Raw genomic sequence first — 57,671 nt, 5'->3', positions numbered from 1 at the left:
GAACGGCCTTCATCAATTTTATCAATATATTCAGATTCATCCAAATCGCGTTCTTCTTGAATCAAAAGAGCCGCACGTTCAAGGGAAACCGTTTCTGTCGATTTTTCAAAAATCGTGTATTCGACTTTATTTGTCTTGTTGTTTATAAACTGTTTTTCGCCGGCAAGAGCCTGTAAAAAATCCGCTTTTCCACCACCATTTGGTCCAATAACAAGCCAGGCTTCTCCAGCTTGCATTTGCCAGTCAAGAGATTCAATTTTTGTTCCGCGCAAATCCTGAACACGCACGTCTTTTAGCGAAATAAGATTGTCATTCATAAAATAAAATTATAATGAAACGCAAAAAAATAGAAAAGTTGAACAAAAAATGTTGCAGGCAAAAAACTCTGGCGGACAATTTTTTTTTTATTTGCTAGAATGAGGTTATGAGTGCAATTGATTTTTATGGCAACGAACCAGGAAACAGTAAATCTGTCGTATTTTTGTGCAGTTCTCCTTTTGGTCGCTTTTTGTATAATTTGACGCTTTTTTTGCAGTTTCCTAAAATTATGGGAGCATTTTTGCGTTCACCTTTGAGCAAGTTTTTTATAAAAGGCTTTGTCAAAAAGAATAATATTGATATGTCGGCTTTTGCGGGCGTAAAATTCAAGTCGTTTAATGATTTTTTTACGAGAAAAGATAATTCCCGTAAGCCGGATTTGTCGTCAGAAACTGTGATTTCGCCTTGTGACAGCGCTCTTAGCGTATTTAATATAGAAGAAAATTCAACTTTTAAAATAAAAGGCTTTGACTATACGCTTAAAGATTTTTTTGAAACAGATGAATTTGATAAGACTTTTTCTGGCGGAAATGCGCTTATTTTTCGGCTGGCTGCAACTGATTATCACCGTTATTGCTACATTGATTCCGGCTCGCTTGAAAAAAATCACTTTTTAAAAGGAAAGTTGTATTCGGTTCAGCCAGTTTGTTGTCGGACTTTTAAGGTTTATACAAAAAACAGACGCAGTTGGACGATTTTGCATACGCAGAATTTTGGAGATGTTGCTCAGGTTGAAGTCGGTGCATTTAGTGTCGGTGGAATAAAAAATCATCACGAAAATTCCAGTTTTTCCAAAGGTGAAGAAAAAGGTTATTTTGATCTTCACGGTTCAACAATTGTTATGCTTTTTAGAAAAAACGCGATAAAACTTGATGAAGAAATTTTGGCTCAGACTGCAAATGGTAAAGAAATATCCGTAAAATATGGTCAGCCAATCGGTAAAAAAGCGTAATATTTTTAGCATATTTTATATATTTGTGTTCAAAATTTCGCAGTATTCTTTAAAAGTGAATTTTTGAAATTCGCAGAAATTCTAAAAAAATTGCGGAATCTTTCGCATGGAGGTTCGCTTGAAAAGACTTCTAAAAAAATCATTTTTTGCAGTATTTGCTATTTTTTTTGCATTCAGTGCGTTTGCAAAAGGGAGTAAAGAGTACGTGACTCAGGAAATAAATGCTTCGGAGCGCTGCCTGCCTGTTTTTTATGAGAACATAAAATCTCGCTGGACTTTTAAAATGGGTTACAAAGACGGCGTTGATTTTAACCAGTGGAAAAAAGACGGACTCGAAAAGGCCCGCGAGCTTATTATTCAGGAAGATGACAAAACGCCGTTTGATATGGTTGTTTTGGAATCGGAAAAACGTGACGGCTATACTGCTCAGAAAGTAGTTTTTAATATTTCTCAGGATAGTCGTGTTCTTGCATATCTTTTGGTTCCTAATGGAAAAAAAGGACAGACTTTTCCTGCCGCACTTATGCTCCACGACCATGGTTCAAATTTTGCCATTGGTAAAGAAAAAATGGTAAGGGCGTTTTCTTCAGACAAAGCTGTAGAAAAAATTCTAAAAATTAAGAGCAACAAGGAAGCTAGCATTGAAGCCGCAAAACTTTCTCCAGAAAGCAGGGGGTTGTACGAAAAAATCAAGAATTCTAAGGCCTGGGCAAATCAATATTTTTCTGATCTTTATCCTGGCGACGAACTTGCAAAACGCGGTTATGTTGTTTTGAGTTTTGATGCGCTTGGCTGGGGCGATCGCTCAGTTAAAAATTTCAGCACAGGAAGCCAGCAGTCTTTAGCTTCGAATATGTTCAACATGGGAACAAGTTTTGCTGGACTTATTGCTCAGGAAGACTGTCGGGCTGCAAAATTTTTGGCAAGCCTGCCTCAGGTAGATAAAGAGCGCGTTGCCTGCATAGGTTTTAGTATGGGCGGTTTCCGTTCTTGGCAACTTGCCGCAATCAGCGACGACATTAAGGCTGGAGTTTCTGTTTGCTGGTTTGGCACGATGAAAGGTCATATCGTAGAAAAAGATGGACAGTTGAAGGGAAATTCCGCATATTCAATGCTGCATCCGACAATGGCAAAATTCCTGGATTATCCAGACATTGCTGGTCTTGCTGCTCCAAAACCAATGTATTTTATTGGCGGAGACAAGGACGCTGTAAATCCAAATGCAGGAACTGAAGAAGCATACGCAAAAGTTCATAAAATTTGGACTGCTGCAAATGCTGGCGACAAGGTAAAGACCGAAATTGTGCCTGGAATGGAACATGCTTTCCCTGCAGAACAGCAAAAAGCTGCTTTTGACTGGCTTGATAAGCAGTTTAAGTAGTCACTCATGTAAAATTTTATTGATGGCCTGCCGCATCTTTTTGTAAGATTCGCTTCCGGAATACTGCATTTTTTGAATAAAACCGACTTCGTAAGAGCCGAGTGCGTTTCCGGCAGCGTGGCAGGTAAATCCTTTTTCGTAAGGCCCATTTGTAAGCACTATGTGAGGCACAAGACCAATTCCCAGTCCAAGTTGAACTAATGCCATAATTGCTTCGTTTCCTTCGGTTTCGGCGGCAATTTGAGGTTTGACGTTGCGTGATTCTATCCAGCGGTCAAACCGTTCGCGGGCCAACCCTGTTTTTGGCAAAATCAGCGGTACTGAAGAGACAATGTCCTGAGGACTGCCACTCACTTTTTCGTACGGACCTCCAGTGCTTGCTGCAAAGACAAGAGGCGTGCTTCTTACAGGAAGACAATCTATTCCGCTCAAACCTGTTTCTGGGATTGCCGCAACGGCTACATCGGCTTCTCCGTTTTTTACAGCCTGGATTGCACCAGCAGGATCTCCCGTCTGAACATTTAAATGCAAGTCTGGAAAACGCTCCGCAACTTTTTGTAAAAACGGTGGCATGATTGAATAGCAGGCCGTTACAGAAGCATAAACCTTTAAGGTGCCGGTTATGAGAGATTTTGATGAATTCAATTTTGCAAAAACATCTTCCTTCTGTTGCAGGCACTTTTCCGCAAATTCGGCAAATTCCTTTCCTTTTTCTGTTAAGGTGGCTTCGCGGTTATTGCGTTCAAAAAGCTGACAGGAAGTTTCGTCTTCTAGCCGTGTAATCAAACGGCTGAGGGCAGAAGGACTTAAATTTATTTTTTCGGCGGTTTTTGCAAAGTGAAGGGTTTTTGAAAGAGTCAAAAAAGCATTCAGTTCAAAAAAATCCATAATTCAACCTCAAAACCTTAAAATTGAAATTTTTAAAGGTTTTTTATACAATTAATTACAATAATATATAAAAATTGCCGATAATTAAACAGAATCCGGAGGAATTAAAAATGAAAAAAACATTTATCGCTATGACAGTTGCTGCTTTATCATTCAATATTTATGCTTTTGATCCTGCCGCTACTGTTTCTCTTTCTGCACCTGTTAAGGATTATACAAAAACCACTTATACGATTACAGAAAAATTTGGTGAGTATTATCGTTCTCCAAAGGCGAAATACCTTCATGTTTTTGACGCAAACGGAAGACAGACAGAAACTTCTGAATTTACGGCAAAAGGCGCAGTTGTTGACCGCTTGGTTTTTGCTTACGATGCTGCTGGAAACTTGACTTCAACGACAGGTTTTGATTCTGACGGAAAAATAAGTTGGAAAACAGTTACAGTTTACGATTCAAACGGAAATAAAACTGAAGAATCCGAATACAATGCAAGTGATATGCTCGTTAACAAAAGCATCTGGAAAATAAGCCCAGAAAAACAGAGCGAAGAAGCATATTACAATGCAGATGGTGCACTTCTCGGAAAAACAATTGTAAAATTTGACGATGAAGGACGTGACAGCGAAGTTTGTTCTTACAATGCAGACGGCTCTTTGCAGCAAAAGCGCGTTTACACTTACAACGATGCTGGAAAACTTTCTGAAATCTCATATCCTCTTTCTGACGGAACTGTTACGCAGAAAGTAGTGTTCCGCTTTGACGAAAGGTATTCGGTTACAGAAGAACAGACTTACAACGAATCAAACAAACTTATAAAGAGAATTATTTATAAATACGACGACAAAGGAAACGTTACAAGAACTACAACTTATGCCGTTTCTCAGAAATTCGGAACAACTGTAAACGAGCTTATCGACATAAATGAATATTCCTACACTTACAGAAATTCATCTTCTGCAAATTCGGACGCAAAATAATTTTTTTTGTTTGTACAAAAAACGCAGGGTTGGTTTTTAACTGCTAACTTAGCAAATAAAAAAAATGCTGGAATCAGAACAAAAGTTCATTTTTCCAGCATTTTTTTTGCTTTTTTAAATTTTTGAATTTTTATTATTGCAGGCGTTGTATTATTCGATTGTACGGCTTATCACTCCACCGCCACGGATTACACCGTCAATATAAAGAACTGCCGACTGTCCTGGAGCAACTGCGCGCTGTGGTTCCTTAAAAGTGATTTTCCACGGAGTTCCAGAATAAAACGTTTTGTCGTCCTCAGAAGGAACATATTTTTCAACAATTGCAGCGGCGGGTCTGCTTGCAAGCCGAATTTTTACCAGTGCTTCGACAGGCTCTGACGGTTCAATTCCTGCCGGCCAAACAAAATCGTCTGCAATCAGGGCATTTGAATTTAAGTCGTCATTTTTTGCAAGAACAACCAAATTATTTTTTGCGTCAATGTGCTGAACGTAAGCCGGATAATTCAATGCAACGCCAAGTCCTTTTCTCTGACCGATTGTATAGTGTTCAATCCCTTTGTGCCGTCCAAGAATATGACCGTCCAAATCGATAATGTCGCCAGGAACGCTCGGTTTGTCGTTAAAAAGCATTTCAAAATATTCAGGCGGAATAAAATCCTGGCTTTCTTCGCGTTTTGCAGCTTCAAGTTTTGCCTGTTTTGCAAGCTCAAAAACCTCTTTTTTCTGCATTAATGCGAGAGGAAACCTTACTTTTTCGAGAAGTTCTGACGGCAGGCGGTAAAGAAAATAAGTCTGATCTTTTGTTGAATCGGCAGCTCCCGCAATCATTGCAGGTTTTGCGTCTGTTCCAAAAATTCCAGTTTCTGGACGAACAACGCGCGCATAATGACCAGTACAAAAATAGTCAAAATCAATTTTAAGTTCTTTTAAGCCGGCAAGCAGCGCATCAAATTTTATAAAACGATTGCAGCGAATACACGGATTTGGAGTGCGACCAGCGCGATATTCGCTTTTAAAATATTCAAGAACGACTTTTCTGTAAGTTTCTTTTACATCGATAACGTGATACTCAATATCGTGTTCTTTGCAGAATTTTTCGCATTCGGCAATGTTTTCTTCTTCGCCAGGACCATAGCAGGCTTCCCGAATCGGTTTGTCAGACTTTACTTCCGGCAATCTGCCATCCCAAATGGACATTGTTGCTCCGATTACTCTGCAACCCTTGTTCTTAAGCAAAAGAGCGGTCAAAGTTGAATCAACACCGCCCGACATTCCGACAACAACAGTATCGCCGGCTTTTGGCATATCAAGATTTATATAATTCATAAAAACTCCAAAAATTCAGATAGCAAAAATTAAACGATATAAAAAAAATAATCAAGGATTTTTATATTTTGGAGCACATTTTTTGCAAAAGAAATATTTTTCGGCCAAAAACGTCCAGTTGTCGCAAAAACCGGCTTTCCAGGGTTCCGCTTTCGCTACATCCGCTAACGCGGATGCTCCGCACCCTTCCAAACCGGGCTACAAGCCCGGACGTGCGCAAGTGCGCCCTAGTTTTTTTGGGAAAATTGCTCGTCAATTGTCTTTGCAACAGCTTTTAAGTGTTCGCGAGTCATATCTTCTTTGTGTTTGAGCATTTCCGCAGGAATTTGATACGCTTTTTCCAAATCTTTCGGTGTCAAAATTTCTTCCGGCGTTCCAAAAGCCATTTCTCTTCCAGGATAGAACAGCAAAACGTAGTCGGAATATTTTTTAGAAAGGTCGAGCTCGTGCATGGAACAATAAATTGTAGTTCCTGTCTTTTTTACAAATTCTTTAAGATAGGCGAGAGCGGTTTCTTTTTGGTGATCTTCCATTGCAAACATTGGCTCGTCCATAAAAACGGAGGCGCTTCCGTATAGCAAACTGAATGCAAGAATTACGCGCTGTTTTTCGCCTTTGCTCAAATGTGTAAGCGGACGTTCCAAAAGAGAGTCGAGTTCAAAAATTCCGATGATTTCTGCAAGTAAATCGCCGTCAGAACGTATTGCCTTTGCGTTATTTTTTAAAGCTCCTGTAGAATAAACCTGAGCAAGTAGTTCTCCGGTTTTGTCTTCAGTGTCAAATTCAATATTCTGGTAGATAACGCTTGCAAGAAGATTTTTTTCTTCCTGATTAAGTTTTGCAGGATTTTTTCCCAAAAGTTTTATATTTCCGCTATCAGGTAAAAGTCTTCCGGACGCAAGCATTAAAAAAGTAGATTTTCCGCATCCGTTCTGACCTACAAGGCTTATAAAACCGCCACCCGGCAGACTTCCCGAAAAATGCTCAAAAACTGGCGCTGGAACAATCTGTTTTCCATTGGAATCAACATCGCCATCAACTGGCGGATAAGAAAATGTAACATCATCAAACTGTAAAAAATCCATACACCTATTTTAATAAAAAAATAAACTTGTATACAGTGGTTTTTGTTTATGGAAGCTGGAGATTTTAAAACGGTTTTTTCTCAAAAAAATAGCCCGATTTTTACAACCGGGCTATTTTTTTTAGTCTTTAAAAAGTTTTTTTATTTCAGAAGCGTAAATTGCGTTTATTTTATAACGGCTTATTTCCTGTTTGGCCGAAAGTTCAACGCCAACTTCAAATTCTTTTGGAAGAACTGCAATTTTGTTGATTCTTTCAAACATTTTAAAGCCGTTTTTGGAATTTACACGCTGGCTTATTTCGCTTTCAATCAGACGCTTTATTTCCAGACTTTTTGCCAAATCTTCATATTTTTTGTAAGAAATTTTTGCTTCCTGTGCAAACTGTTCGATTTCGGATTTTTCTGGAACTATAAGTGCTGCCAGATACCTCTGATCCTGACCTACGACAACCGCTGTTTTTATGTAACGCGATTCCTGGATTTTCATTTCGATAGGAACAGGTTCGATATTTTCGCCACCAAGCTGAACAATTGTGTCTTTTATGCGTCCGCACAAAACGATTTCGCCGTTTGCCGTAAGACGAGCCAAGTCACCTGTATTGAACCAGCCGTTTTCGTCAATAACTTCTTTTGTAAGGTCTGGTCGTTCGTAATAACCTTTCATTACTGTTGGACCTTTTACGAGCAATACGCCTTTTTTGCCACGAGGAACTTCTTTTCCTGTTGCAGGATCAACAACTTTTGCCGCAAGTTCACGAATCGGACGGCCAACATTGCCAAGAACAGGTCTGTTAAACGGACGAACCGAAATAATCGGTGAAGTTTCTGTAAGTCCGTAACCTTCTACGAGAGGAACTCCGATTGCCCAGAAGAATTTGTCGATTGCAGGAGGAAGCGCTCCGCCACCTGCAACTGCTCCGCGGAAGTGTTTTCCGAGCATTGCACGGATTTTGCGGAAAACGATTGCTCCGCCGAGTAATTTTATTGGATAGAGCAAAAGCCATGGAATAACAAATGCTGGCCACTGCAACCATCTCTTGTCCATTCCGTAGCGTGTAGTTCTGTCAAAAAGAACGCGGTCGAGTTTTGAGTGGAAAAGCGCAACTGTTACAAAGAAATTGAAAACTCTGAGGGTGATACCTCCTGTTTTTCGCATTTTTTTGTAAATTCCGTCATAAATTGCTTCGATTACGCGAGGAACTGCCGGTAAAACCTGCGGGTCGAGAGACTTAAAGTCCTGTAAAAGAACCTGACCGATTGGTTTTGAATAGCACAAGGTTGCCGCCTGAGAAAAAACTACATATTCAACAGAGCGTTCAAAAGCGTGCCAAACTGGAAGCACAAGAATTCCGCGGTCGCCTGGATTAAGCCAGATTCGCTCATCAATATCTTCGAGCTGCGACAAAAAGTTTCCGTGAGTGAGCATTACACCCTTTGGCTGTCCTGTTGTTCCCGAAGTAAAGATAATCGAAGCCAAGTCGTCCCACTGACCTTTGTTGATTTCTTCATCGACAGTTGCTGGATTTTTTTGATTGAATTCTTCACCTTTTTCTACAATCTGATTAAAAGTAAAAAGAGTAATTCCAGAGTTTTTGCATTCTTCAAAAACTTTTTCGTCCTGATCTTCAATCGCAATAAAAGTTTTTAAAAGCGGAAGTTTATCCGTAATTCCAAGGATTTTAGAAATCTGGGATTTATTTTCGACAATTACTGTCTGAGTTTTTGCAAATGACAGAATATATTCAAGATCGCCAATTGTCGCGTCGCAACCGCGAGGAACGTCAATTGCACCGATCGAAAGAAGGCCCATGTCTATTTGCTGCCATTCTTTTCGGTTGTCGGAAATCATACCGATGTGGTCGCCGCGTTTTATTCCAATCGAAAGAAGACCGCCGGCAAAATTTTTTGAGATTTCAAATGCGTTTTTATAAGAAATGCTGTCCCAAACGTCTTCGCTGATCCGCGACATTTGAGCAGTTAATTCAGGATATTTTTTTGCAGTTTCTCTGAACATCCTTGGCAGAGTTTTTTCCATATTGCCTCCAAATTGCAATAGCACCAAAATGACACAATTTGTTAAAATGTCATAGGATTGATTATATTACTAAAAAAAATTCTTTTCCACTGCTTGAAATTTAATTTTGATTTTTACAGGATTTTGCAGAATTCTTCTAAAAGAGGATCGACTCGGGTAAAATCTGGTTCAAATGGAAGCGCACTAAAAAGTTCTCCATCGCCTGACTGAGGATTTGAGCGGATGTAATTTTTCTTTTCTACAATATATTTATCAAGCAGGCTAAAAAGCATATTTGTAAAAATTTCCGCATGAACTGAAACAGTTTTTTTTGTAGACGGTGAAATTTTTTTTGCTTCGATCAAACTGTCTAAGGCGATTATTGTCTGGTTTAAAAGTTTTGATTTGGATTCTTTTGAAATTGCCGCCGCTTCCGGTGAAAAATATTTTTCGCTTTCGATAAAAGAATAAATCTGAAGAAGAGGTTCTTTTTCGTTTATTTTAATCCAACGATGAACAATTCCTTTTAAAACCGCTTCTGCCGTGTATTTTTGTGCGGTTGCTGCCATTTCCGAAGGAATTAGAGCCGTTTTTTTTAGATATTCGCCACAAAAATGAACCGTATCGTCGAGCATAGCTTCACGCGATTCGTAATGATTGTAAAGACTTGCTTTTTTGATTCCGAGTTTGCCAGCAATGTCCGCAAGTGAAGTTCCACCTACGCTTTTAATAAATGCACAGTCCAAAACCGCGTGAATAATTTTTTCATGGGTGATTTTTTCAGCTGGCATTAACTTTTCTCCATACAAAATCTGACAAACTAACAAATGTTAGTTTAATGAGCAGTTGGCGCTTTGTCAACTTTTTAGACTTCGTTGCTCATAAAAGCAGGCAGAGAGGTTTATTGTTTATACCAAATTATTTTTCTAAAACAAAAAGATACTCGCGGACGTGAATGTCGCGGTTTTTAAGGTTGCGGCTTCCTCGGAAAGCGTTGTATTTGATTTCTACGATTTTTAGGTTTCCGTATTTTTTTAGCATTCCGGACATTTCGTCAAAACTTATAAATCCTTCCGAATTGTATGAAATTATTACATATTTGCTTGAAATGCTTGAAATAATTTCTTTCATTGAATTTAAGGCGGCATAAGGCTTGTTAAAAACCGAACGGTTCCAGTTTTGAACGATTCCGCTCACTTTACTTATGTTTGCGTCAAGTTTGTTTTTTAAAATAAGGTTGAGCATAAAATAGTTTGAGCCGTAAGGATGCTGGTTGTAAGGCGGATCGAGATACGTTATGTCGAGATTTTTTAATTCTTTTGAGAGCGTGACTGCATCTTTTTGAAAAATTTCCAGGCTGGACTCAAAATTGCTAAAAACTGGCGTCTTTAATTCGATTTTTCCGAAAATTCTTGAAAGCGCGTTTTTTCCGCTTGCGCCAAAGCAACCGATTCCAGTGTTTTTGTCTTTATAAAAACCCTTAAAAACGCCGCTTGTGTTTACGTGAATTGACGCTTCGGTAATTAAAGGCGCAAGAAAGAATTTTTTTAATGGCTCTTCTTTTATAACGTCGTCGATGAGTTTTCGGTAGGTGTCGATTAAGAGCGCATTTTGCCGTGTGTAAAACACTCGTTCGCCTTTTTGAATATCTTTATCGTTTTGAGGAGCGTAATTTTGCGAAATTATGCCAGAAATTTTTTCTATAGAACAGAGTTCTTCGATTTTGCTTTTAAGAGCCGAATATTCCTGGACAGGAAAATCTTTTTTATTTATAAGATAGCAACCGTTTATGACCGCAGAATAATTTTCAAGGTCGTTTACGATTAAATTTGATGAATATTTTTTTAACATTCGGGCAACGATTCCAGAGCCTGAAAAAAGGTCGGCACAGACAAGTTTTTGACAGTTGAGTTTTTCCGCAATCAGAAGAATTTCTTTTTCGATGTGTTCAAGAAGGCGCCGTTTGTTTCCAAGATATGTGATTATTTGAGTAGTAAGAAATTCGGGATTTTCGACAAAATTTGCAGAGTCTGAATAATTCATAAAAACGTGAATAAAAGTTTATAACAAATTTTCAAATTTTTCTATAAAAAGAATCTAAAAAAGAAGGCTAGCTTGAGCAAAAAATGTCTGTTTTGCAAAAAAAACTTACCCTAGATGCGCAAGGCGTAGTCAACCGCAGGCTTGCCGAGGACGATGAGCGTGAGCGAACCTGGAGCAGCTAGTTTGACGGTGGATGCGGTCTGTAAAAATAAAATATTGATTTTTAGTGTTATTCAGATTATTATTGAATTGTGTCTACGCTATATATAGTTGGTACGCCGATTGGGAATTTGGGCGATATTACTTTTCGCGCTATTGAAACTTTTAAAAATGTTGATGTAATTGCGGCCGAAGATACAAGGCATACGTTGCAGCTTTTGAATCATTTTGAAATTCATAAGCCGTTGATTTCCTGTCGTTCGCAGAATGAAGCAATTGCTGGTCAGAAAATCATCAAGTTGCTTGATGAAGGACAGTCGGTTGCGTATGCTAGCGATGCAGGAACTCCTGGAATAAGTGATCCAGGTGCTGTTTTGGCAGGTCTTGCAAGAGAAAACGGGCACAATGTTGTTCCGATTCCAGGGCCTAGCGCTTTTGCCACTCTTGTAAGCGTTGCTGGTGCCGGTGGAAAAACGTTGATTTTTGAAGGTTTTCTTTCTCCTAAACCAGGAAGAAGGCGTTCAAGACTTAGAGAGCTTTTGGCAACTGGAGATGCTGTTGTTTTATACGAATCTCCGTTTAGAATTGTTAAACTTTTGACTGATATAGCCGATATTGATAGTACACGGCGCGTTGTTGTTGGTCGCGAGCTGACAAAAATGCACGAAGAAATTATTGGCGGTACAGCAGAAGAGCTTCGTGACGAATTTTCTTCAAGATCTAAGGTTTTGGGAGAATTTGCAGTTTTTATTTCGGGCAATAAAAATGCTCAACTTTCGGAAGACAATGCCGATAATTGAGAAGTAAGGTAGGTTTTAAATGATGGTACAGAACATTAATGGAATCAATCCAATCAACAATGTACAGAACTCTCGCCGTACTAATGGCATGGAAAGAACTTCTATTACAGATACTTCTGATTCAATCAACGTTTCTGACGAAGCAAAAGAAGCTGCAAGAGCATATTTTTTGAGCCAGGTTGCAGAAGAGACTCCAGATGTTCGTTCTGACCTTGTGGCCTCTGTTAAAGAAAAAATTAAAGATCCAAATTATTTAAATTCTGTAACAATTGGTTCAGCCGCAGATCGTATTTTGGATTCCTGGGGTTTTTAACTTAACTGTTTATTGATTACTTTGGAAGCAGAACATTTTGTTCTGCTTTTTTTGTTTAGTTTGGAGGAGTGGGCTGCGTATGACAGATTTTGTGTTTAGAGTTTCGCCGAATGTGATTATTTCTTCTTATGCTGCGAGCCGGCTTGGTCAGTTTGCCTGCGAGTTTGGAAAAAGGTTTATGCTTGTTTTGGATCCTGTTTTGCGTTCTGTGGGCGCTGCGGACAAGATTACGCAGGCTCTTTCTGACCGGGGAGTTGATTTTTTTATTTTTGACGAAATTGCGGAGTCGGCAGACACAAAGGCTGCGGCTTCTGCTCTCAAACTTGCAAAAAATTCTCATATTCAGGCGGTGATTGCAGTTGGCGGCGGAAAAACCATAGAAATTGCCCGCTGTGTTGCCGCATTTTTTTACGAAGAAAAAAGCATCTATGATTTTGTGGATGGCGAAGTTCCTGCAAAGTCTCCGCTTCCGCTTGTTGTTCTGAGCACGACTTGCAGGTGTCCTGGGGTTTTTACGGACAGGATTGCAATTTGTGATTCTCGAACGAACGGCTTAAAACTCTTAAAAGTCCAAAATGCTCTTTGTAAAACCACGGTTTTTGATCCTGCAATGTCTGTTACGCTGACTGAAAATCAGACTTTTTCAATGGCTGTCGAAAGCGTCTGTCTTGCCGCTGAAAGTTATTTTTCTCAAAAATCGAACTTTTTTAGCGATATGACCGCAGAAAAATCAGCGGAACTTTTGTGTCTGGCTCTCAATGGTTCGAATTCCCTGAATATTACGACGCCAAAAGAGGAATTGCTTTTTGAAGGAGGCTGTTTGGCAAGTCTTGCCTCCAGTGCCTCGTCTTTTGGCCCGGCAGGACTTCTTGCTCTTGCGGTAAATGCCAGATTTAAGATAAGCCGTCCGCTCGTTGCCTCGATTATTTTTCCGTACGTGATTGAATTTTGCGCAAAATTCAAGGCTGACCGAGTTGCAAAATTTGCGGATTTTTTTGGAATTGAAAAAAAAGCTTCTGAGACGGAGCAAGCTCAGGCTTTTGCGGATAATATTCGTGAAAGGCTTGCAAAAGAAAATCTGCCACTCCGCTTAAAAGAGCTTTCCATAACAATTGAACAACTTGCCACTGTTGCCGAAGATGCGGCCTCGACCGACTGGATAAATTTTATGCCGTGTTCGATGACAAGCGACACTCTTTTTGAAATCTTAAAGTCGGCTTACTGATTTTTTGGAAAATTTTGACAAAAAAATAAATTTATTCGCACAATAGGAAAAAAATGATTGATCCTGGAAAATTAACACAACTTGAAGGCGGACAAAAACGTAGAAAACTTGCGCTCACTCTCGGTGCGCTGGAACGTGACATTGATGGAGTTCCTGAGAAAGGTAACGAATATTCTTATAAGTCTATTGCCCGTGCAGACTACGTAAAAAAAATTGTCGAAATTTGCTTAAAAGATCCGCAAATGTCTTCCGATGACGCAAAAATTTTAAAAAATGTGCTCGAAGAAATTCCTTTTGATGAAAAACGCTCCTGCAATCTTGCCCGTAACACAATGCTTAAAATAATTGGAACTTTTCCGGCAGAGTGGGATTTGATTATTGCACCTCATCCAGAAGTTTTTGATGAAAATGGAATCGTAAAGCAGAGGGATTTTTTTGAGGGCGTGAGCGTTTATGCGGAAGATATCCGTTCTCCGTTCAACCTCGGTTCAATTTTTAGAACGGCAGAGGCGATGGGAGCGGAAAATGTTTTTGTAAGTCCAATGTGCGTTCCTCCTGATCATCCAAAAGCAGTGCGAAGTGGCATGGGCTGTATTGAAACCCTCGGCTGGCAAAAAAGAAGCCTTGATGAACTCGAAGAATATTCCAAAAAAAACGATATTCCGATTTTTGTTCTTGAAACAGGAGGGACTCCGCTCGAAGAATTTAAATTCCCCAAAAAAGGAATTTGCATAATCGGCTCGGAAGAACTCGGAGTAAGCCCGGAAGCGCTCAAAAAAGCATCGTACGGCCGAGTGACAATTCCAATGAAAGGACTTAAAGCTAGTTTGAATGTTGGAGTTGCTTTTGGAATCCTTATGCAAAAATGGGTCGAATCTCTGGAAAAAAATGATTTTTAGCTTAAGCGCGTTTTGTGCGCTGTAAAAACTTATTTTAAATTTCTAAAATTACAGCTCCGGATTTTTTGTCATATTCTGCATTTTCTAAAGATTTTGGTCGTTTTACAGAAAGTAAATCTCCGTTTTTTGGGTGGACATTTGTTTTATCAATCGCGAGAACAAGTCCAATTTCTGAACAGCAGTAATATGCGGATTTGTGCAATTCGGGGAGTTTTATAAAGTCCGAGGCAATTCTCAGTTTTAGATTTTCAGAATCGTTTTGGGACGGTTTTTCTTCTGTTTTTGCATTTTTTTCTTTGTTGACCAAAACATAACTCAAAGAAGCCCGCTCTTTTTGCAAATTCGCATTTTTAGAAAATTTTAAAAGCTCTTCCGGGGCATCTGCTGTATCAAAAGCAAAGTTGCACCATTTTCCGCTCGGATTGGAAGAAGTTCTTCCTGCCATTGGACACACGTGAATGTGTGGACATGGGCTTAAAGGCATAAAATTTTTTCGGATAAATGAATCGCGCATCAAGCTTACAAGTCTTGCCGAGTGCGGATCTCCTGGTTCAATAAGCAAAACTGTCTGAGCCGAATCTGTTTCTTTATCAAAATATTTTAGTATGTCGTTTGTATAATTTTTTGCAAGAAAATCTGATGGCATTTCGTTTGTCTGGGCAAGTTCGTTGAAGACGTTTGCGCAGGTTATAAGAGAAGGTTTTTGCTTTATTTGGGTTCCAATTGCGCCTTTGACGCGGACGATTTTCCACGGATTTTGTTCTTCTGTCAGGGTTTTTGCCGCAATCGAAAGAAAAATTTCTTCTCCAGCAGAAAGAGCTCCCTGGCTTAAATCCAAAACATAAAAAGTCAGTTTTTTTGAGCGCAGTTCTGGTCTTGCAAGCCAAAGCGCGCAAGGAACCGTCAGAGGTCCGGAACCGAGGTCGAGACAAACATCTTCTTCTTTTAGGTTAAAAGCGTTTTTTGGAAAATTTGCAAAAAGTCTTGTAAGGCGAATTAAATTCCACCACATAAAATAAGAAATGTACGCAGAAAGCTGAGAAGCGTCGTTCATGTAGCCGAGCCGGCGACTGTTTCTGTCATCGGTGAGCTGGTGGCTTAAATTTTTTATCTGTTTTGGTAGGAGAACCTGTTGTTTTGGCGAGAGATTTCTGGTGTCGGCAACGATTTTTCCGAAATTTTTAAGAATTTCTAGTGAATCTGCTGGAATATTTTTTAATTCAAACATTGGAACGGTTTTTGAACTTTTATTTTGAGAAGAAGTGTTTTTTCTGTAAGTTCCAGCATTCTCTTTTTTTTGCGGAGTTTTTTTATCTTCAATTTTTGGGTCGTTTTTCTGTGTTTTTTCTTCCTTGCGCTGTTTTTTCAATTCATTTTTTGCAGCGAGTTTTGCAGAATTTTCGGCTTTGTGCTGTTTTTTGCCGGAAGCCTTTTCGTACCATTTTGCTTCTTCTTTTTTCATAAAATCTTCCTGATTTTTTGCCCAGTTATTTTCGGTATTTTCGGATAATCATATACATTTGGCTTAATTCGGAGCGAATTTGCCGGATTGAATCCAGAAGTTCGGCTTTTGAGTCGTAATTCATCGTTTCCCGCAAAATTTCGTCCCGAGCGCCTTCAATCGTAAATTTCCGTTCGTTTATGAGATATTTTAACCGAAGAATCAAGTCAATGTCGCGTTCTGTGTAAATTCTTCGTCCGCCCAAATCTTTTTTTGGAGCAAATCCAGGAATTACTTCTTCCCAATAACGCAGAATATGAGACTTTATGCCTGTAAGTTCCTCAGCTTCGCCGATTGAATATGTCACAAACTTTCCTTTGATTTTTATTCAAAACGATTTTCCCAGCGTTTTCGGCTAGATTTCATTTCGAGTATGACTGGAATCTGGTCAAAACCTAAATCTTCACGAATCCTGTTTTTTAAGTAAGTTACGTAACTGTCTGGGACGTTATCTGGACTTGTTGCAAAAATTCTGAATGAAACCGGATTTGTTCCTGTTTGCGTCATATAGCGGATTTTAAAGTGGATTGCCTTGCTTGCCGGAGGCGGATAACGGAAAAGCCAGTCGTCCAAAGCCTTGTTTAAGGCAGAGGTTTCGATTTTTGTCGTAAGTTGCTTGTAAAGTCGGATTGTTGTTTCCATTAACTCTTTAATTCCATCGCCGTTTAAAGCGGAAAGACGCAGAATTGGAGCAAATTGCATTTGTCCGAACATATACTGAATGTAATCAACAGTGTCTTTGTAGACTTTTTTTGTCTGCTCCTTTAAGTCCCATTTATTCAAAACAAAGATGATTCCACGGCCGCGTTCGTATGCGAGCGAACAGATTTTTTTGTCCTGGTCGGCAAGTCCTTGTTCAGCGTCAATCATCAAAAAAACAATGTCGCATTCGTCCAGTGTTTTGATTGCGCGGTTTACAGAATAATATTCAACATTTTGCTTTACTTTTGCTTTTCTTCGGATTCCTGCTGTATCAAGAACTTCAAATTTTCGTTTGCCCCAGGTAAAACTTCCCTCAACAACGTCGCGTGTTGTTCCGGCATAGTCAGAAACGATTGAATTTTGAGTGTTCGTAAGACGGTTTGAAAGCGTTGATTTTCCAGTGTTTGGTTTTCCGACGATTGCAATTTTGATTACAGGTTCTTCAATTCCTTCTTTTACATCAGAAAAATCGAGGCGGCTTATAATTGCCTTTGCAAGTTCTGTTATGTGGTCGCCGTGGTCTGCCGAAATAAAAAGCAGTTCATTAAAACCGTACTGGAGATAATTCCAACTGATGTTTTCGCCAGAACCGCCTTCGCATTTGTTTACGGCAACTACAACTTTGTCCCAATACGGGCGCAAAAGGTGAATAAATTCCTCGTCTTCGCCCGTGATTTTTCCAGCTTCGAGTAAAAGAAGAATTAAGTCCGCGCGTTTAATTACAGAAAGCGATTTTTCAACGACAAGTTCGTCCATTTCGGATTCCCGGCTTTTTAAATCGCGGTCAAGCTTAAAACCTCCAGTATCAACAAGGTGAACAGGTTTTCCGCCGATAAAAGCAGTTCCCTCGACAGGATCACGAGTTACGCCTGGAGTTGGATCGACAATCGCAAGCCGTTTGCGCATAAAACGGTTAAATAGAGTCGATTTTCCAACATTTGGCCGTCCGGCAATAGCGACTGTTGGCAGGTTGATATACGATTTATCTGGAAAAAACTTTAATTCTTCGGTTGCATTTTCATCTTTTTGACCAAATTCATCGCCTGTTTCTGAATCCGAAAGTTCTTCGTTTTTTTGAACAGAGTTATTTTCCGATGAAGCAAAATCATCGGTTTCGTTAAAAAGTTGTTCATCGGACACAATTTTTTGAGGCTTTGGCTTTGAAAAGTCTGGCTTTGATTTTTTAGATTTTTTCATAGACCTTTATTTTACAACGAATTAAGTTGTTTTGACGAGATGCTTTTTAATTCTTTTATCGTATATTTTGAAAGAAGTTCTTTGATTTTGCAAATCATTGTCGGACTCATGCTCAAATTCCGGATTCCCATTCCTGCAAGAACGAGAGCGCTTGTTTTTCGGCTCGCCATTTCGCCACAAACAGAAACATCGATTCCGGCTTTTTCCGCTTCGCTTATTGTGTTTTGAATCATTCTGAGAACAGCAAGATGAAATTCATCATAAAGCGGAGCAACGGAAGCATTTTCGCGGTCAACGCCGATTGTGTATTGAGTAAGGTCATTTGTGCCGATTGAAAAAAAGGCGCTGACTTTTGCAAGACAGTCTGCTGTCAGAGCGGCAGCCGCGGTTTCGATCATAATTCCAATCGGAACGTCTGGGTTGAATTCAATTTTTTCGGAAACAAGTTCATTTCGGACGGATTCTGCAATTTCCAGAGTCTTTTTTACCTGTTCAACGTTCGTTATGAGCGGGAGCATAATTTTTAAATTTCCAAAAACGCTTGCTCTGTAAAGTGCACGCAACTGGGTTTTTAACTGCATTGGATTTTCAAGGCTAAGACGGATTGCCCGAAGTCCCATGAGCGGATTTTTTTCTTCGTTAATGTGAATTTCCGGTGAATTTATAAGCTTGTCGCCCCCTGCGTCCAAGGTGCGAATTGTAACTGGTTTGCCGTTCATTATCTGCAAAACCTGCTTGTACGCTTTGAACTGCTCTTCTTCGTCAAAAAGGCTTGAACGTCCGCCGTTTGTTTCGCTCATAAAAAGAAATTCTGTCCTAAAAAGACCAATACCGTCTGCGCCTTCTTCAACTGCGAGTTTTGCTTCTTCGACAGTTCCGATATTTGCGTAAATGTGAAATTTTACACCGTCTTTTGTCTGAGCTTCGACGTTGCGGAATTTTTCGAGCATAAGCCTATGAGCTTTTTCTTCGTCGATTTTTTTTTGAAAATTTTCAAGTGAAGTATTGTCTGGATCTGCAAAGACTTCCGCATTGTTGCCGTCAACAACGACAGTTTCGCCGTTTTCGATTTGAGAGGCAATGTTGTCTAGAGCAAAAACCGCAGGAATTCCGTAATTTCGTGCCAAAATTCCAACGTGGCTTGAGATTCCGCCTTCGGTCAGCGCAAGACCGGCAATTTTTCGTTTTGAAAGGATGATTGTATCGCTCGGATTTAATTGAGTTGCGACAATTACAACTCCATTTGGAACATTTTCGATATTGAAAGGATGAAAATCCAGCATATCGTCCAAAACTTTTCCAAAAATGTCGTAAATATCTAAGGCTCGTTCTGCCAGATAGTCGTTTCCGCTTGAGCGAAGTTGTTTTGCGTATTTTGCTGTCTGGCGATCGAGAACGAATTCAATATTAAGCGAATGAGAATAAAACGCTTTTTTTAGATCCTTGATGAATTCGGGATCGTTTAGCATTAAAAAATAAGTTTCGTAAAGTTGATTTTGAATTTTATTGTCTTTAGATTCGGCAATTTTTTCAGAAATGTCTGTCGAAACATTTACAAGCGATTTTTCAAAATGAGCCCATTGCTGGTCGTGCTCAGATTCTTCTATTTTTTTGCGCGGAATAACTCTCTTGACGGTTTCAGGAACAACAAAAGCCTTACCAATGCCAATTCCAGACGAAGCCGAAGTACCTAAAAAAACGTTCATACCTGTATTTTAACTTTCGGGATAAAGCCTGTCAAATGACGTTATTCCGATATTTGCGGCGAATTTTTTGAAAAAAAACTGAATGTAATTTTATCTGAAAATTTTAGCCCGTGCCGGAGCAGCGCACAGCGTCCGCCCTGGCGGATGGAGCTACAAGCGGAACTGCGCAGTGGACGGATTGACAGAGGTTTGCGCTCCAAAAAAATAGAAGAAACCTTAAAATCTCGACAGTGGCAGGGGATTTTTGGTATACTTTTATATATTTTAATTATTTTGCGCTGCATTTTTGTGGCGACGGAGTTTTTTAATGGCAGATAAAGATTTGTGCCCTTGTGGTTCTGGTAAAACTTATGAGGAATGTTGTGAGCCTATTATTAAAGGAAGTAAAGACGCTCCAACTGCTGAAAGTTTAATGCGCGCCCGCTATACTTCTTACGTAAAACACGAAATTGACTTTATTATCAATTCTTGCGAAGAAGGCGAAAAAATTGCTGAAATTGACCGCAAGGCTACCGAACAGTGGTCAAAAGAATCTACATGGCACGGTTTGAAAATCCTTAACACTCAGAAAGGTCAGGAAGCTGATGACGAAGGTCTTGTAGAATTTGAAGCTTCTTATACTGACAAAAATCACTTGAACGAAATTCATCACGAAAATGCTTACTTTAAAAAAGTAAATGGAAAATGGCTTTACGAAGTAGGCGATGTAAAACCGATGACTGTAGTCCGCGAAGGAAAAAAAATCGGTCGCAATGATCCGTGTCCATGCGGAAGCGGAAAAAAATATAAGAAATGTTGTGGTCGCTAAAACTGTCGCTCCTTTTGGGGAGCGTCTGTTTTGTTGTGGAAGGTAGATAGAATGACACAGATTGTTACGGGGTTTCATGCGATTGAAGAAAAAGTTCGCCGTGCTCTCGACAGCGGAAAAATCGACGGACTTTCTATTCAGCTTGCAAAGACTGGCCCACGCATAAAAAAAATTCTCGAAAGCGCAAAAAAAGCTGGAATTCCAGTTATAAATGCTGACAAAAATGCCCTCGATTCGCTGGTAAAAGTTTTACCGGAAGTTGCGCGTGATCATCGTGGAATCGTAATGGTTGTTGAAGGCGCTCCTGAAAAAGCTGAAAACGATGTTGATTTTGACCGCTGGATTGCTTCTTCAAAATCTCTGGAAAATAAAAAGCAGACTGTAATTGTTCTGGACAGCGTAACTGATCCGCACAATGTTGGCGCTATAATTCGTTCCTGCGACCAGTTTGGCGCAAGTCTTGTCGTAATGCCTGCTCGTCACAGCGCAAATGATTTTTCTGACAACGAAATTATTGCCCGTTCTTCTGCTGGTGCGAGTTCTTATGTTCCAGTCAGTGTTGTAACGAATCTTGTCCGCGCTGTACAGCAACTGAAAGACGCTGGATTTTGGGTTTACGGGGCAGATGCCGGCGGAGAAAATGTTACAAAATTAAATTTTCCTGCAAAAACCTGCATCGTAATGGGAAGTGAAGGAAAAGGAATTGCACGTCTTTTGGAAGAGCAGTGCGATTCAATTGTTTCGATTCCAACTTGCGGAAAAATTGACAGTCTAAATGTTTCTGTTGCGGCTGGCGTGCTTTTGTATGAAGTTTATCGTCAGAAAATTTAATGAATTGTTTTGAGTTAGAAAAAAACTGCATTATAATCAAAAATATGAGGCCTAACTTTTTATTTGAAGACGAAAAATCTTCCGACAACCTTACAAAACTTTATACGCGAGATGTAGTCGTTGATTACGTAAATTTTCTGGTTGCAGAGGGAATCCCTTTTTCTCTTGCAATCGTAGATATTGATAATTTTAAATACGTAAACGACACTTACGGTCATATTGCAGGCGACAAAGTTCTGATAGAAGTTGCAGAAAGAATTAAAAAAGTTATTGAAGATAAAGGTTTTGTAGGTCGCTTTGGCGGGGATGAATTTTTAATTGTTTTTCCAAAAATAACCGATTACAAGGAAGTTTGGGAAAATGCTCACAAACTCATGAAATTTATGAATTCAAACGAAATCAAAAATATTCTTGGGCTTTATGTGACAATAACTATGGGAATAAGTCGCTTTCCCGTAGATGATTCAACTTACGAAGGTTTGCTGGAAACTGCCGACAAGGCTTTGTATCGTGGAAAAAACAAAGGAAGAAATTGTTTTATAATCTATCTGCCGGAAAAACACGCGAATATTGAATTAAAAACCGAAAAAAACCGTTCTCAAAGTTCAATGTATTTGCATTTTAACGTGTTTAGGATGCTTACGAAAATCGAAAAACTGGATACAGGCATAAAAATGCTCTTTAATTTTTTGAGTTCGTACTTTATGGCTGACCATATTTGTATTCAAAAAGGCTACAAAATCTATTTTGAAAAAATTCATAAACTGTCGCGCACAAAAGATTTTTTGCCGATTGATTTGTCGCTTGTTGACCAGGCAATGAATGCTCCGACGGATTTTTTTTACGTTAACCAGCTCGAATCCCTCATTTCGTCTAACCAGTCTGAACTTGCAGGACAATATTCGGCTCAACGGATAAAGGCGGCCTTTGCCTGCAAAATTGCAAAGGCAGAAGATGGAGAGTTTATTATACTTCGTGTTGATTCTACAATAAAACGAATCTGGCAACACGGCGAAATGGACATTTACATTACGACAGCTAAGGTTTTGGAAATGCTCTATAACAGTGGCAGACTCGTTTTTGAATAATTTTATTTAGAAAATTGCTCGCTCAATTGGAATTCTTTGTATTTGTCGCATTATACGGAAAATCCCAGGTACCTTCAAAGTGAATGTTTCTGTCTCCAAAACCAGTTTTGAATATGTAAAGCCCGGCCATTGGATTTTCTTTGCGCTGTATTAACGTAAATTTCGTGCCATTTTTTTAATTCTTCAAAAAGTTTTGGACTTGAACAGTTGTAAATTAAAAAATCAATTTTTTCTTTGTAGGCACGGCGGATTGAATTTCTAGTCTGCTGTCTCATATTCATAAGAAGCCGTTCTGGCGGAAGCCTTAAATTTATTACGACTGAATCTGCTGGAAGAAAATTCCTAAATGCCTTGCGCAAATTGTGTGTCTGGGTACCGTAGTTCATTTTAAGTTCAAGTAGTTCTGGGCGAAGATTTTCAGGCTGTTCAAAACTGCTCCAGAGAAGGTCGTAGCGCAAAAAAACAATGTTTTTCGGAAGCTCTTTTTGTAAGGCAATGCGAGTTCTTCGAGAATCTGACTTTGCCTGTCTTTTGAAATTGAAAGTGAGGGTGCTTTTGGAATGTATGCGTAAGGGATTCCGTTGGTTTTTCTGAGCAAAACTAAAAGCGAAAAGTTGATTTCGTCGCTTTGTTCATTGCTTTTAAAAATTACGTTGAAATAAACTGGAGTTTGTCCAGTCAGGTCTTTTATCTTTCCCCAAAAATGTGTTTGAAAAAGATTGTCCGTTGTGGACAGGGTTGAAGGATCGGCTTTGTTGACGTAAATCATGCTTAAACAATAGAGTTCAAACTAAATGTCTGCAAGATTTACGTCTGTTTGCCGTCCTAGTAGGCTAGGTCTTAGTTTAAAAATTTCTTTACTGTTTCGGCGATTTTGTCATCTTTGCAGTCTTTGAAGAAGAGTTCGCTGAATTTTTCGCCAGCAAATGCTCCTTTTACGAGGTCTTTGTCGAGAGATTCGAGAATTTCTGTAAATGGTTTGAATGCAACTTCGCGTACTCCATCCAGAATTTTTTTGTTGCGCTGTTCTGGAACTGCGCGTTCTTTTGGATAACCGCCGCCGAAACTTTCTGAAAAGAGTTTTTCAAAAATATATTCGAGGTTTAAATCTCCGCCCCAGCCAAAACCGAGCGCAAATGGAAGTGAAATTGCGTTTCCGTCGTTAATCTGTGCAAAAGTGTAGGCATCGAGAGGGCTTGCAACATGTCCGCAGATTACGCCAGGAAAACTGTTAAGAGCGAGCATTGCTCCTTCGCCAGTGCCACAGCCTGTTACGACAAAATCAGCTGCCTTTGAGTTGAGGAGTGTTGCTGCCAGGATTCCGTTCTGAACGTAAGTGAGCTGTGCTTTGTCATCTGCACTGTACATTCCGTAGTTTACGACTTCAAAACCGTGTGTGTCGGCAACTTTTTTGAGCGCATTAAAAATAACTGCGTTTTTTGCAGCCTGAGAATTTTCGTTGATAAGAGCAATTTTCATATTGAACCTCACAATTTTTTTATAACAGATTGAGTTTAACAAAAAAAATGGAAAATTTCATCAAAAGGGCAGGAATTTTGTAATTTTAATTTTGAGGCAAAGGTTGGAGCTGCGAAAAGCGTCCGGCTTTGAACTGAACTCCAAAAGCCGCCCCCTATTTTAAAAATTTTTCTTTTATCTGCTCGAGATTTTCGCACTTTAGTTCCTGAGCACGAGCAAATTCTTGTTCGGCAAGGTCTTTTTGATTGTTTTTTAAATATGCTACTCCGAGATAGGCGTGGATTACGGCGATTTTTGGTGCGAATTCTGCGCCTTTTTTTAGGCTTTCGATCGATTTTTCGAGGGATTTTCCTTCTTCGAGGTAGAGCATGCCCAAACTTGCCCAGCCTTCGCCTTTTTGTTCATTCATTTTGATGGCGTTTTTGTAGGCTTCTTCGGCTTTTTGATAATTTTTTAAGGTTTGCCAATCCATTCCGAGTGTGACGTAATTCCGGTAATCTGGTTTTTTTTCGAGAGATTTTTCCATCCAGATTGCCGCGTTTTCAAAATCTTCTTGTGCCGAATAAATGTTTGAAATAAAGGCAAAAATCAGTTCGTCGGAATAGCGGGTCTGTTTTTCGAGAGCCTCGTTAAAAAGTTCGAGGGCCTGGTCGTATTTGCCGGCTCCGTAAGCGGTTACTGCCTGCTGTACGCTTGAATCTCCAGGTTTTGTGCACGAAAAAAATAAAACTGAACTTAAAAGAACAGTGCTTGAAACAAAAATCTTTCTTAATTTTTTTAACATAAGGTAAGAATAACAGTTTTGCAATTGTAAAATCAACATCAGCCATTTATAATTGAATAAAATGACTAATCTGTTACCAATTGCCAGTGGAAAAGGCGGTGTCGGAAAAAGTTCCTATGCTGTAAACCTTGCGACAGTTCTGGCTCAAAAAGGAAAAAATGTTATTCTTGCGGATTTGGATTTTGGCGGAGCGAATTTGCATACTTTGCTCGGCTTAAAAAACAATCACGCCGGTCTTGGCAATTTTATTTATCGTCAGACCGAAGACTTTTCTTCTCTTTTGCAAGAAACGCAGATTCCTGGTTTAAGTTTTATTGCTGGCGACTGCATGTATCCAGGAACTGCAAATATGGACAATTCGTCAAAACGCAGAATTATAAAGGCTCTTAACGCTCAGGATGCAGATTATGTAATTTTGGATTTGGGAGCCGGAACAACTTACAACACTTTGGACTTTTTCCTGCTTACATATAATTCGCTTTTGGTAACAACGCCTGAATTGACTTCAATTTTGAATGCGTACAGTTTTTTGAAGGCGGCGGTTTTCCGTTTCTTTATGAGGCAGTTTAAAGCAAAGAGTCCGGAAAGGGAATTTATAAACGGATATTTAAAAAGTGCGGAAACTGGAAGTGATGCGGAACTTGTTGAACTTGTCAAAAAAATCTGCAAAAATTTTCCAGAAACAGGAAAATCTGCAAAAACAGAACTTTTAAAATATAGACCGCAGATAATATTTAACCAAGGTCAAAATTCTGCCGATTTAGAAATGGCAAAGAGATTGCGCTCGCTTATTCAAAAAAAACTTGGTATAAATATGGATTTTGTCGGTTTTTTGCCAAAAGACGAACAGGTGAGTTTTTCGATTGCCTTGAGAAAGCCTCTGGCACTTGCAAATCCAGGTTCTGGTTTTGTGAGGGGAATTGAAACTTCTGCGGAAAGAATTATGATTCACTCTTACAGATACAACGAACTTAATGGGTTTGAAGCCGATGATATTTCTAAAGACAGGGATTTAAAGATTCTTGATAAAGAATTTACAACTGCACTAGCAGAAGAATAGATGCTGATGCGACAATTTTAATGGGAGTAAGACAAATGGATTTACAACTTATTTTGGATTCAGTAAAGGAAACCAGCGATTTATCTCAAAAATATTTTTTGGATCTGGGAAATCTATTTCCATCACTTTTGAACAAAGAAATAAGTCCGTCGCTTAGAAATTTACAGGCGGTTATTAAAAGACTAGGCGAAAATAACGAAAAATCAACTGCATCTGAAAAAGAAGTTTTTGACAATTCTCAAGATAAATATAAACCTTTTCTTGATCAGCTTAATAGCAAAATAGAAACGCTTTCGGAACTTGACAAATTTATTGCCGGCGTAAAAGAAGATTCTGAACAAATGGAACTTATTGCCTTGAATGCAATGGTAATTTCGATAAAATCTGGCGAAAAAGGTCAGGCATTCAGCCGTATTACCGAAAATTTGCAACGTCTTTCCAACGACATGTTCCAATATTCTGACCAGCTTTTAGCGGAAGAAAAACAGCTTATCGAACACATCAATAAACTTAAGGATATTTTTTCTGGAATTTTGACTTCGCAGGAAAATGTTTCGACGAGCGGAAATGCAGGTTCGCAGGGAATTGAATCAATCATCAGTTCGATTTCTGTTCCTCTTTCGACAATGGACGGTGACCTTGAGTTGATTTATCCTCCGATTCAAAAAGCAATGGAAAATTTGCAGCTTCAAGATATTATTCGCCAGGGACTTGAACACGTGACAGCCTGCCTTCAAGAAGTAAAAACTCAGACGGAAGTTTCTGGAAGCGATGAAGAACTTGATTCGGTTTGCTTTAATATTGCGCTTTACGAACTTTGCGTTGATGTTTTGAACGACATTATAAATTACGTTTCAAAAGGTTTTGTTGAGTTTGACGAAAACTGGAGCGATGTGACAGAAAAGCTTGAATCAATTAAATCTCAGAAAAACAATTTTTCAACGCGTTTTTTGGACGAAACTTCTGGCAGCGGAGAAAATGTTGCAATGCGACTTTCTGCGGTAGTCGGCAGGTTTAAGGAGATGATGGACGGGTTTAACAGTTATCATCTTGTTCAGAAAGATTTGCTCCATGTAACTCAGAGCATAAACGAAAAAGCGCGCACAATGTACACGGTTTTTGGAAACCTTCGTCCTGTTATGAGCAGGCTTCATCACGTGCGCATTTTGCAACAGATTGAAGTTGCCAAAAACGAAGCAATAAAACAGGTAAAAGATTCTGTAACGGACATGGATAACTTGATAAACTCTTCAAACTTGTCGCTCGACTCTATGGAAAAACTTTTATCTGTATTTATCCACGAAGCATCGAATCTTCTTGTTGAATTTAACAATTCGATTACAAAAGACAATCAGAGCATGTTGGATTTGCGCAGAGAAAAGGCTGAATTTTTTGATGAACTTCAGATTACGCAGAAAAATCTTTATGAAATAATTGCTCATTTTGACGTTTTCCCAGAAGGTTTTGACGAAAAATGCAGACTCGTGGCGGAAGATCTTTCTGGAATAAATAATCTGAACCTTAAATTAAAAAAATGTCGCGACGATTTGTCTGAACAGGTAAAAGACCTTTTGTCTGTACGTTCAAGACTCTTTGCAGCAAAAAATATTTCTGAATGGAATATAAAAAATTCAAAATTCAGCGAGATTATAAATCACTTTACGATTACGGCTCATAAAGAAGCAGCTGGAAAAATCGGCGGTTTTGAAATTGAACATGGAGCAGAGCAAGGAGAAATTACTTTCTTCTAATTTTACATGAATCGCTATTTTGATCTTCATTTTAATAGAAATATTGTTACTCTTTATCCAGGAGAATACTGGTCTTCGACAGGTCCTGAAATGATTTCCTCTGTTTTGGGGTCGTGTGTGAGCATTGCCCTTTTTGATCCGATTGCAAAAGTCGGTGGAATGAATCATTTTATGCTGGCAAGGGACACTAATCTGGATATTGACGGTTCTCAGGACAGACTTTTGGGTCGTTTTGGAGAATACGCGGTCGAAATGCTTGTTGCCGACATGGAAAGCAAAGGCGCGTCGTTAAAAAGGTGTTTTGCAAAAGTGTTTGGCGGTGGAAATATATTTAATTCTTCTGAACCTCAGAACGGAAAATCTCTTGTCGGAACTGCAAATGTTGATTTTGCATTCGAATACTTAAAATCTCACAATGTCAAAATAAAAAGTGCTGACACTGGCGGAACTTTGCCACGGAAGATTTTTTTTGATCCAATCAACGCAAAAGTATTTTTAAAACACATAGATTCGCATAATCCAGACGATGAAGATTTTATAAAATCCAAAGAGCAAAAATATCTGGAATATCTTGCAGAATTAAACCGGCTTTCAAAAGGCCTGTAGTTTTTAACTAAAAATTGGCTTTTTTTAAAACTTCTTCAAACGCTTTTTCGACGTCGGCTTCGATATATGAGAGAATTTTTTCCGGGTTTAAAATCAAAATAAAAGATTCTCCACGGCGCGCAACCGATTTTACAAAATCCTGACCTTCGTTTATTCCATAATCTTTTGAGTCGGCCTGAATTATGTTGAGTCTGCTTACAATATCAACTTTGTCGGCAAGAATTCCAAGCAAGACTGGTTTTTCGTTTTTTTGAGGAATTTCCATTATGATTACCTGCGTTCCCGTTAAATCGTCAGAAACTTCAAAACCGAATAATTTACGCAAATCGACAATTGAAACTACTCCGCCACGCACATTCATCACGCCTTTTAAATAAGGCAGGGAATTTGGAATTGAAGTGATTGTTTCAAATTCAAAAACTTCTTTTACATATTTGACTGGAAGCGAAAACATTTCATCTTTTAAATTGAACGAAAAAAAGGGCTCTGTAGAAAAATGGCTTTCATTCATAATTTGACGTCTCCTAAAACTGACGATAGAATTATTATACAAGAGAATTTACAAAATTTGAAATTTTTAAAATTCACTTTAAAATGACAGAAATTGCTTTTGGGGAACTTGGTTTGGCTGCAAAAAAAGAAAAAAAATCAAATATCATAAAATGGACGGAAACTGCTGGAATTGAATCTGCAGAAAAGCTTAAAGTTGAACTGCAAAAAGCAATTGATGAAAATCCACTTGTTTTAATCGATCTGAGCGAGCTTGAAGACATTGACCTTACGGGAATCCAGTTGATTTTGGCTGCAAAAAAAGAAGCCGACGCCCAGAAGAAAAATTTTTTGTTAAAGAGCGACATTCCTCCTGCAATTTTAGAATATGTTTGTGGTTGCGGAGTTTCTTTTGAAGATTTAATCGACAAAACAGAATCAAAATCGGAGGAAAGTAAAAATGCTTGAACAAATAAGCTCAGTTTTTCTTGAAGAAGCAAATGAACTTTTGGACAATCTCGAAGAACAACTTTTGACGCTTGAGGAAAATCCTACCGATTCAGAAACAGTCAGCGCTGTTTTTAGGGCGATGCACACGATAAAAGGCTCGTCGGCAATGTTCGGATTTAATGCAATTTCTGAATTTACGCACGAAGCCGAGTCTGCAATGGACCAGGTTCGAAACGGAATTGTTCCTGTTTCAAATGAACTTATAGATTTGCTTCTTAAAGCCCGCGATCATATCCGCTTTATGCTCGATGCCGGACAAGAAATTACGCCAGAAATAACGCAGACTTCGCAAACTTTAATTCTTGCTTTTAAAACCTATGTTGCCAGAAATGGCGGAACTGTTTCGGAAGACGCTGCAAATTTAACTGGAAATTCTTCTCAAAATCAAAATCCTGCCGCAAAAACAAAAGAACAAGATTCAACGTACAGAATAAAATTCAGACCAAGCAAAAAAATTTTGCAGAACGGAACGCGCCCTGAACTTTTGGTCAAAGAACTTTCAGAAATGGGAAATGCGACCGTGGTTTCTTTTTATGATTCTTTGCCAGAACTTTCAAAACTTAACGCAGAAGAATGTTATTTTTCTTGGGATATAATTCTTACAACGCAAAAAACGGAAAACGATATTAAAGATGTTTTTATTTTTTTGGACAATGAATCTTCATTCACCGTCGAAAAAATCGAATTAAATCCAGAAGAAAACCACAGAATCGGCGAAATTCTCATTGATAGAAACGATATTTCTAAAAACCAGATTGATTCGGTTATGCAGGAACACAAGCAGCTTGGGCAGATTCTCGTAGAAAAGCAGCTTGTTTCTAACCAGCAGATTAAGTCAGCTTTGGCAGAACAGCAGCATTTTAAGGCGATGAACGGCGAAACTCCTGTTTCAGGCTCATCATCTTCTCAGAGTTCAATCCGTGTAAGTTCTGAAAAACTGGATTCTCTCGTAGACTTGATCGGCGAACTTGTAACTTTTAATGCGCGACTTGAACAACTTGCAATAGAAAAAGATTTGCCTGTTTTAAAAAATTTGAGTGAACAGAGTTCTCGACTTGCGGTTTCTTTGCGCGACACTTCCCTCGAAATCCGGATGCTGCCGATTGGAACGCTTTTTACAAGATTCCGGCGTACAGTTCGAGATCTTGCAGAACAGCTCGGAAAACAGATCGATTTGGTTATTGAAGGAGCAGAAACTGAACTTGATAAGACTGTTGTCGAAAAACTCAATGATCCGCTTATTCATTTAATTCGAAATTCCGTAGATCACGGAATTGAACTTCCTGTTGAAAGAATTGCAAACAAAAAAGCTCCAAAAGGAACTGTAACTCTTTCGGCAAAGCATCAGACGGGAGCAGTTGTAATCACTGTTTCGGACGATGGAAAAGGCCTGGACAAGGATGCAATCAGAAAAAAAGCGATAGAAAAAAAACTGATTTTGGAAGACGAGAAAATTTCTGAATCGGAAATTTTTCATTTTATTTTTCAGCCAGGATTTTCGACTGCAAAACAGGTTTCAAATGTTTCTGGCCGTGGCGTTGGCCTTGACGTTGTAAAAAAAGACGTGCTTTCGCTTGGAGGTTCAATTTCGATTGAATCAGAACCGAACAAAGGTACAAGTTTTATTCTAAAAATTCCGCTTACGCTTGCAATTATCGACGGAATGCTCACTCAAGTAGGAAACACAAAGTACATAATTCCAGTGAATACGATTTCTGAGTGTCTTTTCTTTGAGCAGGCTGGCAAAAAAAACGAAACTCTCTTTCCTCATACTCTTGTTCACGGAAAAGACGTTCCTTGTATTGACTTGCGGAAATTTTTTAAGATTCCAGAATCTTATTTACAAAAAAAAGAAGTTGTCACAATAAATTCTCAGGAAGGGCAGGTTGGAATTATTGTCGATAAAATTTTGGGAAGCCACCAGACTGTAATCAAACCTCTTGGAAAACTTTATCAGAATTGTCTTGGAATAAGCAATTCTACGATTTTGGGAGACGGTTCTGTAGCTCTTATTCTCGATGTCTATAAACTGGCGGATTTAGTCAATTCAAAAGAAGCAGGAAAAAAATAATGTGTGAAATTGGTTTTTTTTCTCCTGCAGCGTTGACGGATTCTCAGTTCCACAAACTTTCTAGCTTTATTCACACAAATGTTGGAATAAAAATGCCGGACGAAAAACGGCTTATGGTTCAATCTCGCCTTACAAGTCGCTTAAAAAGCCTGAAAATGGACAATTTTGACGACTACTTAAAACTTGCATTTTCAAACACTCCGGAAGGAAGCGAAGAAATTGCTCGTATGATAAATGCGGTTACGACGAACCTTACAAATTTTTTTAGGGAAAATGTGCATTTTGAGTATTTAACGAATGTTGTTCTTCCTGAACTTGCCAAAAAAAACGAAAAAAAAATTGAATTGTGGTCGGCAGGCTGTTCAAGCGGACAGGAACCTTACACGCTTTCTATTGTTATGCAAGAATTTATGAGGAAAAATCCCGAAAAAATCGAAGATTATTCGATTCTTGCCACGGATATTTCGTCAAAAGTCTTGGATAAGGCGGTTGATGCGGTTTATCCAATGTCGGAAGTAGAAAGTTTGAGTTATGATTTAAAAAAACGATATTTTTTAAAAAGCAAAGATTTAACAAATCCTTGTGTGCGCTTAAAACCGCAAATTCGTGAAAAAGTTGTTTTTGAAAGGCTGAATTTTATGGATTCGGTTTATCCAAAAACTACTCAAAAAAACGCAATTTTCTGCCGGAATGTGTTGATTTATTTTGATAAAGCAACTCAGGAGAGCGTAATCCGCAAACTTTTGCAGCATTTGGTTCCGGGAGGATATTTATTTCTTGGACATTCGGAGACGATTTTTGGAATGGAATTGCCGTTAAAAACGGTTGGACCGACAATTTTTAAAAAAGAGTAAAAAAGACAGTCTTAAATTCGGTTCTGTGAATAAGTGCAGAATTTGAATTTTTGCCTGACAAAAAACGGACAAAAAAAATGATTATAAAAGTTTTGATAATTGATGACTCTTCGCTCGTACGACAGACATTATCGCAGGTTCTCGAAACAGACCCGGAAATTCGTGTAATTGGAACTGCCACAGATCCGATTGTTGCTGTTCACATGCTTCAAAATGAACGTCCTGACGTAATAATTTCTGACATTGAAATGGCCCGGATGGATGGACTTACTTTTTTGCGAAAGATGAATGAAACAATTGATCCGATACCAATCGTAATCTGTTCTGCTCTCGTAAAAAACAATTCTCCAGAAGAGTTAAAAGCCTATGATCTTGGCGCATGCGAAGTTATTCTAAAACCGTCTTTTCAAACAAAACAGTTTCTTGAAGAGTCAAAAATTCGTCTTTGCGATGCAGTCAAATCTGCGTACAGTTGCACTGGAAAAATTAAGCAACTGATTCCTTCGCAGGCCGTAGCACATTCTTTGGCAGCAAAAATTCCTTCTGTTCAAAAAAAAGAAGATTCTAGTCTTGCACAAAACGATATTCAAAGGCGGATTATTGAACCAAAATATACTGCCGACGTGATTATGAAAAAGCCCGATACTCAGATTGCAAATTCTCTTGGAATTTCTGAGCCCGTTGTCGTAGTTGGCGCGAGTACAGGTGGAACAGAAGCCTTAAAAGATTTTTTTGGCGCTTTGCCAGAAGATTGTCCGGGAATGGTCGTTGTCCAGCACATGCCTGAACATTTTACACAGGCTTTTGCCGAAAGACTGAACAGACTTTCTAAAGTCACCATAAAAGAAGCGGCAAACGGCGATGTTGTAAAAACTGGAACGGTTTTGATTGCCCCAGGAAACAGTCATCTGCTTTTAAAGCGTGAAGGAAATTCATATTTTGTGGAAATAAAAGCTGGTCCTCTCGTGACAAGGCACCGGCCTTCAGTCGATGTTCTTTTTCGTTCTGCTGCGCGATATGCTGGAAAAAATGCAATCGGAGTAATAATGACCGGAATGGGGGATGACGGTTCTCACGGAATGAAGGAAATGCACGACGCTGGAGCGTACAATATTGCCCAGGACGAAAAAACAAGCATTGTCTGGGGAATGCCAGGCGAAGCCGTAAAAGCGGGGGCTGTCGATAAGGTGTTACCTTTGGACAAAATTGCGGAAGAAGTCTGCACAAAAGCAAAAATTATGCAGATGAATTTTAACCATATAAAAACGTGTTATTAAAACAGAAAATGATAATTAAATGGTAAAATATAAATAATTTGTTTTACAACTTGGAGGAGAACTATCTATGCTGAAAAAAATTCTTGCTGTTGATGATTCAGTTTCTATAAGAAAGAGTATTTCTTTTATTTTGGGTCAAGAAGGCTATGAAATTGTAGAAGCCGAGGACGGAGTTGACGGACTGGCAAAAGCAAAGACTGATAAATTCAATTTAATCATTACAGATATAAATATGCCGAATATGGATGGAATTGAGTTTACAAAAGAACTCAGAAAGACCGATGGTTATAAGTTTACACCGATAATCGCCCTTACGACAGAAAATCAGTCGTCAAAAATGGAAGAAGGCAAGGCTGCGGGAGCGACTGGCTGGATTGTAAAACCATTTACTTCAGAAAAACTTATTGCCATTGTTAAAAAAATAATTGGATAGAAAATATCTTTTAGTGAGAGGTCTTTATGAAAAGTATTCGTCATGCAGTTACTGGATTTGTTGCGCTTGTTTCTTTGTTTTTAGGAATTTCGTTAGCTGGAATTTCAATATTTTTTGCCAGCGACGCAGTAGATATTACAACCAATCATGGAATAAGCAATCTTATTCATACGACAAAAGAACTTGCAGTTAAAGAGATTCAGGCAAATCTTGATGTTGTAAATGCGCTTGCAAGTCGCGAAGATTTACGCTCAAACCTCTCTATAAAAGAAAAGGCGCTTGTTTTAAAAGGCACTGAAAAGAATTTTTATGGAGCAAATTATTTTGTTCTGGCAGATAAAGACGGACACGGATACACATCGAACGGAAACAGATGCGAAATTCGTGAACGCGAATATTTTAAACAGGCAATAAACGGAAAATCTGCAGTTGACGGTCCTGTAATTGCAAAAACGACAGGAGCACTTGCGCTTTATTTTGCAGTTCCTCTGCGTGACGAAAATGACAATATTTCTGGAATCCTTGCAATGAAGACAGATACGAGTCTTTTGGACGATTTTACAGAAGATATGGATTTTGTTAATGGCACAGAGTCTTTTATAATTAGCAAAAAAGATGGAATTTTGATTGCAAATACAATTGCGGCGGCAAAAGGCAGAAATTCGACTTTTGAAGCGCTCTCAATGGAAAATAATATTTTTAAAAACCTTGCTGGTATTAGCAAAAAGATGATGAATGGTGAATCCCGCATTGAAAAAATAAAATTCTACGGACAAAAGTATTACACTGCATATTCTTCAATTGGAAATGAGGAAATTTCGACAGACTGGGCATTTGCGATTATGGTTCCAGAAAAAGCATTTATGAGTTCTGTCGACATGATGAAAATTCTTATGCTTGCAGTAACTTTGATTTTTATTGTAGGTTCAGTGATTATTTCATGGATTTATGCCTCATCAATTTCAAAACCTCTCAATAGCATACGTGACGCGCTTTCAAGCATTTCTGGCGGAGATCTTATAATAAAAAAAGAAGATTTAAAGCTTGTTGAAAAACTCAAAAAACGTAAAGATGAACTTGGCGATATGACCTTTGCGCTCTCAAACATGGTTACCTCGCTTATAAAAACGATTCAGTCTGTCCGTGAATCCGCAATGAATGTTCGTGCAGGCGGTGAACAGCTTTCTTCTTCGAGCCAGGCTGTTTCTTCCGGGGCAAGCGAACAGGCCGCTTCTACCGAAGAAATGAGCGCAACAATGGAGCAGATGACAAGCAATATCCGTCAGACAGCGGACAACGCGGCAAAAACAAGCCAGATTGCTGCAAAAACGAATGCAGACAGCGAGGCAGGTGGCCTTGCCGTAAATGAGGCTGTAGAAGCTGTAAAAACAATTTCTGAAAAAATCGGCGTAATCGAAGACATTGCCGGACAGACAAACATGCTTGCTCTTAACGCTGCAATCGAAGCTGCCAGAGCAGGAGATGCAGGTAAAGGATTTGCGGTTGTTGCAAGCGAAGTTAGAAAACTTGCAGAACGAACACAGGCATCTGCCGCAGAAATCAGTAAAATTTCTATTCATACATTGGCAACAGCAGAAAATGCAGGACAAATGATAGGCGGACTTGTTCCTTCAATCGAAGAAACTTCAATGCTTATTCAGGAAATTGCAACTGCAAGCCGTGAACAGGATAACGGAGCTCAGCAGGTTTCTACGGCAATTGTTCAGCTTGACAGCGTTGTTCAGCAAAATGCAAGTGCCGCCGAAGAAATGGCTGCTATGGCGGAAGAACTCAGTTCCGAAGCTCATAAACTTGTTCAGACAATTGCATTCTTTAAAACACCAGATGAATTTAATCAGAATGTGGCAGAAAACGAAGAAATGCTAAAAAATTCTTTAGAAAAACCAGAAGAAACAAAAAAACAGGAAAAAGAAGAAAAAACTGAACTTAAAAAGCCTGTTGAAAAAAAGGAAGTTGAAGAAAAAGTTCAAAAAAAAGAAGAAAAAACTTCTGAAAAACCGAAAAACAATCCGATTTCGGGAACTGTTGTTCGAAAAACAACTGCCGATTTAATTAAAGACGCAGATTTTGAGGAATTTTAAACGCAAATGAAAAATTCATTTTTAACGTTTTTGTTAGATTCAAATATTTGCGCAGTAGAAATTACAAATGTTCTCGAAGTTTTGAATTATGGAAATTTTACGATAATGCCTGGTGCAAAAAATTATATTGAAGGACTGATTTATTCTCGCGAACAGGGAATTTCAGTTATCAATTTGCGAAAAAAATTTAGTTTAAAAGAAAAAGAGCCGGACAAAAGCACAAAAATTATCGTTATTTCTGTAAAAAAGCAGGAAGGCGAGAGCGAAAAAATAACGCTTTACGGTTTGGTTGCCGACAAAGTTTTGGATGTACAGAATCTTGAAGAAGACGAGGAAGTTGAGACAAAGTGCAAATGTTCAATCCCTAGAGAAAATATAAAAAAAGTCTTGAAGTTTGAAGATAAAAATATTTTTGTTCTTGGTCTTGAAGATTTGTAAATAATTTGTCAGAATTCAACAGACGCTTTTTTAAAGCGAAATAATTTTGTTAAATATGACGGCGTAATTTTATTGACCTTACAAAGTCATTTTTATATCTTTAAAGTATTACTTATTGGAGGCTATAAAAAAATGGCAAAAGCATTTGAAATGAAAGACTTTGACCTTACTGGCAAAGTGGCTTGGGTTACAGGCGCTTCTTATGGCATCGGTTTTGCAATTGCAAAAGCATTCCATGCTGCTGGCGCAAAAATCGTTTTTAACGACCGTGGACAGGAACAGCTTGATAAAGGTTTTGCAAACTACAAAGAAAACGGAATGAACGATGTACACGGATATATCTGTGATGTTACAAAAGAAGATCAGGTTATCGAAACTGTTAAAAAAATCGAAAAAGATGTTGGCGTTGTAGATATTCTTGTAAACAATGCTGGTATCATCAAGAGAATTCCAATGACAGAAATGTCAGCAGAAGACTTCCGCGCTGTAATCGATGTAGACCTTAACGCTCCATTCATCGTTTCAAAAGCAGTAATTCCTGGAATGATTAAAAAGGGACACGGAAAAATCATCAATATCTGTTCAATGATGTCAGAACTTGGACGCGAAACTGTATCTGCTTATGCAGCTGCAAAGGGCGGACTTAAAATGCTTACAAAGAACATTTGTTCTGAATACGGTGCAGACAACATCCAGTGTAATGGAATTGGACCTGGATACATTGCAACTCCACAGACTGCACCACTTCGCGAAAAACAGGCAGACGGTTCACGTCATCCATTTGACCAGTTTATTTGCGGACGCACACCGGCAGGACGCTGGCTCGACCCAGAAGAACTTGCAGGTCCAGCAGTATTCTTGGCTTCTGATGCATCAAACGCAGTAAACGGACACATCTTGTACGTTGACGGCGGTATTCTTGCATATATCGGAAAACAGCCTAAATAAGCAATAATGCAATGATTTGAAAAAGCACTCCTTCAATTGGAGTGCTTTTTTTTATGAAAAACGAATACAAAACAGGCGTTTTATGCGTTAGCGATTGTAGTGGTTGCCTGCAAGTGCGCAGCACCGGAGGCGCGGTAGACGCCGTAGCCACGGAAAGCGCGGCCTGTGTGTTTTTTAGTGTGGGATTGTGTTTTTTTTATGTTTTTTGCCGCCACTTGCTGGCGGACAATGACGTTTTTGCTGTTTTTGTACGGCTGAAGGAAACGCCCAAAATAAAAAAAAGCGACAGATTTATTATCCATCGCTTTTTAGAAAAATTATGTTTTGTGTTTGCAGACAACTAGCGGCCAGCTAAACTTCTTCGGCGCTGCTTTTAAAGCAGGCAATGCCTTCCGCCATGTATTTTTCGCGGAGTTTTTGGCAGATTGCGATTATTTTTTCGGCCTCTTCTTCCTGGCAGTAAATTATGTACATTATGTTGAGCTGCGGCCAGATTGCGTCTCCGAGGCGTGGGTTTGAATAGCCGGCTCCCATTACGTTTGCAAGTTTTGTGTAACGGGCTGCGACTTTCTGCTCTTTAAATTCTTCCCTAAAGTCTTCTTCGAGCGCCTGGGAAGTAATTATTTCCAGCCGTGTCAATTTTCCGGCGTGTTTTCTGATATTTTCGATATATGACATTTTATTCTCCATAAAGACCTCCTCTCCGACTTTTTGTTTTATTTGTTGCCGGATTGTTTTTCTTCAATCGCCTTTTGCTTTGCGACTTTTTTTGCCGCTTTTTTAAGCCGGCGACTATTAAAGATATAGTAAATTGACGGCATTATAAAGAGCGTCATTAACGAACCGAATGTCATTCCTCCAAATACTGTGAGCGAGATTGGCTGCATTGAAGATGAACCTTCTCCTGGGAAGAACGCCATTGGAGCAAGCGAGATTACGGTTGTCAATGTTGACATAAGTATTGGACGCAGACGGTTGCGTGCAGCCTGAATACAAGCTTCTTCGAGTTCGTAGCCACGTTTTCTAAGAAGGTTTGTGTAGTCAACAAGAACGATACCGTTGTTTACGATTGTTCCGACAAGAACCAGAACGCCCATGATTGTAATTACGTTGAGCTGGTTTCCAGTGAGCGCATAAATTGTCATTACACCGATAAACGACAATGGAATTGTAAGAATTACAATGAACGGGTCGAGCATTGATTCAAACTGCGATGCCATTACAACGAATACGAGGAAGGCCGCGAGAATGATTACAAGTCCGAAGTTTACAACTGCTTCCATCATGTCTTCGAGGTCGCCGGAATAACTGATAATTACGCCGTCTTCTTTTGTAATGTTCTGTTCGATAAGTTTTACAACTTCTTTTTGAACGTCGCCGATTGAAAGTCCTTCGTTTGGTTTTGCTGTTACGTGAATGATTCGCGACTGGTTTTCGCGGAAAATTGTAACTGGAGCAGTTGATTCTTCATAATGCGCAAAACTTGAAAGAGGAATTCTCTTTCCGCTTGAAGTTACCATTGAAATTGAGTCGAGATCGCCAAGACGTTCGCGGTCTTTTTCCGAAACGCGGACAACAACATCAATATCGTCTCCGTTTTTTGTAAAGCGGCTTGCGGTTTTTCCGTTGATTACGCCTGCAATTTCAGAGCCGACTGTATAAACATTAAGACCGAATTCCTGCATTCTGTCGCGGTCAAAAATAATATTTGCCTGCGGAAGTCCATCTTCGAGGTCTGAATCTACTTCGCTTACCCAGTCTTTTCCTTTTTCTTCGAGAACTTTGCGAACTTGACGAGAAGTTTCCATTACAAGATCCAGGTCGTCTGATTTAATGTTTACAGATACACCAGAAGAACTTGAAGCGCTGTTTGCGTTTGCGGCAAAACTCAAGGTTGCTCCCGGGAACATTGTAAAGTATTTTCTGAGTTTTGCTTTTGCTGTTTTTTCGTTGTCGTATCCTGGCAGACGGTCTTTTGGTTCGTATAAACTGAATGTTACTGAACCTGTGTTTGTTTCTGATGATGAAGAAATCATGCTCGTTCCGCCGACTGTCACGCTTGAATATTTAATGCCTTTTAAGTCTTCGAGAGCCATTGTTTCGAATTCGCGGATAACATCTTCCGTAATTGAAAGTTTTGTTCCTTGTGCAAGTTTAAAATCTACTTCAACACTGTTTGCTGCAGATGGCGGCATAAAGACGAAGCCGACGAGTTTAATTGCGCCCATTGAAACAAAGAAGAGAACAACAATTGCTGCAATGAATGTTTTTCTGTGGTGAAGAACGAAGGCAACTCCTGCCGCATATTTTTCATCAAGTTTGTCGAAGAAGTTGTTAAAAGCTTTGTTTACCGCATAAGCAAAACCTCTTCCTTCGTTTCTTGTTCCGCCGACTTTTGATACATATTTTGAACACAAAACTGGAACCAAGGCAATGGCAACGATAAGAGAAGACATGAGTGAGAAAATGATTGTGTATGCCAAATCGTTGAACATCTGACCCATCATGCCCAATTTTTTCTGGAAAATGAGCATTGGAAGGAAGATACAAACTGAAGTCAAGGTTGAACCCATAATTGAAGTAACCATTTCCTGGGAACCGAGAATTGCCGCAACCTTTGGTTTTGCATCACGCTGAATATAAGAATAAATATTTTCGAGAACTACAATCGAGTTATCTACAAGCATACCGATACCGAGCAAAAGACCGGCCATCGAAATCATATTGATTGTAATTCCTTTTAAGTACATACAAACGAGTGTAATCAAAACTGAAAGCGGGATTGAAAGTCCTACAATCAAGGTTGATTTTAAGCTGCGAAGGAAGATGAAAAGAACTGCAATTGCGAGCAAAGCACCCTGAATTACCGAACTTACAACTTCGTTAATTGTCTGAGAGATGATGTCTACAGTGTTTGAAGTTTCGAGAATCTCAACGTCAGCAGGAAGTTCCGCCTGAATTTTTGAGAGCTGTTTGCGTACGTTTTTTGCAGCCTGAACAGAGTTTTTGCCTGACTGTTTTGTAAGCATAATCATTACACAAGGACTGCCGTCAAGGTAAGCAAGTGTAGATTCGTCTTTGTAGCCTTCGTAAACATCTGCAATGTCACGGAGGCGGATTGTACGAACTTCGTAGTCTGAGCCTGCTTTATAAGAGATTACAGTGTTTTTAAGGTCTTCGATACTTTTGTATTTACCGTCGTTTTTAATTGTGTAATTTATATCGCCAGAAGTGATTGTACCGCCGGAAGACTGAATGTTCTGAACTCCAATCATCTGCGCAACTGTGCTGATTGTAAGTCCATAGGCTTCGAGACGGTCGCGTGGAATGTCTACGTTGATTGATTCTTCCCGTCCGCCAGAAACTGTTGCGGAAGCAATTCCGTCAAGCTGTTCAAGGCGCGGTTTGATTACGTCTTCGGCCATTGTTCTCAATTCTTCTGGAGTACGGTTTCCACGAACTGCCAGATTCAAAATCGGCATCATTGAAGGATCCATTTTGATTGTAATAGGTGAATCGGCGTCATCTGGCAAATAACCGCGCACCATATCAATTTTATCCCGGACATCTCCACCTGCGGCGTCAAGGTTTGTGCCGTAATTGAATTCGAGGAATACGATAGAAAGTCCTGACATTGAGCGGGACTGCATCTTTTTTAAGCCCGAAAGACCGGAAAGGGAAGTTTCGAGGGTTGAGGTAACACTTTGTTCAACTTCTTCCGGACCTGCATTGTCGTAAGAAGTAAATACAATCATGTACGGCAAATCCATTTCTGGGAACATATCAATTGGAAGCTGTGTTGTACAGAAAATTCCAAGAATAACTGCCAGTACAAAAAGAAGCTGGGTTGTTACGGGTTTATTTACACACTTTTCAGAAAATGTCATATAAATCTCCAGATACTGTTTTTTTTCGGCTTAGTTTGAAGTTGAATTTGAAGTGATGTTTACTTTTACGCCATCATTCAAAAGCGACATGCCTTTTATTACGATTTCATCTCCGGCTTTAAGGCCTTTTGCAATTTCTGTTTTGTTATCGACAGTAAGTCCTGCTGTTACAGGAACAAGTTTTACAGTTGAGCGTTTGTCTGAATGAGGTTCAACTACGAAAACGTAATTTGTTGAATCGCGTGTTACAACTGCTGTCGAAGGAATTACGATTGCGTCTTTTACAGATTCGGTTACGAGTCTTACACGGCCGTACATTCCGACTTTTACGCGGCTGTCTTTTTTGTCAAAGTGAAGTTTTACGCCCATTGTACGTGTTGTTGTGTCGAGAACTGGGCTGATTTCAAAAACGGTTGCAGGAAATAGAACGTTTGGATAAGCGTCGAAAGTTACAGTCGCCTTCTGTTTGTCAGAAATTCTGCTGATAAAGCGTTCTGCAATGTTGATTTTGATTTCTAGGTCGTCAGTGCGCGCAACATTTGCAATTGGAGAAGACTGACTTACTGTCGAACCGATTGTGGTTGGAATAGAGGTGATTCTTCCTGTAATTGGTGAATGAACCGGACTGTCGTTGTAAACTGCTCCCGCGCGAAGCGGATTTACATACGCGATTACCTGACCTTTATTTACCATGTCGCCAACGTTTACGAGAATATTTGTAATTTTTCCGCCCTGATCCGGCAAAACGGCAACTGAGTTTACAGAACTGATGTCTCCGCCAAACTCAAGATAATCGTCGAGGTTTCCAGCTTCGGTTGTCAAAGTGCTTACTGCAAAAACCTGTTCAGCTTCTGAGTCTGCTTTCGCAGCAACGTCGTTTTTTTTGCCTCCGCAACTGATTGCCAAAGGTAATGTTATTGCAAGAGCACCAATTGTAAAAATCAATTTTTTAAGTTTCATAAGTTTCCTCCAGTTTTAGATATGATATTTATTTTGTTACGGCAGAATTAGATTCGCCTGTTAATTTTACATTCAGAGTATTTTCCAAATCCATGAGGGCGGAAATATACTGATATTTTTGGTTCAATTGACCAAGTTTTGCCTGGTTCAAAGAATTTTCAGAATCGCGCAAGTCCAGAAGTTCTGTAGTTCCGCTGCGGTAAGAGCGTAACTGCATGTCGTAGGCTTTTTGAGCAAGTTGAACTGAACGGTTCATGTTTTCAATTTGCTGTTTTGCCTGATTTAAAGTATCTACAGCTTTACGAACCTGAACTTTTTGATTTTCTTTAAGGCTTTCAACTGCAAGTTCAAGTTGGGCAAGCTGCTGACGGTAATCTTTTACCTGTTGTCTGTTTGAAGACCACGGAAGCATATTTGTAAGGTTCCAGGCAAGCGTTAAGGTTAAACTTCCTGAATCGTACCATTTGTCATTTTTCCCCAAATCGCCTGCAAAACCGAATGCCTTAGCGTTTTTTGCTGCAAGTCCCATAGAAGAACCGTCCGTGTACATTGGTGTCCAGCCATAACTTAATGCAAATGTCGGAATCCAAGTTGAAAGGTCGAGAGCGGTAATTCCCAATTTTGCAGTTTCCATATTTTTCTTCATTGACTGAATCTGAAGGTCGTTGTCTGCGTATTTATTAAGTAAGTCTTTTGTTGTTACATCAATATATTGTGGCTCGATGGAACTTGTAAGCTCAATTTTTGTGCCGACTGGAAGTCCGATTAAAAAAGCAAATGTATCAAACTGCTGGTTTAAAGTCTGTTCAGCAGAATCAACTGACGGTTTTGTATTTTCGTAGTTTACCTGAGTCTGCAAAAGGCTGATTTCTGGAACAAGACCGCTCTTAAAGTTTGCTTCCGCCTGAATCATTCTCTGGCGTGCATTTTCAAGAGTCGTTTTTTGAATTTTCAAACTTTCCTGCTGAAGAAGAAGTCCATAATAAATTTTTTTGATATTTATAAGTGTTTCATTCTGGCTTTTTTCCCAGCTTATTTTTCCAGCCTCGTAATTTGCCTTTGCAATTTGAATTTTTGCAATATAGGCAGGCGTAAAATTCCAGCTTACAGAAGCGCCTCCTATGACATCCCATCGAGACTCTTCATCTGGATAATCGGTGATTCCATATTGGGCATAAGAAGGGCTGATTTCATTTGAGCGTTTCATTGTTCCATTTAAGGAAACATCTGGCAAAAAAACGTTCCAGCTTACGTTCGAAGCGCGTTTTTTCATTTCTAAATCAATGTCGTTACTTTTTAAGGTGCGGCTGTTTTTTAATGCGTATTCAATAGCCTGGTCTATCGTTAGAGTAACGGTTTCTGTTTTTTCTTTTTGCTCCTGGGCAAATCCAGCAGAAATAAAAAGAGTTAAACTGAATGCAACAAGTAATTTTTTCATTTTGTTTCTTTACCTCCAATATTTTTTACTTTTATTTTAGGACTGTTAAAAATCAATATCCTGGTGTGGTTTCAATTTTTTAGTCCAAATTTCAGTTCCTTAGTTTAAAATTTTGCTCCGTACATTAAAAAATCAAACATATAATTTAAGGATTGGTTAGTTTCTTCGTCCGAAAATTTATGTTTTATTTTTAAAATTGTAAGCGAAATAGGCAAAAGTCCTGACCAAATCGTAATATGTTCTGGACGAACCGAAAATCCAAGATCAACTTTTTGGGCAATTTCGGTCATTCTCGTTTCCCAGACATTATTCGGCCCTAAAAATTCTTTTTCGTCGTTGACAGAGTTTTCTGCTCCATTTTGCAAAAGCCAGCCACAAAGTGACAAAATCGAAGGTCGAGCAGAAAAATATGAAATTTCGGTTTTCATATTGATATAGATGAATTCCGTGTAAGTTTTTGCTTCGGCGCAGTTTTCTTCGCAAATTGTTCCTAAGAGCGAAAGTTCCTTTGCAACTAGATGAAGAAGCATTTTGTTTTTGTTTTCAAAATAAAAATACAGGCTGCTTTTTGCTATGTTGAGTTCGTCGGCAATATGTTCGACTGTAACGTTATTTATTCCATATTTTGTAATTACAATTGAAAAAGCGGTAAAAATCTTGTCTTCTTCCGGCAAATCTTCTTTGTTAATTTTGCAAATCTCGTTGAGTTGTGCAAAACGCTCTTTTGAAATTTTTGAAGTTTGGCTAGATTCTCCGATTGTGCCGACAATTCCTTTTTGAATAAAAATGACCATTTTTTTTGAAAAATTGCCGACTGGATCTATTTTTTCTCCATATACAATTGCTTTTTCGCGCAGTTTAATAAAATATAAAATCGTAACTGCGCAAAAATAAATGCGTGAATACCTTGCTGGCTTGTTTTCTTGATAAAATTTGTCAAAATCGTTTGGCAGGCCTTTTGAACGAAGTTCAGCGCAAACTTTTTTTTCAAAATCGTTTACTTGTGCGTGAAGAGTTATAAAGTAGTTGATGTATTGAGAGTTTTCCGCAAAAAAACTGATGATTTTTATAATTTGTTCATTTAAGGCTTTTGAATCAAGATTTTTGTTTTGAATTTTCGAAAGTTGAGCGTAGAGAATATCAAAAAACTGTTCCCTCATATTTTCTACAACAGCGTCTTTGTTTTTAAAATGACGATAAATTGCCGTTTTTGAAATCCCGACTTTTGCTGCCAGTTGGCTCATCGAAAAATCCTTAAAACACGGATGTTTATAAAAAGAGAAGGCTGCGTCTAAAATAAGTTGTTTTGTTGAAGTTTTTTGAGTCACGACATCTTCCTTGTTAAAAAAAGGTTACCGAACAGTCGGTAACTAGAATATATCGAACAAACGGTAACTTTTCAAGGTTATAATTAAATTTTATGAGAAGAATCAGAGTTCTGGCAGGTCGGAAAAATTAAATTGAATATGAACCTTTTTTTTTGTAAAATAAAAAAACTATGGAATTTACACAAGAATCTATCGACGCCCTCGTTGTCAACGAAGTGGACATTATGAAAAAAATCGCGGAAGAACTTAATATCCGTGTAAGTCAGGTTAGTGCCGTTATAAGTTTGATTAACGAAGACTGTACAATTGCCTTTATTTCGCGTTATCGCAAGGACAAAACTGACAATCTTAACGAAGTTGAAGTTGCTGAATGTGATCACAAGTTTAAATCATATAAAAATCTTGAAGAACGCCGTCTGGAAATTGTCCGTGGAATTTTTGGTCAGGGAAAATTAACCGAAAGTCTTTACAATGCCGTTATGGGCGCAAAAACTTTGACAGAACTTGAAGATTTGTGGGCTCCTTTCAAGAAAAAGAAGAAGACCCGCGGAATGGCTGCAATCGAAAAAGGTCTTGAACCATTGGCAGATTTTATGGAAGGTCAGAACGATGATGCCGCAGTCGAAGCCGAAGCGCAGAAATTCATCAAGACTGATAACGAAGACTCCGCTTTGAATGTTGAATCGTTTATGGATGCGATTGCCGGAGCGCAAGATATTATTGCCGAAAGAACTTCTCAAAATCCTCAGAACCGCTCGGACGTTCACGATCTTTACATGGCAGAAGGTACAATCGAAACAAAAGGAATTGTTTCTGAAGGAGTTGATGCCGAAACTGCGGAAAAAACCTCTACTTATAAGATGTACTGGGATTATTCTGAAAGTTTGAATCAGGTTAAGCCACACAGAATTCTTGCAATGAACCGTGCAGAACGCGAAGGCGCGCTTTCTGTAAATATCAATGTGCCGGTTGACGGCGCAATCGCTCTTTTACAGAAAAAAGCAAAACCTTCTAATAAATACCACAATGATGCGATTGAAGATGGACTTGTTCGTCTTCTTTCTCCTGCCGTAGTCCGCGAAATTCGCAGCAACGAAACAGACGAAGCTGACGACCACGGAATTGAACTTTTCTCAGAAAACTTAAAAAACCTTCTTATGACACAGCCAATCAAGGGAAGCCGCGTTCTTGGCGTTGACCCTGGCTACAGAAACGGAACAAAATGCGCTGCTCTCGACGAAACTGGAAAATTCCTCGGATTTTTCAAAATTTTCCAGGAACAGAATCCACAGGACGCTTACGAGCAAATTAACAATGCAATCGACAAATACGACATTCAGGTAATTGCAGTTGGTAACGGAACCGGTTCTCAGGAAGTGCAGGCGATTGTTTCAAAAGTTCTTTCTGAAAACTATTCTGATTCTGACGTAAAATACACTGTTGTTGATGAAAGCGGAGCTTCTGTTTATTCTGCTTCTCCTGTTGCAACAGAAGAATTCCCAGAACTTGATGTTATGGTTCGTGGTGCAATTTCGATGGGCCGCCGTCTTCAGGATCCTCTTGCCGAACTTGTAAAAATCGACCCGAAAGCAATTGGCGTTGGTCTTTATCAGCACGACGTAAATCAGAAAAAACTTGCCGAACAGCTTGATGAAGTAGTTTCGTCAGTTGTAAACAATGTTGGCGTTAATCTGAACACTGCCTCTTATATGCTTTTAAAATATGTTTCTGGAATCAACCTTTCAACGGCAAAAAAAATCGTTGCTTATCGCGACGCAAACGGAAAAATCAAGAGCCGCGAAGAACTCAAAAAAGTTCCTGGAATTGGGCCAAAGGCTTTTGAACAGTGCGCCGGCTTCTTAAAAATTGCAGAAAGTTCAGATCCGCTCGATAATACTTGGGTTCACCCGGAAAACTACGAAGTTGCCCGCGAAGTATTGTCTTACGTTCAGCAGAAAAAGGCAGTTCCGGCAGATGTAAAAAAATCTCTCTGCGAAAAATACAGCGTCGGCGAAACAACTTTGAACGATATAATAGACGAACTTGGAAAACCAAACCGCGACCCTCGCGACGGCTATCCAGCTCCAATCATGCAGAAAGGCGTTGTAAATTTTGAAGATTTGACCGTCGGAATGAAAGTTACTGGAAAAATCAAAAACGTTGTTGACTTTGGTGCATTTGTTGATATTGGCTTGCACGAAACCGCTTTGATTCACGTTTCTGAATTGAGCGACAACTTTGTTTCTGATCCAATGGACGTTGTAAAAGTTGGCGATGTAAAAGAATTTACGATTATCGACCTGGACAAAGACCGCAAGCGCATTTCTCTTTCGCTAAAGAGCGATGCTCACACTCGTCTTGGTCAGACAAATGAAGGTAAAAAGCCAAAGTCTGTGGACGGAAGCGCTCCAAGACGTAAGGTTGTAGTTGTTAAAAAAGGTGGCGAAAAACCTCGCGAAGCTGCATTTGCGGGTTCTAAGCGTTCGAACGCAAATCGCGGAAGCGACGACGGTCTGTCATACAATCCGTTTGCAGCGTTCTTTAATAATCAGAAATAATCTAAAAAGCGTTATTTTATAGAAAAATAACACTGAATTATTGGATTTTGCCATTTTTGCTTTATACTTTTGGTATGAAACAGAAATGGCAATTTTTTTTAGTCCTTAGCGGACTTTTTGCAGGTTTTAATTTTTTCTCATGCGACTTGGAAACTCCCGAAAGAATTTCCATAAAGACGAGTGGAACAAATTACGAATTCCCGCTTGGAAGTGGCTCTTTTTTGATTCGCGACAAGATGAGTGCAAGTGAGTTACGCAAGAATTTTAGCGGAAATCTTTCAGAAGGCTCGGAAGAAATTAAAGTTTACGATTATAATCCGACTCAATGCGACGACGCTGTGCTTCAATATTTAATAAAATATCCGATAAAAGAAGTATCGCTTGGGCTTTCTGCAGACGGCACAAACGATATGAATTTTTTGACAAAGATTGAAATTTCAAATTTGAACGAAAATATCGGCCGAGTCCTAAAGATTGAAGAAAAATCTTATCCAATTATAGAAACTGGCAAGGATTCGGTAATTCCAGAAAATAAGGGAATCCCTTTTAATATTACAGCTCCGACTTTTTCAAGAATTAAACTTTCTGCAGGAAATTTTAAAATTTCTGTAAAACCAGAAGGAACAGTTTCTGAAGATTTTGAATTGAACGCAAGAGTAATTTTGTGTGACGGAAGCGGAAAAGAAATTGCTTCGAGCGAAGAGCGAAACCTTGCTTCTGGGACAGGAAATTCTCCTCTTGTGCTCGATTTGAGCGGAAAAATTCTGCAACCGGAAATGAGATTTAAACTTTCTGGAACAGTGAAGGGCGGAACGGCAGGTACTGTTCACCGTTTTAAGGTTTCTATGCAGGCAGATTCTTTCAAGATAAAGCAGGTTACTGGTTTAACCATGACTGCCGAAGAAATTGGAGATCTGGACAGTAATCCGGAAACTCCTGACGGTTGTGTTTCTTTTGAGAGCGACTTTGATTTTAGTGGCGTAAACGATTATTTAATCAGTGCCGAACTAGAATCTGGAAAATTGAACGTGTTTAGTACAATTCCAGAAGGATGGAGCGGAATTACTGCCGGCATTGAAAAAATAAATGTTTCGCAGGGAGATGGTTTTAAGGTTTCTGAAAATGAATTTTCTGACGAAACTCTATCTGCCGAAGAAGCTGCAAAATATCTTTTCAATAAAACGGCAGTTCTCAAAAATCAGACTATTAAACCTTCCAAGGTTGCAGGAAACGTCAAGGTAAGCGGACAGATTTCCGTCAGTTTTGAAAATGCGACTCTTGTTTTTGATGAAGCAACTGCCAATCCGGAAGTAGAAATCGGTGGTTCTTGTAAGATTGATAGAATAAAAAGCCTTAAAGTCAATATTTCCGCTTTGAGCGAGGCTTCAGATTTGACTGGCGAAGTTGACACTGGCTTGAATTTCTCTAATTTGTTAAAGGATAATCTTGGAGATGCGAGCGACCTTATAAAAAATATTCAGTTTTCCGGAGTTGAAGGCTATGTTTTTGCGATTCAGCCGGGAATTGAGGTTTTTAAAGGAGTCAATTATTCAAACTGTAAACTGGAAGCTATTTACGAAACAGGCGGAATTAGTAAACCTTCTGAGCTTGTAAACGGCAGTCTTGGTCTTAAAGAAACTCAAATTGATTTGGATGCGCTTGCCGACAAAGATTATATGATTACAGATTCTTCGATTCTTTCTCCAGAAAACTATTCTGTAAAGACTGAAGATTCTGCGGTTTGCAATCTTTTGAACGATATGCCGGACAACTTAAAAATCAAATACGAATTAAGCGGTTTTTCAAATGCGACAAATGAACTCGAATTAACTGGCGAAGATTTTGAAAAGTTGACTGAATTAAAGTCGGTTCAGATTTTTATTCTTCTTAAAGTTCCGCTACAGTTTACTTTGACAGACAAGTTTGATTTTCCACTTGATTCGCATGAAGCAGACGAATATGTGACGGTTTCCGATGTCCGCAGTCTTATAAATACAATAAACGGCAATGGCGATACCTTTAACGAAAATGAAGACCTCTTAAAACGCGACAGTCAAGAAGATTTTAAGGATGTCAAAAAATATTTTGACCTTGTAGATTCGGTTTCGATTTATTACAAGGCAACAAATTCTACTCAACTCGAAATTTCGGGAAGTGTAAAAGACGACGGTAATCTTATAGAAGAAAAAACTCTTTCGTTTGAACCAAGTGCTGACTTTAAAAAACTTGGACTGACTGGCGAAGAGATAAAAAATGTTTTTGACAATTATCCTTTTACTCCAAAAATCCAAGTAAAAATAAAGGCTGACGGACAGTTAATAGAAATTCCTCGCAATGCGGAGTTTGGAATGTCAGGATATGTTCAAATAAAACTTAACGGACAGGTTGAAATCTGGAACAAAAACGAAAAGGAGGAAAACTAAAATGAAAAAACTACTTATTTGTTTTTTAACTTTTATTTGCGCTTCTTTTTCGTTTGCAGAATTGAAACGTTACGACCGAAAGTTTGAATTTGGAATTGCAACAGAAGCTGGAGCGTCTAACAATTTTATCCGCTTAACGGATTTGCTTGTAAAAGACCTTGTTATTGACCTGGATGAAGTTTCAAATGAACTTTCCGAGGACGGTTTTATAATAGATTTTAATGCCAGTGTAAAAAACTGGTTTGCGCTTAATTTTAACGAAAAGTTCAGACTCAATTTTTTCTGGGGAATTGACGGCTCAGGATATACTGGCATTTCAAAAAACTTTTTTGATCTTTTTTGCAAAGGCTTTGAAGTAAATTCAAGCGAAACGATTGATATAAAGATTTTTAGCGATGTTTACGTTCAAACTGGAGCAACATTTAAGACAAAGATAAAAGATTACGGAGTTCATTTTACACCGACAATCTTTGCTCCTGTAATTCATGTTACGGAAACAAAGGGAACTGCAAAATACTCGTCGAACGAAGACGGTTTAATGCGCGCAGAAGCAGATTTGCCGTTAAATGTTTATTCAGTAATTGATTTGGAAGGAATTGGCGATAGAACAATAGATTCTGCGTTTATTCAGGAAACTCTTTCTGAACTTGTAAAAAGCGCTGGTTTTGACTTTTCGGGCGAAATTGAAAGATCGTTTGGAAAAAAACTTGACCTTGGACTTTTTACAAGAATACCAGTTGTTCCAGGACGTTTAAAATACAAGGCTTATAAACGTTTCTGGGGAGTTTTTGAACAGCAGAATGCCTTTGGTATTTTTAACGAAACAAATTCTTATACAAAGGATTATGGAGAAGATGATACCGTTTATAGCAAGGAAACAAAAACAGTACATAGACCGTTCATTCTCGGTCTGGAAGCTACCTGGAGACCGTTTGGAACGTGGTGCGAAATTTGTCCGAAAGTTGATCTTGCGGTGCGAAATCCTTATTCAAGCGATTGCATGGTTTACGGTGAATACAATTTATCCGCAGATTTTAGATTGCTTAACGTTGTCGGCTTAAAATTTGCAACAGCATACGAAAATCTTATTTTTAAACATTCGATGGGCTTTATGATAAATGCCCATGTTCTTGAAATCGACGCTGGAGTTCAAACTCGTGGCGCAGATTTTTCAAGAAGTTTCGGCGTAACAGGTTTTGCCGCCTACGTTGGATTAAAAGCAGGATTTTAATTTTAATGATACCGGTGTGCCCAGGCACGTGGGCTCATGCCGGTATTTTTTTTGAATACGGAACTAAAATAATTTTGATTCTGAAAACCAAGGCGCGAAGCAATTTCTGCAAGTTTTATAGATTCAACTTGCAGAAGATTTTTCGCCTGTTCAATTTTTAATTTTTCGTGCAATGTTTGAATTGTAAAGCCTGTCAATTCCTTTGCTCTGCGCACAAGATGAGATTTACTTACCATAAGTTCATCTGCCATTTTGTCGAGATTTGTCATTTCACTTAGATGTTCCACCAGATAATTTGTAATTTGCCGGACAGTAATTCCATTTCGATTTTCCTGTGAATTTTCGGATTTTAAATGCAAAATTCCGACAAGCTGATCGCTAGAAAGTAACATTGAACGCTCTTTTGTGCGACCTTCTTTTAAGTAAACTGAATGAAGTGCATTGCTCAAAAGCATTCGTACAGTGTCGTAGACAGAAATGTTTTGAGTACCAATTTCCAAAAAAGCATAGCCAAAATATCTGTCAGCGTGATAAAGAATTTCGAGCATAAGATTGTAGCGTCTGCCGTGCGGAAAAAAAGTTTTTGGAATACAGGCCGGGTCATAAACCTTAAAGGGCAGTTTTTCCTTTATGTCGAGAGGCGGTTCCGGCAAAATCAATTCGATGTTTGAAGAAGTCAAATCAATCGTCATATTGTCGGAAAGACAGAGCACAATTCCTGGAATTTCCATTTCTGAAAGCTGGTAGCGCAAAACATCCTGAATTTGTTTTCCAGTCGTTGCGCTTGCAAAATTCATGGCAATTTGAGACAAATTGTTCATTAAATAAGAATTTTCTCGGGTTGAGAGCGTATCGTATTCAATAAAAACAGAAACAAGAGAACGCAGTTGATGAAAAATATTTTCTATATGAGAAAACTGTTTGTCGTTGTCTTTTACCATTGGAAGAATGATTTTACGCAGGCTTGTAATATTTTGCTGGAGTTCGCTGTTTACAAGAACAGAATCTTTTCGGATATTTTGCAAGAGATTTTGAAACCATCGCAATATTGAGCTTGGATTTTTTTGTTCGTAAATATCATCAAAAATGGCATCAATAAGATTTTTAATTTCTATTTCTGGACGTCCTGAAAAAATATTTCGTGTTAATCTAAAAAGATAATTTCTAACTTCTTCTTCGGACAGATTTGCACCAGGCATAGAGTTTGATGTGTTTATTTTTTCTCCAGCATCTTCAATGCTTTGTTCAAAACAACCGCACGACTGGCGGATAAGGAGTGTTGTAGGAACAAGTCGTGTTTTGAATTTTTCTTCCGGAGACATAATTCTGTCGATTAAAAGTTCAACAGCAGCATAACCACGTTTAAAATATTCAAGATCCATCGTTGTAACTGGAGAACGTGCGGTAATTCCATTGTACTGGTTGTTAAAGCCTGTTACGGCAACATCTTTTGGAACGCAGATATTCTGTTTGTCTAGTTCTTCGATTACAGTGGCTGCAATAATGTCTGAAGATGTTATAATACAGTCGATTTCTGAGTGGTCTTTTAAATTGTAAGCAGAACAAAGTTTGTTGACTGCCATGGCAATGTCGATAGAATCCATCGTTTTTGTCATATAAATTGAATCAGGCAGTTCGGAAATTCCATATTTTTTAAGTTCGTTTTGAAAAGCATTCAGACGGCGGATATGTGGTTCTGAGATTTTTGAACCAATAAAGACAAAACGCTTGTAATCGTGCTTGTTTATAAGATGATCCATTATCAGCGCTATTGAAGAATTGTTGTCTATACGGATGCACGGAATTCCCTCAATGTCAAGATAACCGATGTCTACCATTGGAAGCGGTTTTAAAGCATTAAAAGTTTGAACTATGGTTTTTGTGTCTAAAAAAGAGCAGAGAGAAGAAGTCCAGGTTACAAGTCCGTCAACGAGAGGAGCTTTCATAAAACGGAAATTTTTCAGATAGTGCGAAATAAAATCAATGTCGTCAAAAAGCGAATATTTGATTGCTCCTGCAAAGTTGATGAAATTCAAGTCGTAATCAGAGGTGGCTTTCATCATACCGGCAATGTATTCTTGACCGATAAATGAACGGAAATCGGCAATACCTGTAAAACCGACAGTAACGCGGTTTCCCTGATTTTTGCGTTGAGTTAAAAAAGCACGGCGTTTTGCAATTCCTTGGTTCATAGTCTTTCTATTATAACACTACAATGAGAATTTTTTATAGAAAAATCTACAAAATAATGAACTAAATTTTTGCCAAAAACTAATTTAATCCCATAAAAAACGGAAGAATTATTACGGAAAGAACTCCGCAAACAGCAATGCTCAAGCCGCTCATTGCGCCTTCAACATCGCCCATTTCCAGAGCTTTTGAAGTTCCCATTGCGTGTCCACAAGTTCCGCAGGCAACACCACGGGCTACCGGTTCTGCGATTTTAAAAAGGCGACAGAGAATTAGGGCAAAAGTGTTACAGAAAATTCCTGCAACACTAACCATCATAATTGTAAGGGCTGCAAGTCCACCGTTTTGTTCAGTGATTGCAATTGCGATTGGCGTGGTAATTGATTTTGGAAGAAGAGAAACGTATTCTTCGTGCCCGATTTTAAAAATAAGACAAACTCCAAGAACAAAAAAAGCGTTGGAAATAATTCCACTCACGATTCCAAGCACGATTGCAAGCGCATTTTCGCGAAGTTTTTGGAATTGGCGGTAAAGAGGAATTGCGAGCGCAACCGTTACTGGCGTCATAAGATAATACAAAAAATCGGCGCTTTTTAAGTACTCGGAATAAGGAACCTTAAAAATAATTAAAACAGCGATTACAATTGCGCTGGAAACAAAAAGCGGCGAAAAAAGAACAAAGCGTGTTTTTTTGTAAAGCCAGGTTGCTGCCAAAAAACTTATAAGCGTTATTGAAAATCCAAAAGAAACGGAATTTGTTAAAAAAGTTGAAATATGTTCCATTTTTTAATCCTTATTGTTTGTCATAGAATTTGACGGTTGAGATTCTGCATTGCCGGAAGTTTTTTTATAATTTCGGGAACGCACAAGTTTTGCAAAAAATTGAGTTACGTGACCGACAATAAAAAAAATAAAAGTCGTACCGAGCAAAGTTATAATTAAAATAGGAAGCCAGTGTTTTTGAATAATTGGCCAGGCAACGATTAAACCAACGGTTGAAGGAATAAAAAGAAGAGGCATAATTTCCAAAAGAAAATCAGAAAAAACTTCGACTTCCTGCAACGGCATAATTTTAAATTTTAACGCGCAGAACATGAGCACAAGACCGTAAATCGAAGCCGGAACAGGCAGCGGAATGATTTTGTGCAAAACCTCGCCAATAAAGCAGATTGTTACAAAAATTGCAAATTGTTTAACGAATTTCATAAAGCTAACTCAAAAAAATGAATATTAAGAAAAGTTATAGCAAAAAAGCTGTTAATTTAACATAAAAAACTTAAAAATATTTTGTTTTAAGAGACCGGAGCGCAATTTCCTAACAAACCCGCTTTCCACAGTTCCGCTATACGCTGCATTCGGCAAAGCCGAACGCCTCCGGCGCTGTTCCAATCGGGGCTAGGGGGGCTGTAACGTTTACAAAAAATACAGTTATAAGAATCAGAAAAATTTTACAGGTAATTTAATTTCTGAAAAACTTAAAACCAGACACTGTCTAAAAAATTCATCAAAAATAAATAAGATAACAATATATGCGAGCAAAGAAAGTAAAATGACACATAAAAATTTGATTCCGATTGTTTTGAAGTTTAGATCGCAGGAAAACTGAAAACTTGCAAATAGTAAAATATAAAAAACAAAAAAAATCAAAAATTTATCTTTTACTAAAGCGATTGAAACTAATGTAATTGCCGTAAGCAGAATAGAAACAAGCTTGTTTATTCCGTTTGCTGACACAAGAGAAAATACTATTTTGTATAGAAGATAAAAAGCAAAAATACAGACGATTATAAAAATTGTAAGATTTGAAATTTCTTCAATTTCTGACAATTTCCCGAAAAAGCCGATTTTAAATGAACTAAAATCATATTGTGTAAGAAAAGCATTTTTTTCTTTAAAATTTAAAAATTCTGGACGAAGGTAAAAAATCAAACCGCAAGAAAAAGCTATGTCAAAAATAACATCAAAAATATTTAATAATTTGCGAAGAATTTTTGGTCCTTTTGCTTTTAATTGTGCATTTCTTTTTTCAGCCGCTTCCTTTCTGTTTCGAAGTTTTTCCGCTTTTTTCTTATCTTTTTCTTCTTTTTTTAATTGTTTTAATCTGATTTTTTCCAGTTTTTTTTCTAAATTGTTTTTTTGATGTTCTTTTTTTTGTAAAATAATTTTTTCAAAAAAAGTTTTAATCTTCAATTTAAAATTAACAATAACTTTTTTTATAGATGAGCCAAATTTAAAAAAAATGATTTGATATTTATCTACACAATAGAAAAAAAATTTTCTGATTTTTTCAAAAAAAGACTTCATACTTCCCCCTTTAAAAATAAAATTATTTGCAAATGTATGTTGCAACAGTCTGATAAGAACCTGTTTTTGCAGAAGAAACGCCTATATTAAGTTGAGAAATATTTGTTGGAACAGTAAAGTCCAAAGAAAATGTTCCGCCATCATTTTCCTGCATTTGCGAAAAATTTTTACCACAGATCACCGCTGCAAAATTTTTGCTTGGACAATTAATTTCAAAATGATAGGTTTCACATTTTTTTAAGGGCATTTTAATCGGACAAATTACTTTTGCATCAAAATAATTCTGATAAATTCGAGGATAACGAATTTGACTTCCAGCTTGGGCATTCACAAAAAATTCTGCACATCCAAGGCCTTGTCTTTCTGTCTTTTTATAATAAAAAATCTGGATTTGATATTTTCCTGCTTCTGGAAATTGAATCACGGTATCAGAAAGATTTTCATCTGTTTGTGTAAAAGTTGCGTTTTCAATTCTCTTGTTTTTTTCTGTCTGAACTACTGAAAAATCTAAGTAATAGTTCGCTTTTGTTTCATATTCAAATTGAATCGAATTTAAGACATGATTTGTTTTTTGGGGTAATTCACCATTTTTAATTACGAAATTTTCAGCAACTTCAAAAAATTTGGGCTGAAAGTCTGCAAGTTTTAAAAACTCGGTATTTGAAACAGGCTCTTTTAAAAGCTGTTGTTGTTGTCTTTCTGGCAGATGTGTAAAAATAAAATGTTCTGGTTTTATAAAAAGCCAATCAGTTGTATATTTTTGGACGGATTTTTTTCCGTTCATGTAACCAGAATCCCAAGTGCTATCGATAAAATAATAGGCATTTTCAATTTTCACCATATTCCATGCATGGTTTGAATCCATATTGTTTTCTGCCATAAGGGAAGTGCCTACTCCGCGTGCATAGCCGGAAACCTTTGAATTTTTAAAATTTAAAGTGTCCAAAAATTTCTTCAAAAGATTTGAATATCCCTCACAAACTGCATAGCCGGTTTTTAAAACATTTTCATAATTTTGAGGCGGAACTGTTTCTGCCCAAAAATTCTTAGCATCATATTTTACATTTAAAGCAACGAGGTCATGTGCAATCTTCACTTTTTCAAAATCATCTGTAGAATTTGAATTTATAAATTCGCAACATTTATTTACGTATTCTGCCGGATTAGAAATTTTTAACTTTGCAATGTTTGTAGGAATTTTCTTTGCCATAGGATGCGGCGTATCTGTTCTAAAGGAATAAGCTTTTTCGTAATCTTCTGGAATTTTATACATTGTTGAAGAAACTTTTTTAATTTTTTGAGTTTCATTATTTTGAATGTTGGAATTTTGACTCTCGAAAAGAGAAGAAATTGCTTCTTGTAAAGAATCAATAGTTGTACAAGAAGAAATAATAAAACTTAATATTACGCAAAAGGTTGTAAAAAGGAATTTTAATTTAGATTTCACAAAAATATTTTAGCATAAATTCTTAGAAAATCAATTTAATAGGTAATAAATATTACTTTTTAAAGAGTTCTAAAAAACGAAAATGTCTGCATAATTTTTATCTATGAATGCAAACAAAGCTGATGTTGCACAAGTCTTTGCTCAGAATTTAAAAAAGCATAGAAAAAGAGTTGGACTAACACAAAAGCAACTTTCAGAGCGTCTGGAAATTTCTCAAAAACATCTTTCATTTATTGAAACTGGCGTTCAATTCGCTTCTGCGTCATTGATTGACAGAATCTGTCGGGAACTGAACATTTCCTGCGGAGATTTGTTTGCAAGCGAAAGAGACGTTAACATAAAAGAAGTGAATATGATTTGCGCAATGATGCAGAATATTATGTTTCCTCGGCTGACAACGATTGAATCAAAACTTGAGAATATAGAAAAAAAACTGAACAAAGAACAGAATATCTCATTAGAATAGAAAGAAATTTATTTACGCTTATTTGGAACGGAAATCAAAGTTCCGAGAGCAAACTTTTTATAAAAAACTCAAAAATATTTTGTTTTAATAAACCAGAGCACAATTTCCTCACAAACCCGCTTTCCACAGTTCCGCTATACGCTGCATTCGGCAAAGCCGAACGCCTCCGGCGCTGTTCCAATCGGGGCTATGTTTTGTGGCAGGCAATGGAACAGCGGCAATTTGTTGCCGAGCCACCCGTGTTTTTGAATTTAAACTTGACGGAACAGTAGAAGAAGCACTCGCACAGATTGATTCAAAAGGATATTTAATTCCGTATTCTGTTACAAAAGACAAAAACGGCAACGACAAAAAGCTCGTTAAAATAGGTGTAAGTTTTGACAGTGAAAAACGCACTCTTGGCGAATGGAAAATTGTAGAAAATT

The 57,671-nt window shown here is 38.4% G+C and carries 53 protein-coding genes (1 of these 53 running past the window's edge); 27 read left to right on the top strand and 26 right to left on the bottom strand.

Going from position 1 to position 57,671, the window contains the following annotated elements; translation table 11 throughout:
- Positions 1–317, bottom strand: the 5' portion of a protein-coding gene (locus ACT6XC_RS04790; RefSeq protein WP_443740988.1) for an ATP-binding cassette domain-containing protein. 1,258 nt of this gene lie to the left of the window's left edge; 317 of the gene's 1,575 nt are visible here — the first part of the coding sequence; it begins with the start codon at positions 315–317; its stop codon lies off the left edge, out of view.
- 107 nt (positions 318–424) lie between these two features.
- On the opposite strand from ACT6XC_RS04790, the gene ACT6XC_RS04785 reads away from it, so the two are divergent.
- Both ACT6XC_RS04785 and ACT6XC_RS04780 read left to right on the top strand, forming a co-directional pair.
- Positions 425–1,270, top strand: a complete 846-nt coding sequence (locus ACT6XC_RS04785; RefSeq protein WP_443740987.1) for a phosphatidylserine decarboxylase — start codon at positions 425–427, stop codon at positions 1,268–1,270.
- Positions 1,271–1,376: 106 nt separating this feature from the next.
- Positions 1,377–2,651 carry a dienelactone hydrolase family protein gene (locus ACT6XC_RS04780; protein ID WP_443740986.1) on the top strand — a complete coding sequence of 425 codons (1,275 nt, stop codon included), beginning with the start codon at positions 1,377–1,379 and terminating at the stop codon, positions 2,649–2,651.
- On the opposite strand, the gene ilvY is transcribed toward ACT6XC_RS04780, so the two are convergent.
- Positions 2,652–3,539, bottom strand: coding sequence for an HTH-type transcriptional activator IlvY (gene ilvY / locus ACT6XC_RS04775; RefSeq protein ID WP_443740985.1), 888 nt, complete (start codon positions 3,537–3,539; stop codon positions 2,652–2,654). It lies immediately after the preceding gene.
- A 110-nt stretch (positions 3,540–3,649) separates the two neighbouring features.
- Between ilvY and ACT6XC_RS04770 the strand changes: the two genes are divergently transcribed.
- Entirely contained in the window at positions 3,650–4,516 is an 867-nt protein-coding gene (locus ACT6XC_RS04770; protein ID WP_443740984.1) for a hypothetical protein, read from the top strand.
- A 150-nt stretch (positions 4,517–4,666) separates the two neighbouring features.
- Here the strand turns inward: ACT6XC_RS04770 and mnmA are convergent, their stop codons facing one another.
- The 5 genes from mnmA to ACT6XC_RS04745 all read right to left on the bottom strand — a co-directional run bounded on the left by mnmA (position 4,667) and on the right by ACT6XC_RS04745 (position 10,983).
- A complete protein-coding gene (mnmA, locus tag ACT6XC_RS04765; protein ID WP_443740983.1) occupies positions 4,667–5,842 on the bottom strand; it encodes a tRNA 2-thiouridine(34) synthase MnmA in 1,176 nt (391 codons plus the stop codon).
- A gap of 227 nt (positions 5,843–6,069) precedes the next feature.
- Positions 6,070–6,927, bottom strand: a complete 858-nt coding sequence (locus ACT6XC_RS04760; protein WP_443740982.1) for an ATP-binding cassette domain-containing protein — start codon at positions 6,925–6,927, stop codon at positions 6,070–6,072.
- A gap of 120 nt (positions 6,928–7,047) precedes the next feature.
- A complete protein-coding gene (locus ACT6XC_RS04755) occupies positions 7,048–8,961 on the bottom strand; it encodes an AMP-dependent synthetase/ligase (RefSeq protein WP_443740981.1) in 1,914 nt (637 codons plus the stop codon).
- 113 nt (positions 8,962–9,074) lie between these two features.
- A complete protein-coding gene (locus ACT6XC_RS04750) occupies positions 9,075–9,731 on the bottom strand; it encodes a TetR/AcrR family transcriptional regulator (protein ID WP_443738037.1) in 657 nt (218 codons plus the stop codon).
- Between the two features lie 127 nt (positions 9,732–9,858).
- A complete protein-coding gene (locus tag ACT6XC_RS04745) occupies positions 9,859–10,983 on the bottom strand; it encodes a DNA adenine methylase (protein WP_443740980.1) in 1,125 nt (374 codons plus the stop codon).
- Between the two features lie 251 nt (positions 10,984–11,234).
- Between ACT6XC_RS04745 and rsmI the strand changes: the two genes are divergently transcribed.
- The 4 genes from rsmI (at position 11,235) to ACT6XC_RS04725 (ending at position 14,379) form a co-directional block, all read left to right on the top strand.
- The gene (rsmI, locus tag ACT6XC_RS04740) at positions 11,235–11,942 is read left to right on the top strand and encodes a 16S rRNA (cytidine(1402)-2'-O)-methyltransferase (protein ID WP_443738035.1); all 708 of its coding nucleotides are present in this window, start codon (positions 11,235–11,237) and stop codon (positions 11,940–11,942) included.
- A 19-nt stretch (positions 11,943–11,961) separates the two neighbouring features.
- On the top strand, positions 11,962–12,255 hold the full coding sequence (locus tag ACT6XC_RS04735) for a flagellar biosynthesis anti-sigma factor FlgM (RefSeq protein WP_078930815.1): 294 nt from the start codon (positions 11,962–11,964) through the stop codon (positions 12,253–12,255).
- A 79-nt stretch (positions 12,256–12,334) separates the two neighbouring features.
- Positions 12,335–13,480, top strand: a complete 1,146-nt coding sequence (locus ACT6XC_RS04730; RefSeq protein WP_443740979.1) for an iron-containing alcohol dehydrogenase — start codon at positions 12,335–12,337, stop codon at positions 13,478–13,480.
- Positions 13,481–13,533: 53 nt separating this feature from the next.
- Positions 13,534–14,379, top strand: coding sequence for a TrmH family RNA methyltransferase (locus ACT6XC_RS04725; protein ID WP_443740978.1), 846 nt, complete (start codon positions 13,534–13,536; stop codon positions 14,377–14,379).
- A 34-nt stretch (positions 14,380–14,413) separates the two neighbouring features.
- Here the strand turns inward: ACT6XC_RS04725 and ACT6XC_RS04720 are convergent, their stop codons facing one another.
- From ACT6XC_RS04720 to ptsP, 4 genes are read right to left on the bottom strand one after another with little or no spacing between them, the layout of a single operon-like run.
- Positions 14,414–15,841 carry a small ribosomal subunit Rsm22 family protein gene (locus ACT6XC_RS04720; protein WP_443740977.1) on the bottom strand — a complete coding sequence of 476 codons (1,428 nt, stop codon included), beginning with the start codon at positions 15,839–15,841 and terminating at the stop codon, positions 14,414–14,416.
- A 25-nt stretch (positions 15,842–15,866) separates the two neighbouring features.
- Complete coding sequence (locus ACT6XC_RS04715; protein ID WP_443740976.1) at positions 15,867–16,187, bottom strand: MerR family transcriptional regulator; 321 nt, start codon at positions 16,185–16,187, stop codon at positions 15,867–15,869.
- 17 nt (positions 16,188–16,204) lie between these two features.
- A complete protein-coding gene (der, locus tag ACT6XC_RS04710) occupies positions 16,205–17,779 on the bottom strand; it encodes a ribosome biogenesis GTPase Der (RefSeq protein WP_443740975.1) in 1,575 nt (524 codons plus the stop codon).
- Positions 17,780–17,790: 11 nt separating this feature from the next.
- Complete coding sequence (gene ptsP / locus ACT6XC_RS04705) at positions 17,791–19,485, bottom strand: phosphoenolpyruvate--protein phosphotransferase (RefSeq protein ID WP_443740974.1); 1,695 nt, start codon at positions 19,483–19,485, stop codon at positions 17,791–17,793.
- Positions 19,486–19,792: 307 nt separating this feature from the next.
- Between ptsP and ACT6XC_RS04700 the strand changes: the two genes are divergently transcribed.
- From ACT6XC_RS04700 to ACT6XC_RS04690, 3 genes are read left to right on the top strand one after another with little or no spacing between them, the layout of a single operon-like run.
- On the top strand, positions 19,793–20,293 hold the full coding sequence (locus tag ACT6XC_RS04700; RefSeq protein ID WP_443738028.1) for a YchJ family protein: 501 nt from the start codon (positions 19,793–19,795) through the stop codon (positions 20,291–20,293).
- Between the two features lie 51 nt (positions 20,294–20,344).
- Positions 20,345–21,124 carry a 23S rRNA (guanosine(2251)-2'-O)-methyltransferase RlmB gene (rlmB, locus tag ACT6XC_RS04695; RefSeq protein ID WP_443740973.1) on the top strand — a complete coding sequence of 260 codons (780 nt, stop codon included), beginning with the start codon at positions 20,345–20,347 and terminating at the stop codon, positions 21,122–21,124.
- 44 nt (positions 21,125–21,168) lie between these two features.
- On the top strand, positions 21,169–22,212 hold the full coding sequence (locus ACT6XC_RS04690; protein ID WP_443740972.1) for a GGDEF domain-containing protein: 1,044 nt from the start codon (positions 21,169–21,171) through the stop codon (positions 22,210–22,212).
- A gap of 74 nt (positions 22,213–22,286) precedes the next feature.
- Here ACT6XC_RS04690 and ACT6XC_RS04685 read toward each other — a convergent pair whose 3' ends face one another.
- The 4 genes from ACT6XC_RS04685 to ACT6XC_RS04670 form a co-directional block, all read right to left on the bottom strand.
- Entirely contained in the window at positions 22,287–22,598 is a 312-nt protein-coding gene (locus ACT6XC_RS04685; protein ID WP_443740971.1) for a hypothetical protein, read from the bottom strand.
- On the bottom strand, positions 22,595–22,981 hold the full coding sequence (locus ACT6XC_RS04680; protein ID WP_443740970.1) for a hypothetical protein: 387 nt from the start codon (positions 22,979–22,981) through the stop codon (positions 22,595–22,597). The genes ACT6XC_RS04685 and ACT6XC_RS04680 overlap by 4 nt, the downstream gene beginning before the upstream one ends.
- Positions 22,982–23,052: 71 nt before the next feature.
- On the bottom strand, positions 23,053–23,691 hold the full coding sequence (locus ACT6XC_RS04675) for an RpiB/LacA/LacB family sugar-phosphate isomerase (RefSeq protein WP_443740969.1): 639 nt from the start codon (positions 23,689–23,691) through the stop codon (positions 23,053–23,055).
- A gap of 154 nt (positions 23,692–23,845) precedes the next feature.
- Complete coding sequence (locus ACT6XC_RS04670) at positions 23,846–24,475, bottom strand: tetratricopeptide repeat protein (RefSeq protein ID WP_443738022.1); 630 nt, start codon at positions 24,473–24,475, stop codon at positions 23,846–23,848.
- Positions 24,476–24,536: 61 nt separating this feature from the next.
- Between ACT6XC_RS04670 and ACT6XC_RS04665 the strand changes: the two genes are divergently transcribed.
- Genes ACT6XC_RS04665 through ACT6XC_RS04655 form a run of 3 tightly spaced genes read left to right on the top strand, consistent with a single transcriptional unit; the run spans position 24,537 to position 27,892 of the window.
- Positions 24,537–25,535, top strand: a complete 999-nt coding sequence (locus ACT6XC_RS04665) for a P-loop NTPase (protein ID WP_443740968.1) — start codon at positions 24,537–24,539, stop codon at positions 25,533–25,535.
- Positions 25,536–25,570: 35 nt separating this feature from the next.
- Entirely contained in the window at positions 25,571–27,286 is a 1,716-nt protein-coding gene (locus ACT6XC_RS04660; RefSeq protein ID WP_443740967.1) for a hypothetical protein, read from the top strand.
- Positions 27,287–27,292: 6 nt separating this feature from the next.
- Positions 27,293–27,892, top strand: coding sequence for a chemotaxis protein CheD (locus ACT6XC_RS04655; RefSeq protein WP_443740966.1), 600 nt, complete (start codon positions 27,293–27,295; stop codon positions 27,890–27,892).
- Positions 27,893–27,899: 7 nt separating this feature from the next.
- Here ACT6XC_RS04655 and ACT6XC_RS04650 read toward each other — a convergent pair whose 3' ends face one another.
- The gene (locus ACT6XC_RS04650) at positions 27,900–28,403 is read right to left on the bottom strand and encodes a chemotaxis protein CheW (RefSeq protein ID WP_443740965.1); all 504 of its coding nucleotides are present in this window, start codon (positions 28,401–28,403) and stop codon (positions 27,900–27,902) included.
- Between the two features lie 83 nt (positions 28,404–28,486).
- On the opposite strand from ACT6XC_RS04650, the gene ACT6XC_RS04645 reads away from it, so the two are divergent.
- The 9 genes from ACT6XC_RS04645 (at position 28,487) to ACT6XC_RS04605 (ending at position 37,358) form a co-directional block, all read left to right on the top strand.
- Positions 28,487–28,849 (top strand): STAS domain-containing protein, encoded by a 363-nt coding sequence (locus ACT6XC_RS04645; protein WP_443738017.1) that lies wholly within the window; start codon positions 28,487–28,489, stop codon positions 28,847–28,849.
- A complete protein-coding gene (locus ACT6XC_RS04640) occupies positions 28,842–30,962 on the top strand; it encodes a chemotaxis protein CheA (protein ID WP_443740964.1) in 2,121 nt (706 codons plus the stop codon). The genes ACT6XC_RS04645 and ACT6XC_RS04640 overlap by 8 nt, the downstream gene beginning before the upstream one ends.
- Positions 30,962–31,816, top strand: coding sequence for a CheR family methyltransferase (locus ACT6XC_RS04635; RefSeq protein WP_443740963.1), 855 nt, complete (start codon positions 30,962–30,964; stop codon positions 31,814–31,816). The genes ACT6XC_RS04640 and ACT6XC_RS04635 overlap by 1 nt, the downstream gene beginning before the upstream one ends.
- A gap of 77 nt (positions 31,817–31,893) precedes the next feature.
- The gene (locus ACT6XC_RS04630; RefSeq protein ID WP_443740962.1) at positions 31,894–33,093 is read left to right on the top strand and encodes a protein-glutamate methylesterase/protein-glutamine glutaminase; all 1,200 of its coding nucleotides are present in this window, start codon (positions 31,894–31,896) and stop codon (positions 33,091–33,093) included.
- Positions 33,094–33,160: 67 nt separating this feature from the next.
- Positions 33,161–33,526: a response regulator gene (locus tag ACT6XC_RS04625; protein ID WP_443738013.1), complete on the top strand. Its 366-nt coding sequence runs from the start codon at positions 33,161–33,163 to the stop codon at positions 33,524–33,526.
- Between the two features lie 26 nt (positions 33,527–33,552).
- Positions 33,553–35,628 (top strand): methyl-accepting chemotaxis protein, encoded by a 2,076-nt coding sequence (locus ACT6XC_RS04620; protein WP_443740961.1) that lies wholly within the window; start codon positions 33,553–33,555, stop codon positions 35,626–35,628.
- Positions 35,629–35,634: 6 nt separating this feature from the next.
- Positions 35,635–36,066: a chemotaxis protein CheW gene (locus tag ACT6XC_RS04615; protein WP_443740960.1), complete on the top strand. Its 432-nt coding sequence runs from the start codon at positions 35,635–35,637 to the stop codon at positions 36,064–36,066.
- 132 nt (positions 36,067–36,198) lie between these two features.
- Positions 36,199–37,014: a gluconate 5-dehydrogenase gene (locus ACT6XC_RS04610; RefSeq protein ID WP_443738010.1), complete on the top strand. Its 816-nt coding sequence runs from the start codon at positions 36,199–36,201 to the stop codon at positions 37,012–37,014.
- A 53-nt stretch (positions 37,015–37,067) separates the two neighbouring features.
- Positions 37,068–37,358: a hypothetical protein gene (locus ACT6XC_RS04605; protein ID WP_443740959.1), complete on the top strand. Its 291-nt coding sequence runs from the start codon at positions 37,068–37,070 to the stop codon at positions 37,356–37,358.
- A gap of 7 nt (positions 37,359–37,365) precedes the next feature.
- On the opposite strand, the gene ACT6XC_RS04600 is transcribed toward ACT6XC_RS04605, so the two are convergent.
- The 5 genes from ACT6XC_RS04600 to ACT6XC_RS04580 form a co-directional block, all read right to left on the bottom strand.
- On the bottom strand, positions 37,366–37,704 hold the full coding sequence (locus ACT6XC_RS04600; protein ID WP_277075150.1) for a PG0541 family transporter-associated protein: 339 nt from the start codon (positions 37,702–37,704) through the stop codon (positions 37,366–37,368).
- A 26-nt stretch (positions 37,705–37,730) separates the two neighbouring features.
- Positions 37,731–40,901, bottom strand: a complete 3,171-nt coding sequence (locus ACT6XC_RS04595) for an efflux RND transporter permease subunit (protein WP_443740957.1) — start codon at positions 40,899–40,901, stop codon at positions 37,731–37,733.
- 30 nt (positions 40,902–40,931) lie between these two features.
- Positions 40,932–41,861 carry an efflux RND transporter periplasmic adaptor subunit gene (locus tag ACT6XC_RS04590; protein WP_443740956.1) on the bottom strand — a complete coding sequence of 310 codons (930 nt, stop codon included), beginning with the start codon at positions 41,859–41,861 and terminating at the stop codon, positions 40,932–40,934.
- A gap of 28 nt (positions 41,862–41,889) precedes the next feature.
- Entirely contained in the window at positions 41,890–43,299 is a 1,410-nt protein-coding gene (locus tag ACT6XC_RS04585; protein WP_443740955.1) for a TolC family protein, read from the bottom strand.
- Positions 43,300–43,403: 104 nt separating this feature from the next.
- Positions 43,404–44,627 (bottom strand): TetR/AcrR family transcriptional regulator, encoded by a 1,224-nt coding sequence (locus tag ACT6XC_RS04580; protein ID WP_443740954.1) that lies wholly within the window; start codon positions 44,625–44,627, stop codon positions 43,404–43,406.
- Positions 44,628–44,797: 170 nt separating this feature from the next.
- Between ACT6XC_RS04580 and ACT6XC_RS04575 the strand changes: the two genes are divergently transcribed.
- From ACT6XC_RS04575 to ACT6XC_RS04565, 3 genes are all read left to right on the top strand, one after another.
- Positions 44,798–47,185, top strand: coding sequence for a helix-hairpin-helix domain-containing protein (locus ACT6XC_RS04575; protein WP_443740953.1), 2,388 nt, complete (start codon positions 44,798–44,800; stop codon positions 47,183–47,185).
- A gap of 74 nt (positions 47,186–47,259) precedes the next feature.
- Positions 47,260–49,608, top strand: coding sequence for a hypothetical protein (locus ACT6XC_RS04570; RefSeq protein ID WP_443740952.1), 2,349 nt, complete (start codon positions 47,260–47,262; stop codon positions 49,606–49,608).
- Position 49,609: 1 nt separating this feature from the next.
- Positions 49,610–50,839 carry a hypothetical protein gene (locus ACT6XC_RS04565; RefSeq protein WP_443740951.1) on the top strand — a complete coding sequence of 410 codons (1,230 nt, stop codon included), beginning with the start codon at positions 49,610–49,612 and terminating at the stop codon, positions 50,837–50,839.
- Between the two features lie 2 nt (positions 50,840–50,841).
- Here the strand turns inward: ACT6XC_RS04565 and ACT6XC_RS04560 are convergent, their stop codons facing one another.
- The 5 genes from ACT6XC_RS04560 to ACT6XC_RS04540 form a co-directional block, all read right to left on the bottom strand.
- On the bottom strand, positions 50,842–53,031 hold the full coding sequence (locus tag ACT6XC_RS04560) for a substrate-binding domain-containing protein (RefSeq protein WP_443738000.1): 2,190 nt from the start codon (positions 53,029–53,031) through the stop codon (positions 50,842–50,844).
- 79 nt (positions 53,032–53,110) lie between these two features.
- Positions 53,111–53,812 carry an LrgB family protein gene (locus ACT6XC_RS04555; protein WP_443737999.1) on the bottom strand — a complete coding sequence of 234 codons (702 nt, stop codon included), beginning with the start codon at positions 53,810–53,812 and terminating at the stop codon, positions 53,111–53,113.
- A gap of 3 nt (positions 53,813–53,815) precedes the next feature.
- Positions 53,816–54,235 (bottom strand): CidA/LrgA family protein, encoded by a 420-nt coding sequence (locus tag ACT6XC_RS04550; protein WP_443740950.1) that lies wholly within the window; start codon positions 54,233–54,235, stop codon positions 53,816–53,818.
- A gap of 231 nt (positions 54,236–54,466) precedes the next feature.
- Entirely contained in the window at positions 54,467–55,333 is an 867-nt protein-coding gene (locus ACT6XC_RS04545; protein ID WP_443740949.1) for a hypothetical protein, read from the bottom strand.
- 22 nt (positions 55,334–55,355) lie between these two features.
- Positions 55,356–56,780, bottom strand: coding sequence for a transglutaminase domain-containing protein (locus ACT6XC_RS04540; RefSeq protein WP_443740948.1), 1,425 nt, complete (start codon positions 56,778–56,780; stop codon positions 55,356–55,358).
- Between the two features lie 103 nt (positions 56,781–56,883).
- Between ACT6XC_RS04540 and ACT6XC_RS04535 the strand changes: the two genes are divergently transcribed.
- Together ACT6XC_RS04535 and ACT6XC_RS04530 are read left to right on the top strand one after the other, a co-directional pair.
- Entirely contained in the window at positions 56,884–57,246 is a 363-nt protein-coding gene (locus ACT6XC_RS04535; RefSeq protein ID WP_078930857.1) for a helix-turn-helix domain-containing protein, read from the top strand.
- Positions 57,247–57,442: 196 nt separating this feature from the next.
- The coding region (locus ACT6XC_RS04530; RefSeq protein WP_443740947.1) for a PD-(D/E)XK nuclease domain-containing protein at positions 57,443–57,671 on the top strand (229 nt) is incomplete at its 3' end.

Source organism: Treponema berlinense (genome assembly GCF_052273165.1).
In the GTDB taxonomy this organism is placed as follows: domain Bacteria; phylum Spirochaetota; class Spirochaetia; order Treponematales; family Treponemataceae; genus Treponema_D; species Treponema_D berlinense_A.
The sequence above is the reverse complement of the archived record's forward strand: the minus strand, read 5'-3'. Positions and strand labels throughout refer to the sequence as shown.

Coding starts and splice junctions, on each gene's coding strand:
- ACT6XC_RS04785 (WP_443740987.1), top strand. CDS start 425: ATGAGTGCAATTGATTTTTATGGCAACGAACCAGGAAACAGTAAATCT.
- ACT6XC_RS04780 (WP_443740986.1), top strand. CDS start 1,377: ATGGAGGTTCGCTTGAAAAGACTTCTAAAAAAATCATTTTTTGCAGTA.
- ilvY (WP_443740985.1), bottom strand. CDS start 3,539: ATGGATTTTTTTGAACTGAATGCTTTTTTGACTCTTTCAAAAACCCTT.
- ACT6XC_RS04770 (WP_443740984.1), top strand. CDS start 3,650: ATGAAAAAAACATTTATCGCTATGACAGTTGCTGCTTTATCATTCAAT.
- mnmA (WP_443740983.1), bottom strand. CDS start 5,842: ATGAATTATATAAATCTTGATATGCCAAAAGCCGGCGATACTGTTGTT.
- ACT6XC_RS04760 (WP_443740982.1), bottom strand. CDS start 6,927: ATGGATTTTTTACAGTTTGATGATGTTACATTTTCTTATCCGCCAGTT.
- ACT6XC_RS04755 (WP_443740981.1), bottom strand. CDS start 8,961: ATGGAAAAAACTCTGCCAAGGATGTTCAGAGAAACTGCAAAAAAATAT.
- ACT6XC_RS04750 (WP_443738037.1), bottom strand. CDS start 9,731: ATGCCAGCTGAAAAAATCACCCATGAAAAAATTATTCACGCGGTTTTG.
- ACT6XC_RS04745 (WP_443740980.1), bottom strand. CDS start 10,983: ATGAATTATTCAGACTCTGCAAATTTTGTCGAAAATCCCGAATTTCTT.
- ACT6XC_RS04735 (WP_078930815.1), top strand. CDS start 11,962: ATGATGGTACAGAACATTAATGGAATCAATCCAATCAACAATGTACAG.
- ACT6XC_RS04730 (WP_443740979.1), top strand. CDS start 12,335: ATGACAGATTTTGTGTTTAGAGTTTCGCCGAATGTGATTATTTCTTCT.
- ACT6XC_RS04725 (WP_443740978.1), top strand. CDS start 13,534: ATGATTGATCCTGGAAAATTAACACAACTTGAAGGCGGACAAAAACGT.
- ACT6XC_RS04720 (WP_443740977.1), bottom strand. CDS start 15,841: ATGAAAAAAGAAGAAGCAAAATGGTACGAAAAGGCTTCCGGCAAAAAA.
- der (WP_443740975.1), bottom strand. CDS start 17,779: ATGAAAAAATCTAAAAAATCAAAGCCAGACTTTTCAAAGCCAAAGCCT.
- ptsP (WP_443740974.1), bottom strand. CDS start 19,485: ATGAACGTTTTTTTAGGTACTTCGGCTTCGTCTGGAATTGGCATTGGT.
- ACT6XC_RS04700 (WP_443738028.1), top strand. CDS start 19,793: ATGGCAGATAAAGATTTGTGCCCTTGTGGTTCTGGTAAAACTTATGAG.
- rlmB (WP_443740973.1), top strand. CDS start 20,345: ATGACACAGATTGTTACGGGGTTTCATGCGATTGAAGAAAAAGTTCGC.
- ACT6XC_RS04690 (WP_443740972.1), top strand. CDS start 21,169: ATGAGGCCTAACTTTTTATTTGAAGACGAAAAATCTTCCGACAACCTT.
- ACT6XC_RS04685 (WP_443740971.1), bottom strand. CDS start 22,598: ATGAACTACGGTACCCAGACACACAATTTGCGCAAGGCATTTAGGAAT.
- ACT6XC_RS04680 (WP_443740970.1), bottom strand. CDS start 22,981: ATGATTTACGTCAACAAAGCCGATCCTTCAACCCTGTCCACAACGGAC.
- ACT6XC_RS04675 (WP_443740969.1), bottom strand. CDS start 23,691: ATGAAAATTGCTCTTATCAACGAAAATTCTCAGGCTGCAAAAAACGCA.
- ACT6XC_RS04670 (WP_443738022.1), bottom strand. CDS start 24,475: ATGTTAAAAAAATTAAGAAAGATTTTTGTTTCAAGCACTGTTCTTTTA.
- ACT6XC_RS04665 (WP_443740968.1), top strand. CDS start 24,537: ATGACTAATCTGTTACCAATTGCCAGTGGAAAAGGCGGTGTCGGAAAA.
- ACT6XC_RS04660 (WP_443740967.1), top strand. CDS start 25,571: ATGGATTTACAACTTATTTTGGATTCAGTAAAGGAAACCAGCGATTTA.
- ACT6XC_RS04655 (WP_443740966.1), top strand. CDS start 27,293: ATGAATCGCTATTTTGATCTTCATTTTAATAGAAATATTGTTACTCTT.
- ACT6XC_RS04650 (WP_443740965.1), bottom strand. CDS start 28,403: ATGAATGAAAGCCATTTTTCTACAGAGCCCTTTTTTTCGTTCAATTTA.
- ACT6XC_RS04645 (WP_443738017.1), top strand. CDS start 28,487: ATGACAGAAATTGCTTTTGGGGAACTTGGTTTGGCTGCAAAAAAAGAA.
- ACT6XC_RS04640 (WP_443740964.1), top strand. CDS start 28,842: ATGCTTGAACAAATAAGCTCAGTTTTTCTTGAAGAAGCAAATGAACTT.
- ACT6XC_RS04635 (WP_443740963.1), top strand. CDS start 30,962: ATGTGTGAAATTGGTTTTTTTTCTCCTGCAGCGTTGACGGATTCTCAG.
- ACT6XC_RS04630 (WP_443740962.1), top strand. CDS start 31,894: ATGATTATAAAAGTTTTGATAATTGATGACTCTTCGCTCGTACGACAG.
- ACT6XC_RS04625 (WP_443738013.1), top strand. CDS start 33,161: ATGCTGAAAAAAATTCTTGCTGTTGATGATTCAGTTTCTATAAGAAAG.
- ACT6XC_RS04620 (WP_443740961.1), top strand. CDS start 33,553: ATGAAAAGTATTCGTCATGCAGTTACTGGATTTGTTGCGCTTGTTTCT.
- ACT6XC_RS04615 (WP_443740960.1), top strand. CDS start 35,635: ATGAAAAATTCATTTTTAACGTTTTTGTTAGATTCAAATATTTGCGCA.
- ACT6XC_RS04610 (WP_443738010.1), top strand. CDS start 36,199: ATGGCAAAAGCATTTGAAATGAAAGACTTTGACCTTACTGGCAAAGTG.
- ACT6XC_RS04605 (WP_443740959.1), top strand. CDS start 37,068: ATGAAAAACGAATACAAAACAGGCGTTTTATGCGTTAGCGATTGTAGT.
- ACT6XC_RS04600 (WP_277075150.1), bottom strand. CDS start 37,704: ATGGAGAATAAAATGTCATATATCGAAAATATCAGAAAACACGCCGGA.
- ACT6XC_RS04595 (WP_443740957.1), bottom strand. CDS start 40,901: ATGACATTTTCTGAAAAGTGTGTAAATAAACCCGTAACAACCCAGCTT.
- ACT6XC_RS04590 (WP_443740956.1), bottom strand. CDS start 41,861: ATGAAACTTAAAAAATTGATTTTTACAATTGGTGCTCTTGCAATAACA.
- ACT6XC_RS04585 (WP_443740955.1), bottom strand. CDS start 43,299: ATGAAAAAATTACTTGTTGCATTCAGTTTAACTCTTTTTATTTCTGCT.
- ACT6XC_RS04575 (WP_443740953.1), top strand. CDS start 44,798: ATGGAATTTACACAAGAATCTATCGACGCCCTCGTTGTCAACGAAGTG.
- ACT6XC_RS04570 (WP_443740952.1), top strand. CDS start 47,260: ATGAAACAGAAATGGCAATTTTTTTTAGTCCTTAGCGGACTTTTTGCA.
- ACT6XC_RS04565 (WP_443740951.1), top strand. CDS start 49,610: ATGAAAAAACTACTTATTTGTTTTTTAACTTTTATTTGCGCTTCTTTT.
- ACT6XC_RS04560 (WP_443738000.1), bottom strand. CDS start 53,031: ATGAACCAAGGAATTGCAAAACGCCGTGCTTTTTTAACTCAACGCAAA.
- ACT6XC_RS04555 (WP_443737999.1), bottom strand. CDS start 53,812: ATGGAACATATTTCAACTTTTTTAACAAATTCCGTTTCTTTTGGATTT.
- ACT6XC_RS04550 (WP_443740950.1), bottom strand. CDS start 54,235: ATGAAATTCGTTAAACAATTTGCAATTTTTGTAACAATCTGCTTTATT.
- ACT6XC_RS04545 (WP_443740949.1), bottom strand. CDS start 55,333: ATGAAGTCTTTTTTTGAAAAAATCAGAAAATTTTTTTTCTATTGTGTA.
- ACT6XC_RS04535 (WP_078930857.1), top strand. CDS start 56,884: ATGAATGCAAACAAAGCTGATGTTGCACAAGTCTTTGCTCAGAATTTA.